Below are 41,946 nucleotides of genomic sequence, written 5' to 3'. Positions count from 1 at the left end.
GCGCCTCGCAGCACCTGAGCAACGCCGTTGCCAACTCGAACCAGCAGGTCGACCCGAACAACAAGCTGTTCGCCGGTCTCGAGGGCGCCGACAAGGATCGCGCCATGGCCCAGTACGCCCTGCAGAAGCAGCAGGAGACCGTGGCCTTCCTGTCGAACATCAGCAAGAAGCTCAACGAAATCGCGATGGCCACCATCAACAACATGCGCTAGTGGCCTGCGGCTTCGGCCGCCGGGTTTCTTCCACCGGCTCCTCGGTCCTGCTCCTCTCGGAGCGGTCCTCGAGGGGCCGGTTTCTTTTTTCCCGGTGCCTCACCACCGGCTCCGGCCGCCCGCGGTGCCCATGGCCCTCCGAGGAGGACCCTGGGCCAGGCCCGCGACGGCTCAGCCCTTCACCTTTCCCCAGCCCGGATTCATCTGCCAGTTCTTGATGGGCTCGAGCTGCTCCTTCGGGCCCGTCGCGCCACCGGGCTGCGCGGGAGGAAGAGGCGATTCACCCGAGAGGGTGCGGGCCCGCTGGGCGGCGCTCGACTCGAAGCTGTCCTTGCCGCGCTTGCCTACGAGCACTCCCGGGGAACCCGACTCGGCCCCCATCAGCTGGGCCTGCGTTCCCTTTGGCAGCAGGGCCATGCTCGCCACGACGTACTTCTCCAGCCACGCCAGTGCATCCGTCAGGGCCTGCGGCAGCCGAGGAGTCGTGGGGTCCTGGGCGAAGTTCAGGAAGGCTTCCTGGATCTCCCGGCACGACTCGGCGCTGAGCGGCGTCCCATGCTTGGTGGCCTGCACCAGCACCAGCGACTTCTGCAGCACCTGCTGGAGCGTGGGATGAGCTGCGGCGGCCTTCGCGGCTTTATCCAGATCGACGAGCAACTGCTCCCTCTTGGTGATGAGTTCCGCAGGGATGGAGCGGGGCACAGAGCCACCAGATGTGGAAGTCGACATGCGAGTTCCTCCAAGAGGTTTGGCGGGGAGCATACCAGCCCTCTCCCGGGCCTCATAATCCGGAGGAAAAGAGGGAGGAAAAAGAGGGAGGAAACTCCCGCGGCCGCCCACCGATAATCCAGGTGTAAGCAGTCACTACTTCCGCGGTACCCCACCCTTTAGAGCAGCGGAGAAGATACCATGGCCATGGACGGACTGAGCGGTAGCGCCTCGAAGCACCTGAGCAACGCCGTTGCCAACTCGAACCAGCAGGTCGACCCGAACAACAAGCTGTTCGCCGGCCTCGAGGGCGCCGACAAGGACCGCGCCATGGCCCAGTACGCCCTGCAGAAGCAGCAGGAGACCGTGGCCTTCCTGTCCAACATCAGCAAGAAGCTCAACGAAATCGCGATGGCCACCATCAACAACATGCGCTAGTGGCCCGCGGCTTCGGCCGCTGGGTTTCTTCCACCGGCTCCTCGGTCCTGCTCCTCTCGGAGCGGTCCTCGAGGGGCCGGTTTCTTTTTTCCCGGTGCCTCGCCGCGCCGTGGGCCGCCCTTGCCGCGCCTGGCCCCCCGCTTCCCGGGTGAGCCGGCGGGCTCCGGAAAAAATCCGGAGGAAAAAGGAGGAGGAAACTCCCGCCGCCTCCCCCCGATAATCCAAGTGTAAGCAGTCAGCAGTCACTACTTCCGCGGTACCCCACCCCTTTAGAGCAGCGGAGAAGACACCATGGCCATGGACGGACTGAGCGGTAGCGCCTCGCAGCACCTGAGCAACGCCGTTGCCAACTCGAACCAGCAGGTCGACCCGAACAACAAGCTGTTCGCCGGCCTCGAGGGTGCCGACAAGGACCGCGCCATGGCTCAGTACGCCCTGCAGAAGCAGCAGGAGACCGTGGCCTTCCTGTCGAACATCAGCAAGAAGCTCAACGAAATCGCGATGGCCACCATCAACAACATGCGCTAGTGGCCTGCGGCTTCGGCCGCCGGGTTTCCCAGCCGGCCCCTCCTGGTCCTGCTCCTCTCGGAGCGGTCCTCGGGGGGTCGGCTTTTTTGTGCTCTCCAGGGTGTGCCGCCACTGATCCCGCTCGAGGCACGCCATCCCGCAGCCCACGGCCCGAGCCCCCCGGAAAACACGAAGGCCGCTCGGGTCCTTGTTCCCCTTTCGAGGCCAAGGACCGACCGAGCGGCCCGGAAGCGGCAGTGCCGCCTTCAGCAATCGCTGGAGCTCAGGACCAGGTGTCCTGGCTCAGCTCCTTCGCGCGGGACATGAGCTTGTTGAAGAAGTAGTCGTCCGTCATCTTGTTGACGAACTCGTACCCCTGGCGCTTGGAGATGCTCTTCTTGAGCTCGTCCTGGATCTGCGCCTCGGTGAGGTTGGGGTTGTCCTTGTTCTTCTCGAGGAAGGCCTTCATGTCCTCCTTCACCTTGCCCTCGTAGCGGTCGATCCGGGAGGAGCCGAGCTTGAAGCCATCGGGGCCAGGGTTACGGGCCTTGTCGGTGCTCTCCTTCAGGCCGTTCTCCCAGATGGCGTTGCGCTGGCTATCGGAGAGCCCTGAGGACCGGGTGGAGCTGGTGGCGGCAGTGGACTTCGAGGAAATGGGATCCATGGAAATCGTCCTCCTGGAGGAAACAGGTGAAATCTTACCAGGATTATCGCGGCACCCGCCGGCGAGTTGCTTCCCGCCGCTGAGACCGTGGACGAATTGTGCGTCCGGCCCGGGAAAATCCGGAGGAAAAAGGAGGAGGAAACTCCCGCCGCCTCCCCCCGATAATCCAAGTGTAAGCAGTCAGCAGTCACTACTTTCGCGGTACCCCACCCCTTTAGAGCAGCGGAGAAGACACCATGGCCATGGACGGACTGAGCGGTAGCGCCTCGAAGCACCTGAGCAACGCCGTTTCCAACTCGAACCAGCAGGTCGACCCGAACAACAAGCTGTTCGCCGGCCTCGAGGGCGCCGACAAGGACCGCGCCATGGCTCAGTACGCCCTGCAGAAGCAGCAGGAGACCGTGGCCTTCCTGTCCAACATCAGCAAGAAGCTCAACGAAATCGCGATGGCCACCATCAACAACATGCGCTAGTGGCCCGCGGCTTCGGCCGCCGGGTTTCCCAGCCGGCCTCTCCTGGTCCTGCTCCTCTCGGAGCGGTCCTCGGGGGGTCGGCTTTTTATTTTTCCCCGGAGCCACTCCGCCCGCTCCGGGCGCCCGCGGTGGGCGGCTCGCGACGCCGCCCCACTCCTGTCTCCTCACGGGTACTACTCCGACGCTGCCGGCCCATGCACCTCCGGAGAGGGCATGGGCCAGGCTCGCGACGGCTCAGCCCTTGACCTTGCCCAGGCCAGGGTTCATCTGCCAGTTCTTGATGGACTCGATCTGCTCCTTCGAGCCGACCGTGCCCTGCTGCGCGGGAGGAGGCGGCGCCTCACCCGAGAGGGCGCGGGCCCGCTGCGACGCGCCGGACTCGAAGCTGTCATTGCCGGCGCGCTTGCCCCCAGCCGCCGAGGGGGCCGCGGGCGCGGCACCCGCCACGGGGAAGCCACGCGACGCGAGGTAGGTCTGCATCCACTCCAGACCCTGGTTGAGGATCGCCGGCTTCTTGGCGATCACCTCGGGCGGCTCCTTCGAGAAGCGCTCGAAGGCCATCTTGACGTCCTCGAAGAGGCCGACGTCGATGGGCGCGCCCGGCTTCGCGGTGGTGCTCTTGAGCAGGCCCGCCAGCTTGCGCAGCACCTGCTGCAGCGAGCCCGTCGCGGACTTCGCGGCGTTCTCCAGCTCGGCGATGAGCGGGTCGCGCTTGGCGATCAGCTCGGGGGGCGCCTCGGGGGGCATTTCGGCGGGCACAGTGACCTTGGGGGGATTCGACGTCGACATGAGGGATTCCTCCGGGTGGTGACTACCAACACTACTCGAAAATCCGGCTGTCCAGAACAGCCGTAAACTCCCGAAACAAGCGCCGCCGTGCCAGGACCGGCTCAGCGGCGCGTGAGCGCGTCAATCATCGCATTGGCCTTGCGAGCCACCGGATCCTCCTCGGGGGCCAGCGACACGGCGCGGCGGAGATCCTCCACCGCCTGCGACTTCTGGCCCATGGCGAGCCGCACCTCGGCGCGGCCCACGTAGGCCTGCGCGTCCCGGCCATCCAGCTTGAGGGCCACGTCGTAGGCGGCCAGGGCACCCTGCGCGTTGCCGGCGGCCATCTCCACCACCCCGAGCGCCTTGGCGAAGTAGGCGTCCGCGGGGTTGATGGCGTAGAGGCCCTGGAAGAGCGTGCGCGCCTCGGAGATGCGGCCCTGGTAGTAGAAGTAGTAGGCCGTCTTCGCGATGGCGTACAGCTCCTCGTCCGAGTAGCCGCGCACCTCGCGCAACGTGGCCTTGCCCTCCGCCCAGCGCTGCATCATCGCGGTGAGCCGGGCCTCGTCCTGCGGGGGGTTGTTGCTGTCGGATGCGGCCATGGTGCCTAGTAGCCCTCTTCCTGCTGCTCCTCGCGCATGCGGCGCTGGATGTCCTGGATCTCCGAGTGCACCTGGCCCACGAGGTTCAGCATCTGCGCCTCGCGCTGCAGCAGGCCCTTGAGGCGCTCCATGCGCTCGGGCGGCGCGTTGATGCGGCCCATGCTGCGCTCGAGCAGCTGGCGCTGATCCCCGTCCCCGCGTCCGGCCACGCTGCCCAGGTAGGGCCGGTCCGACATGCCCTCGAGGTCCGCGTCATGGCCCTTGGGGTGCGGCGGCTCGGGCAGGCGGATCTCCTCCGAGGAGTGCGCCGGACCGATGAAGTCCAGCAGCGCCGCCGAGGCGAGCGCGGGGCTCTTGGGGTTGCCGGCCTTGCGCTTCTTGCGGTCGAACTGGGACGGGTCGACCAGCTTCTCGCGAACCGAGCGGGGTCCTCCCCAGGGCCAGACGGGTGCTCTCGGGGGCTGGTTGTTGATTTTGGCCATGATCCAAGCTCACTCCAGGTGGGGGCGCGCTGTCCAGCCCACCGTCAACGTTTGCCGCCTGACTGCTGCTCGCGCTGCAACTCGAAGACGAAATTGAGGACCTCGGCGACGGCGTCGTAGAGCTCCTCGGGGACCTCCTGGCCCACGTCCACGCGGTAGAGCGCGTTGGCCAGCGGCACGTTCTTCATGAAGGGGATGTTGTACTGCCGGGCGATCTCCCGGATCTTCTCCGCCTTGAGGCGCAGCCCCTTGGCCACCACGCGCGGCGCGGTGTCCTTGTCCTTGTCGTACTTGAGCGCGATCGCCATCTCGACTTCTTCACTCATGGGAACCTCGCGTCAGGGGTGGGGGCCAAGCCTCAGGCCCGCGCCGCCGGGGTCTCGTTCTTCAGGCCGTAGACGAAGTTGAGCACCTCGGCGACGGCGTCGTACAGCTCCTCGGGGACCTGCTCGCCCACGTCCACGCGCAGCAGCGCGTGCGCCAGGGGCACGTTGCGCAGCGTGGGCACGTCCACCTCGCGGGCCAGGGCCTTGATGCGCTCGGCCTTGAAGTCCAGGCCCTTGACGAGCACCCGCGGCGCCACGTCCTTGTCCTTGTCGTACTTGAGCGCCACGGCCACGTGGTCCGGGTTGGTGACGATGACGTCCGCGTCCTTCACCGCGTCCATCTGCGCGCCCTCCAGCAGCTCGTGCGCCATCTCCTTGCGCTTGGCCTTGGTGTGCGGATCGCCCTCGCTCTCCTTGTATTCCTTCTTCACGTCCTCCTTCGACATCATCATGTCCTTCATGTAGGACATGCGCTGCCACCAGACGTCGAAGATGGCGAAGAGGAAGAAGACCATGCCCACGCGCATGGCGAGCCGGTAGAGCAGCTCGCCCATCACCGCGAGGGTGACGTTGATGTCGTTGCGCACCGTCTCCACCACCAGCGGCATGGAATCGCGCACCACGCCGAAGGTCACGTAGCCGGCCACGGAGATCTTCACGAGGTTCTTGAGCAGCTCGACGATCTGCTTCTTGGAGATGAGGTTCTTCAGGCCCGCGATGGGGTTGAGCTTCTCCAGCTTGGGGAAGAGCGGATCGATGGTGAACAGCGAGCCCACGAGGAGGAAGTCCACCAGGCCGCCCACGAGCGCCACCGCCGCGACGACGGGCAGCGACAGCATGAGGACGCTGTTGAGGCCCATCGTCATGAGATGGGAGGTGGCTTCCTGGATGCCCTCCGGGTGGGCGATGTGGTCGAAGCTGTAGCGGAAGAGCTCGGTGACCTTCGACTCGACGTCGGGCCAGGTGGACTTGACCACGCCCAGACCCACGACGAGGCCGAACACGCCCGTCAGATCCTTGCTCTTCCAGATCTGACCCTTCTTGCGCGCGTCATCGAGCTTTTTAGATGTGGGTTCTTCGGTTTTATCGTCGGACACGGAGGGGACTCCGGCTCAACCGAGCAGGTTGATGGCACGGCGAAGCATGACCAGCATGGAGGCGAACTCCACCTGCATGCGTCCCATGATGAGGCCCAGAGACATGGTGACGACGATGACCGTCACCAGGGGCTTGATGGACATGGAGATGAAGAACACCTGCACCTGGGGCGCCACGCGGTTGACGGCACCCAGCGCCATGTCCGTGAGGAACGAGGCCAGCAGGGTGGGCGCCGAGAGCGCGATGGCGATCTTCAACAGGTCCGCGAAGGAGCGGATGAACAGCTCGAAGAAGGCCCACTGCCCCGAGCTGAAGCGGGGGAAGCGGTCCAGGGGCACGACGGCGAGGCTGTCGGCGAGCGCCTCGATGACCAGGTGGTGGCCGTTGAGCGAGAGGAAGAGCACCACCGCCAGCTGCACCTTGAGGTTGGCGAAGAGCGACACCTGCTGGCCGAGCTGCGGCACGAGCAGCTGCGCGTTGTTGGCGCCCGACATGGTGTCGGAGATGGTGCCGGCCACGCGCGCCGCCTCGAAGATCATGTTGACGATGGTGGACAGGGTGACGCCGATGAAGATCTCCTTGAGCAGCAGCCCGATATAGGGCAGCGCGCTGGTGGGGATGGCGCCCATGCGCGCGCTCACCGCCGGGAAGAGCACGATGGAGAGCGTGACGCCCACGCCCATCTTGATTTCCGTGGGCACCACCTCGCCGCCCAGGAAGGGCGAGAGCACCAGCACCGGCATGATGCGGCACAACAGCAGGCCCACCGTGAAGATGACGAGCGAGAGGTTGGCCTGCTCCGTCAGCCGGGCGATGATGTCCTGGACGTTCATCTGAGCAGGGCCGGGAACTGATCGAAGACGTGGTAGGTGAAGCGCACCAGCTGGTTGCCGATCCACGGGCCGGTGAGCGCCAGGATGCCGAACACGGCGACGAGCTTGGGCGCGAACGTGAGCGTCTGCTCCTGGATCTGCGTGGTGGCCTGGAACACGGCCACGATCAGACCGACCACCAGGGCGATCACCACCGCCGGGGCCGAGGTGAGGACGACCAGATAGAGCGCCTGCTGGAGGATGCTGTTGAGCTGATGCATGTGCGTCTCACAGGTAGCCGACGACCAGGCCCTTGGCGATGAGGTACCAGCCATCCACGACGACGAAGAGGAGCAGCTTGAAGGGCATGGAGATGGTGGTGGGCGAGAGCATCTGCATGCCGAGCGCCAGCAGGATGTTGGCCACCACCATGTCGATGACGATGAAGGGCACGAACAGCAGGAAGCCGATCTGGAAGGCCTCCTTGAGCTCGGACACCACGAAGGCCGGCACGATGATCATGAAGTCCTTCTCGGTGAGCTGCTGACGGTCCTCCTCGGTGGCCCGCATCTTCTTGGCCAGGTTGAAGAAGAGCGCGCGATCCTTCGCGGTGATCTTCTTGTTGAGGAAGTTGCGCAGCGGCTCCTTGGACTTGTCGGCCGCTTCCAGGAGCTTGCCCACCGACTCGGAGGACAAGAGGCCCGGTCCCCGGGAGAGGATGTCCATCTCCGAGGCCCGGTACATGGCCTGCCCCACCGGGGCCATGATGTAGACGGTGAGGATGATGGCCAGGCCGGTGATGACCTGGGTGGGCGGAATCTGCTGGGTGCCGAGCGCCGAGCGCACGATGGAGAGCACCACGGAGATCTTCACGAAGCTCGTCACCATCATCAGCACGAAGGGGACGAGCGACAGCGCGGCCAGCGCCAACATCAGCACCAGCGGCCGCGAGGCGAAGGAGTCGGGGCTCACCGCATCGACGTTCACGTTGGCGAGATCGGAGGTACCGCCGCTACCGCCGCCCCCACCGCCGCGTTTGGCGAAGGCGAGGACGGGCTCCAACGCGAAGAACACGCTGAAGAGCCACGGCGAGAGGCGGAGGGCGGGGAGGCGAACGTTGGGCGTGAATCTCACGGGTCGTCTCTTCAGGCACCCGGCGGCTGGGTGCCGCTCGGTCGGGTAGCACCCTGCTGCGTGGCGTCGCGGCGGGCGAGGAGCTTCTGGAGGAAGGGGGAAATGGAAACCACGTTGCTCGCGGGACGCGCGGCGCGGATGCGCTCCACGGCCTCGGTGTCGAGCTTGGAGAGCAGTTGCAGTCCGGCCTCGCCACCCCCCACCAACAGGTACTCGTCCGCGGCCTTCAGCACGAAGAGGGTGCGGCGCTGATCCAACGCCACGCGCTCCACCACCGACACCACCGAGGAGCGCCCCATGGACACGCCCTGCAGGCCCATCAGCTTGCGCAGGCCCACGTTGAGCGTGAGGTAGATGAGGCCCACCACCGCGCCCAGCATCAGCAGTGTGCGCGTCAGCAGCCACGTGACGCTCTCGGGCTCCTCCTCCATGCCGGGAGGCAGCGAGGGGTGCTCATCGAGCGTGGGCTGCGGCGTGGAGGCCGGAGCGGGAGCGGCCACCTGGGCGGGAGCGGCCCGCGCCGCGGGAGCCTCGGCCTTGTTCGCGGGCGCCGCTTCGGCGGTGGGAGCGGGCCGCGCACCCGGAGCGGGAGCCTCGGCCCGGGCCACTGGGGCCAACAGCATGCACGCGCACACCAGCAGGGCCGGGCGCGGGGGAAAGACGGGGAACACTGCCATGGTGGGCCGCGAGGCTAGTGCATTGGAGGGGAGACCGCCACGGGCGCCCCCTCGCCTGCTCCATGCCTTCGCTCGCCTGCTTGGGTCACCCCGCCGGGCCACGCGCCACTCTCCTCGTGGGCCTCAGCCCGCCAGCGAGAGGATCCGCACGCCCAGCTGCCCCTCCATCTCCACCAGCTCGCCCCGGGCGATCACCTTGCCATTGACGGACAGGTCCACCGGCTCACCGGGTGCCCGGTGCAGCTCGACAACCTGCCCCACCCGCAGGGCCACCACCTGGTCCGCCGTCACCGGCACCCGGGCCAGCTCCACGGAGATCTGCAGGGGAATGTCACCCAGCAGGTCGCCTGCTTCCATTCTGTCGTCCACGGCTCCACTCTCCGCCAAGGGGTTGCGCCTCTCGGGGTCGGTGAACTCCTCCTCCCCCGACTCGGCCAGGACATCGGCCGCGGCCTCGTCCGCATCGCTGGGCCCACTGCGCCGCAGGAGGGGCTGCTCGCCGAGCACCACCTCCGTGATGCGGGCCTGGTACTGGCCGTTCTCCACGAAGACCTGCGCGTCCAGGTAGCCCCTTCGGGCCAGGCCCAGACACAGCCGCGCGCTGCCCTCCTCGCCCCGGTCCGGCCGGGCCGAGAGCGCGTCCACCAGCACCACGTCCTTCACCCGGAGGCTCGACAGGTCCTGCGCGGAGATCTCCGCGTGGCCGATGTCCGCGCGCAGCCAGGTGCGCACCGACGAGAGCCGTGACAGGTGGGCCTGCACGTCCGCTTGCAACAGGGCCCGCCGCTGTTCGGCCACCTGGGCCGGCTCCATCACGTCCACCACGCCCGAGGGGACGAAGAGGCGCACCATGCCCTCTTGCGAGCCGAGCCGAGCCCGGAGCTGCACCACCAGCACCGGCCCCTCCTCGCCCAGCCGCGCCGCCGCCTCGTCCACCCCGCGCGCCACGCCGTCCAGCCGCAGCTTGGGCTGACCCGGATCCATCCCCGGCGCCAACGCCTTGAGCGCCTCGAGGATGACGAAGCTCGCCACTCCCTCCTCGATGTCCGTCAGGGGCCGCAGGCCAACCATCTCGCCCGCGCCGCCCAGCAGCAGGTCCACCGCCGCGTGCGCCAGGGACAGCTCCAACTCCAGCACCGCGCGGCCACGATGCGGACCGGGCACCAGGAAGGACAGGAAGGTGGGCTCGGAGATGTGGCGGCGCAGCTCGGCCGGCGCGAGCACCCGCACCGCCTCCTGCGTGAAGGACACCTGCGTGTCGAAGATGCCCTTGAGCCGGGCGCACAGCGCCTCGGTGGCCTCGGTCCTGGGCGTGAGCCACTTGAGCCGGCCGGTGAGCCGGGACTCGTTGCGCGACACCTTCTCCAGCTTCGTGAAGGTGAAGGGCTTCCACGGCTTCACCGGCCGCTCCGGCCGCTCCGGCCGCTCCGGCCGCTTCAGCAGCCGGGCGTCCACCACCATGGTCCGTTCGTGCTCGCCGGGCTCGTCGTCCGCGCCGGGACTCATGACTTCGCCTCGACCTTGAGCTCCTCGAGGGTGAGACCGCGTCCGGCCAGGGCCTTCTTGAGAGTCTCGCGCTGCTCCTCGAGCATCTTCAGCACTTCACGGTCGTTGCCGCTGAAGGTGGCGTGGATCTTCCCGTTCTTGGTCGAGAGCTTGATGGACAGGCCCTTGAGCACGTCGTTGCGCAGGTCGATCTGGAACTCGGCGTTGCCCGCGGCGTTGGTGCCCACGCGCACGCGCTCGACGATCTTCTGGGCGATCTCATTGGCGATGGCACGCAGCCGCTCCGAGCCCGAGGTGGGCTTGGGCTGGGCCACCGGCACGGGAGCCATGAGAGCGGGGTTGAAACGGAAGCCCGCGGCCAGCTCCGAGCCCTTCTCCTTGTCCTTGCCGTCCCCGCCCTTGCCGCCGCCGCCATCCGCGTTCGACTTGAGCGAGCCCTTGGCCTCGCGGCCCGCCATCGCGCCGAGCGCCGCCTTGTCCCCGTCCTGGGTGAAGGCCTCGCCGCGCTCGTCCAGGGTCTCGTCGGTGACCTTGGCGTCGGTCGAGCGCGACTCGGTGCGCGTCTGCGTGACGCCCTGCTCCTGCTTGCGGGCCTGGGTGGCCTGGCCCTCGGGCTTGCCCGCCTCGTTCTGCTTGCCGCGCAGCTCTCCGGACTTGCCCTCCTGCTTGAGGCGCGCCAGGACGGACTGGCCCAGGTTCTGCTGCGCGGGCGGCTTCTGCGCCGGCTGCTGGGCCGCGGCCTTCTGCTGCTGCACCAGCCGGGAGAAGGCGGACTCCCCCTCCTGGCGCTGCTTCGCCTTGGACTCCTGGAGATGCTTCTCCTGGACCAGCCGCTCCGCGGCCCTCTGCGCCTGACGATCGTCTTCGACTCGGCTCATCGCGACACCACCTGGGGGGACGCCAAGGTTACTTGCGCTGGCGCATCAGGAACAAGGTGTTCCCGATTTCCTCCTGATTCAGCTCCTCCTTCGCCTGGCGCTCGGCGCGGACCTGTTTCAGGAAGGTCTCCTTGTTCTTCTCGATGGCCTTGAGCTCCTTGGCGGCCTCGGCCATCTCCCGGCGCCGCTGCTCGACCAGCCGCTCGGCGACCTTGACGGCCTCCTTCTGCTGTTCGATCTCCAGCGCGAGCTGCGCCTCCTCGTCCTTCAGGCGCTCCTCGTAGCGGTTCATCATGGTGAAGCTGTTGGGCCCGGTGTTGCCCTTGGCCATGATCTGCTGGAGGTACTCCTTCACCTTCTGCTTGCGCTCGGCCTTGCGCTGCTCGAGCTCCTGCTCCATGCGCTTGAGCTCGGCCTTCTGCTTCTCCGCGGCCTTGACGGCGTCGGAGAAGGCATTCTCGGCCTCCTCCTTGGCACGCTCGCGAATCTCCAGCAGGGCTTGCAAACGATAGGGGGGCATGGGGCGATCCTACCCCGGAATGCCCCCGGGACGTCACTCCTCGAAGAGAGCGATGAGCTTCTCGACGGTTTCCTCGTAGGGGCTGTTGGAGTGGGTGTCCTGCTTGAGGAAGTCGATGATGGCGTCGTACTTGTCGATGGCGTAGTCCGTCCGGGGGTCCGTGCCGTACTGGTAGGCGCCCAGGAGGATGAGGTCGCGCTGCTTCTCGTAGGTGGAGAGCGTCTCGCGCAGCTTGCCCGCGGCCTTCTTGTGCTCCTTGGAGACGATGCCGCTCATCACACGGGAGAGGCTGGCGAGCACGTCCATGGCGGGCCACTGGTTGCGCTCGCCCAGGGCGCGGTTGAGGATGAAGTGGCCGTCGAGAATACCGCGGACTTCGTCGGCGATGGGCTCCTCCATGTCACCGCCGGCCACGAGGCAGGTGTAGATGGCGGTGCACTTGCCCTTGTCCGAGTTGCCCGTGCGCTCGAGGATGCGCGGCAGCATGGAGAAGACGCTCGGGGGGTAGCCCTGACGGGCCGGGGGCTCGCCGATGGCGAGGCCGATTTCACGCTGGGCGCGGGCCAGACGCGTCACCGTGTCGAGCATGAAGAGGACGTTGCCGCCGCGCTCGCGGAAGTACTCGGCGATGGCCGTGGCCACGTAGGCGGCGCGCAGACGCACGAGGCTCGGCTGGTCCGAGGTGGCGCACACCAGCACGGAGCGCTTCATGCCCTCCTCGCCCATGGCGTCCTCGATGAACTCGCGCACTTCGCGGCCACGCTCGCCGATCAGCGCCACGACGCACAGGTCCGCCTGGGTGTTCCGGGCGATCTGCCCCATCAGCGTGGACTTACCGACGCCCGAGCCGGCGAAGAGGCCCACGCGCTGGCCCTCGCCCACGGTGAGCAGCCCGTCGATGCAGCGCACGCCCAGGGGCAGCGGCCGCTCGATGCGCTGGCGCGTGAAGGGGTCCGGGCAGTCCCGGTCCACCGACCAGTCCATCATGCCGTCGGGGAGCGGCTTGCCATCCATGGGCTCGCCGATGCCGTTGAGCACGCGGCCGAGCAGTCCCTCGCCGCACTTGATGGCGAGGGGCCGGCCGGTGGGGATGACCTCACTGTCGGGGCCGATGCCCTGGAGCTCGCCCAGGGGCATGAGCATGACCTCGTCGCCCTGGAACCCCACCACCTCGGCCTTCACCGCGGAGCGGGTGGCGCCCTTGATGAGCACCAGCTCGCCCACGCGCACGCCGGGCACGCTGGCCTTGATGACCAGACCCGTCAGCTCGGTGACGCGGCCCCGCACCCGGTACAGCGGCGCTTCCTTGATGAGCGCGTAGTAGCGCGAGAGATCGAGTGCCATGGCTTACGGAGGACCTTCCTTCTTGCCCAGGTCCGGGAAGAGCACGTTCTGGAGCATCTCGAACTGGGTGGGCAGTTGCGCGTCCACCTTGCCGAACTCCGTCTGCACGATGCAGCCCACCGGGGCCACGTCGGGGTCTTCCTTGATGGACACGTCCACCGCCCGGCCGATCATCTCCATCAGCTCGGCCTTGCGGGCGCGCAGCACCGCGGCCGACTTCGGATTCACCCGGAGCACCACCGCCCGCGCGTTGCGCAGCTCCTCGATGGCCTTGGCGCAGATGTCCGCCAGCAGCGAGGGATCGCGCTCCACGTCCCGGCCGATGATCTTCTCGGCGATCTTGCACGCCAGCGAGATGACATCCCGCTCCTGCTGGGCCATCATCTCCCCGGCCTGCATCTTCGCGCGGAGGATCGTCTCCGTGGCCTGGGCGAGGCCTTCCTGCCGGCCCTGCTCGCGCGTCTTGGCGAGCAGCTCCTCGCGCTCGCGCTGGGCCTCCGCGAGGATGCGCTCCTTCTCGCGCTGCGCCTCCTCGAGGATGCCCTGGGCGCTCTGCCGGGCGTCGAAGACCTCGGCGTTCATCACGCCCGGGCGCGGTGGACGCAACACCGGCCGATCTCCGCCGGGCAGCGGCTCGGCCCCCGAATCGCCCTTGATCACCTTGCCGATCGCCATGGAAAGCTCCTTGTCAGCGGGCGAATGCTAGCGCGTTCCGCCCCGCGGTCCACGCCCACTCGTCCCCGGTGTACCTGGCCGCTCGCGCCGTGGAGCTGAAGGCCTCTCGGGCCGCACCGCCGGTAGATTGGTGTTGGTCCCCAGCACCCTGGGCGGGCGATCGGCCTCGGGCTCGGCCGCTGCGCTCCGGCTCTGCGTGCGCGCCAGGGGCGAGCGGATGATGCGCGAGCCTTCCGATTCCGGCACGGGCGGCTCGTTGACACGCGAGCGGGTGCTGGGAATGGCCCCGGTCCGCGACGGCGGCGGCCCGATGCGCGCCCCACCGGGGTCCGGCTTCACCTCCGCCCCATCCCGGGCGCTCCGGGACGACACCCGGCTCACCCGCGAGGGAGCGGACTCCGGCGGCGCCTCCTGCTCCCGCCCTCCGTAGTTGTTCGAGGTGGCCCCCGCCCGGCGCGCCTGGCGCTCGGCGATGGGATCCCTCCGCACGCCGGAGACCGACTGGGAGGACATGGAGCGGCGGACGGACTGCTCCGAGCTGTCCCCCGCGCGCATCTCGCGCGACATGGACGGGTTGCGGCTGGCGGGAGGCGGCGGCACCGCCTTGCCGCTGCCCGCGAGGGAGGGCGGAGGCCCGAGCGCGGGAGGACGCGGCGGGGTGAGGCGCACCGGACGCTCGATGAGACCCCGGGCCGCGAGCCGCTCCAGGTCCGTGACGATGTCCGTGCGGCCACCGTCGCCGCGAGTCGTGGGCCGGGCCCGCTCCTCGCGCACCCACTTCATCAGCAGCTGTCCGAAGTCGCCGCGGTGCTTCTCCACCAGGCGCGCGGAGAACTCGGCGGACTGGGCCACGCTCGCGCGAGCCAGCCGGTGCACGCCGGCGCCCCGGATGGCCCCGGCCAGGTTCTCCAGGCCGCCGTACTGCTCGAGCTGCTCCCGGGACTCCTCCTCGGGGAGCTTGCGCGGGGCATTGGCCGTCACGGCGCGCGTGGCGAGCTGGCGCAGGTGGGGCGGCAGCACCGCGAAGGCCGGCTCGCGATCGGTGTCGGAGAGGCCCGCGAGTGCCGGTCCGAGCACGCGCGCGCCCAGCCGGTCACATACGGTGAGCAGCTCACGCGTCTGCAGCAGCAGCACGTCGGTGAACTTGAAGGGTACCTGCGCCGAGGTCTCGCGGGAGAGCCGCTCCTCGAGCTTCCAGCGCACGACGTCCAGCACCTGGGGCCGCACCTCGCGCGCGAGCTTCACCTTGCCCGAGGACGGCAGGTGCGAGCGCACCGCATCGGCCAGGGGCCCCGGCAGCGCGCGCAGCACCACCTCCACCAGGGCGGCGCGCTCGCGCTTGAGCAGGGCCGCCAGACGCTCCGGATCGGCGGTCCACAGCTGCCCACGCTGGTCCTTCACCAGCCGCTTGATCTCCTGGACCAGCAGGGGAATCCGCTTCTCGCGCGGAATCTGGAGGATTTCCTGGGCCCGGTGCTGGAGCAGCTCCGCCTCCTCCTCGGGCAGGTGCTCCAGCGCGGCGACGCCCTCCTGACCGCCAAAGGTGATGGCGGTCAGCAGCATCATCGTCTGTCGCTTGCTCAGCGAGGTGAAGAACTGTTCCAACGGTCACCCCGCGGGGGAAGGCGTTCCAGGGAAACGACGGACGGGGCTCGTACGACTACTTGCGGGAGCGGGCCCCCGCGGGAGCGGAACCACCACCGCGCAGCAGCGGCCACACCGCCAGGCCGATGGAAGCGAGGATGAGCAGCACGGCCACCGCGGCCATCATGCGGAACTGGCTCACGCTGCCCACCGTCATGCGCATGCCGAACACGTCCTGCAGACGGCTCTCCGGGCCCACGTCGGCCTCGGGCGCGGCGGCCGGCGTGAGCAGCACCGTCACCGCCGCCGGCTTGAGCTCCGGCACCGCGGTGGACACGAACTGCTGCACGTCCTCGCGCTTGATGGGCGGCTCGTTGCGCGGCCCCGGCCGGAACTTGATGAACACCGACGCCGAGGGCAGCGGCTTGTTCTCCGGCTGCGTGAGGTCGTTGTTCTCCGGGATCATCACGATGGCCCGGGCCTCCAGCACGCCGTCGATCTGATTGAGCGCGTTGGACACCTCACCGCCGAGCGCCTTGAGCAACATGGCGCGCTCCTCGGTGGCGGTGGGCACCATGCCGCCCTTGGCGAAGTGGGCCAGGCCCTTCTCCATGGGGCGCGGCAGCGAATACGCGCGCAGCAGCTCGGCGGCCTGCGCGGCGTCGGCCTTGGGCACCTGGATGCGGAACTTCAGCTCCTGGCCGCCTTCCTCCTTCAGCTTCGTGGCGTTGATGCCGTTCTTGCTGAGCAGGACGTAGATTTCATTGGCGTCCTGTTCAGAGAGTTCGTGTTGCAGGTCGATGGTGCAGCCGGTCCCCACCACGAGAACGAGGAGGGCAGCGAGCGCGTACGGTCGGAGCGTCATGGGCGCGCCTAGCTTAGATGGGCGGCCTTCCTCCCAACAAGTGCCAACCCGGAAAACGCGGAAGGGCGCCCCCTCGTGGTGAGGAGACGCCCTCCGGAAGCACTCGGGCCCAAGCCCGGCTGCTCGCTACACCTGGGTCTTCAGGGTGTCCTTCAGACCGCTGGTGGCCTTCTCGACGACCTTGCTCGTGAGGTCCAGCTCCTGGGTGTACTTGTACATGCCGGCCTGGAGCGACAGGAGCTCGGCGTTGGAGAACGTCTTTCCGGACGCGCCCGCCTGGATGAGCTTGTCCATGTTGACCTGGCCCTTCTCCAGCTCGCTGACCACGTGGCCCAGCATGCTGCCGGCCTTGTTGGTCTCCTGCTTGCCGGCGACGGCCTCGGCGCCGCGCGCGGTGGCGGGCTCCTGGGCGGCACCGTTGACCTTGTTGAGCGCCGCCTTCTCCGTCTTGTTGACGGCCTCGGCATGACGCACCTGCTCGGCCTTCTGGGTGGCCTGGGTCGCCTGGGTGGCCTTCGCCTGGTTCACCTGCTCCGGGCCACCGACGCCCTGAGACTTGTTAGCGAGGGCCGCGTCGAACTTCGAGGCCCCCTGCTTGTTGACCTGCTGCGCGCCCTGATCCTGCAACTTCTGCTGGGCGATCTGCGCCGCCGAGACGCCGACCATCGGACCCGCCATGTGACTGCCTCCTTGAATCTTCAGGGGAGGATGAGCCCTCCTCGTTCAACAATTCCTTGAGCCGCTCAATGGCCCGCGCGTGCAGCCGCGACGCCCAGCTCTTCGACTGCCCTATCTCCGCCCCCGCCTCTTCCAGCGTCTTGCCCTGGAAGTAGTAGCCCTGGAGCAGCCGGCGCTCCTTCTCCGGCAACTTCTCGATCGCCGCCCTCACCCTCACCCGCTGCTGCTCGAGCTCCAGCCGTTGATCCACCGGCAGGGACTCGTCCGAGAAGCCCAGCGACTCCGAACCTTCGAGACTGGTCGCGAACACCATCGCCAGCCCCGCCACCGCGTTGGAAATCTCCATGACATCATCGTCCATGGACCCTCCGCGGTTGCCTCCTCCCTGCTCGCGATCCGAAAGATTTCCCAAATACGCCGTGGCGCGCTCACCCGTGTAGGCGGAACGCGCATCCGAACCCTTGAGCACCCCCATCTTGCGCAGCCCATCGTAGATGGCGCCCTTGATGCGGTAGTGGGCAAAGGTGAGGAAGTTGGCCCCAACCTTGGGATCAAAACGATCCGCCGCCTCGAGCAGGCCAATCTGGCCGTAGGCGATGAGCTCATCGAGCTCGAGCTGGGCGGAGAACTGCCTGCGCACGGTCGACGCGAGCGACCGGACGTAGGGACCGTACTTCTCCAGGAGGACCTTCTTGTCTTCGCCGAGAGCCAAGGGCGCCCTTCACTCGGCCTTCGACCACAACCGCTCGAGGGCCTGATTCAGTCGGGGGTCATCCTGCAAGGCATCGGCGATCTTGCTGGTGAGCGCCGACGACTTCATCCGCAGCTTTTCCTTGAGCACCTCGGCGACGAGCTTCTTGGTCGCCTCCTCCTTGTTCTTGAAGTCGCCGTTCTTCAGCTGCTTGGCGATGGCGAGCGCCTGGGAGGTGACGGGGTCCGAGGCCTGGGGTCCCTGCACATTGCTGGAGCCCACCAGGCCCGAGGGGCCCACCAGTCCCGCGGTGCGATCCACCGCGCCGCCGAACGACGACGCCCCTGCCTTGCCGGCCGGCGCTTTGCCCGAGGCACCCTTGGCGCCTCCGGCACGTCCCTTTCCGCCCCCTCGTCCAACTCCACCGACCGACATCGGCATCTCCTCCTGTCAACGCATCCTACTTCTTGGCCGCGGCGGGCGGCAGAGCCCCCGCCTCTTTCGCGGCGATGAGCGCCTGGGCCAGGCGCCCCCCGTCCCCCTCCGGGTCCAGGTCCATGGCGGCCTTGAGCTCCTTCATGGCCTCCGGCACCTTGCCCATGAACAACAGGGCCTCGGCCACGTGGGCCCGCGGCAGTCCGGAGTTGGGGGCGAGCCGCTGGGCGGCCCGGTAGGCCTGCAGGGCCTTGTCGTGCCGGCCCTGGGCGAACTCGAGCGAGCCGAGCGCCAGTTGCGGCACCTCGCTCTTGGGCATCAGCACCGCCGCCCCGGCGAACACGTCACGCGCCTTGTCGAACTGGCCCATGTCGAGCCAGAGGTAGCCCGCCTCCAGGAGGATCATCGCCTCCCGCTTGGCGAGTGGAACGAGGCTGCCCGAGATCTCCGAGGTCTCCGCCATGTGACGTGTGCTTCCTTTCCTGGCCCGGCCGCCGGACCGGGGAGGACTCTACCGCGTCCTCCCGCGGAAGCGGCGGGCTCGTGAAACCATCCGCCGCCGAGTCTAGCGGATGTTGCCGATGGAGTTCTTCGCCGAGTCGTGCCGGGTCTTCAGCACGTTGGAGATGGTGGAGAACACCTGGTTCTCCTTCTGCATGGCGACCTGCATGCCCAGCAGCTTCTTCTGCTCGGTGAACATGTTCTGCATCTCGCCGTTGAACTCACCGGCCACGTTGCTGCCGCTGCCACCGACGTTCACGCCGTTGGTGGTGGTGCCGCCACCGGCCGTGCCGCCCAGGGAGGAGATGCCGCCGCCGCTGTTGAGCGTGGTGCTCATGGGCGCGCCGCCGGAGCTCAGGGCCGCGCCGTAGGGCCCCGAGCCGGAGCCGGAGCTGTTGCCGAAGGTGGTGAGCGAGGAGACCGCCGCGGAGACCACGGAGCCACCGGGCACCATGTTGGCCACCACGCCGACGCCACCGGCCACCGCGTTGGCGGCGGTGCCCACGCCCGACTGGACGCGCGCGGCGAAGCTGGTGTCCGGGGTCATGCGGCCCGTCGTCACGTTGGTGGACATCCGCGGCATGTTCAGGGTGCTGTCGATCTTCATGGTTGCTCTCCAGGGGATGGAACGACCCAAGGTCTCGGAGCGCGGGGGGGGATTCCTGCACTCCCTTTTCCTGATTATCGGTGATCGCCCGGCACAGTTGCGTGGGGGACACCAAAAAAGTGCGTCAGGGGCACGAAACGCCAGTTATTTCCGGCCCTTGCCCTTGGACTCGGCCACCAGCCGCTCGCGCGTCTCGAGCAGTACGCCGAGCAGTTCCTCGGTGCGGGAGATGGCGGCCTGGACCTTCTTGGCCTGCTCCGCCTTGGGGCCCTTGAGGTTGGCCAGCTCGTTCTTCATCGGGGTGAAGAGGGACTGGACCTCCTCGGGGGTGGCGCCCTCGATGAAGGACTCGATGGCGGGGAAGGACGGGGTGGGCAGGGGCTCGGCGACGGGAGCGGGCTGCTTCGAGGGAGGGGGCATGGTGGGAAGACGGTAGGGGAAAAACCCCATCGGGTTCAAGCTGCCTGCCCACCGGGCGGAGAAGCGCTCCAGGACAAGACGCCCGAGGAGGGAACGGGCGCTCCCGTTTCTCATTCACTCCCTGTCCGGTTCCCACGGCGCACCTAGCTTTTGCCGAGCGGGGGGCACGTCCATGGGGGGCACGGCCTCCGCCTGACGAGGAGACACATCCATGACGAAGAGACTTGTGGGGCTGTTCGCGTCCGTGGCGCTGCTGAGCTCTGGCCTGGCACTGGCCAACAACGAGGACCAGGGCAAGAGCCAGACCCAGAGCGGCCAGCAGATGGGCGGCGATGCCTCCGGTGGCTCCGGTGTCCAGGGCCAGCAGGGCAGCATGGGCAGCCCCAGCGGCTCGCAGATGGGCCAGATGGGCAGCACCAGCGGCGCCCAGATGGGCCAGAAGGAAATCACCGGCACGGTGGTGAAGAGCAGCAAGGACAAGCTCAGCCTGAAGACCGACAACGGCATCATCGACTTCAAGGTGGACAAGCAGACCAAGTTCCAGGATCCCACCCTCAAGAAGGCGGGCGACCTCAAGGAGGGCCAGCAGGTCCGCACCAGCTTCGACATCAAGGACAACCAGAACGTCGCCAAGAGCATCTCGCTGGACACCAGCATGGGTGGCAGCGGCCTGGACTCGGACACGGGCATCAACCAGGACATGGGCGGCTCGGGCCTGGACCAGGACATCAACAAGGGCAAGGACGTGGGCGGTGACGTGGGCGGCTCCGGCCAGATGGGCGGTGACGTGGGCGGCTCCGGTGACGTGGGCGGCGCGGGCGACCAGGGCGGCGATAAGCACTGAGCTGGCACACGCCTCATGGGAGTGATTCCCTGCTCGCGGCATCCGACGTGATGCCGCGAGCCCATCGTGACGTGCACGGCGGGCCAGGAGGCAATACACCACCGCCGCCGCGCACACCGACCCGGACTCCCGGTCCGGGTATCAGTTCCTTCAGTATTGACTGAACATCCTGACGCCAGTAGACGGGTGCGCGACTTCCCTCCCGGGAGAAGCAGCACATGCGGCAGGACGGTGTGAGTGCAGAGGAAGAGCGGTTCATCGAGTCGATGGGCCTGTTCTTCGAGCGCCAGGGCGTGCCGCGAATCGGCGGCCGCATCCTTGGATTGCTGCTGCTGGCCGACAAGCCGCTGGCGCTGGGCGAGCTCGCCACGCTGCTGCGGGTGAGCCCGGCCTCGGTGTCCACCAACATCCGCCAGTTGCAGGCCAGCGGCCTGGTGGATCCCGCCAGCATTCCCGGGGACCGCCGCCACTACTACGTCTTCAACAGCGCGGGGTGGGATCACCGGCTCGAGCTGGCGATCTCCGCCATGGAGGCCCTGAGCGGGCTGTGCGAGGACGCGCTCGCCAGGCCCGGGCTCAAGGGGCGCCACAAGCTGCGCGAGGCGGTGGAGTTCTGCGAATTCTACCGCGAGGAGCTCGCCGGTGCCGCCGAGCGCTGGCGGGCCCGCTTCGCACGCAAGCCCAGTACCCAGGCCAGCGTGACTCCTTCCCCGGCGCGCTCGCGCCGCAACGCCACCCGCTAACCTCCCTCCCCTCCTTCCCCGGTCTCGGAAAGGACCGAACCCGCCATGACCCAGCTCTCCGCCGTTTCCTCCACCCAAGGTGCCAGGCCCATCGTCTCCCTGACCGACGCCACCAAGACGTACTCCCTGGGCAAGGTGCAGGTGCCCGCTCTGCGGGGCATGACGCTCGAGGTGTACCCCGGTGAGTTCATCTCCATCGCGGGCCCGTCCGGCAGCGGCAAGACGACGGCGCTCAACCTCATCGGCTGCGTGGACACGGCCACCTCGGGCGTGGTGAGCGTGGACGGCCAGGACACCAAGACGCTCACTGAGCGGCAGCTCACGAACCTGCGGCTGCACACCATCGGCTTCATCTTCCAGAGCTTCAACCTCGTCTCGGTGCTCAGCGTCTTCCAGAACGTGGAGTTCCCCCTGCTGCTGCAGCGCAAGCTGGACGCCACCGAGCGCCGCAACCGCGTGATGACGCTGCTGGAGCAGGTGGGCCTGGAGAAGCACGCGAAGCACCGCCCCAACGAGCTGTCCGGCGGTCAGCGCCAGCGCGTGGCCGTGGCGCGCGCGCTCGTCACCCGGCCCAAGCTGGTGCTCGCCGACGAGCCCACCGCCAACCTCGACTCCGTCACCGGCCAGACCATCATCGACCTGATGAAGGAGCTCAACCGCAAGGAGGGCACCACCTTCATCTTCTCCACCCACGACGCCAAGGTGATGAACCACGCCAACGCCGTGGTGCGGCTGGCGGACGGAAAGATTCTCGACCGCATCACCCCCGCCGAGGCCCAGAAGGCCATGGCCGTGGGCGCGGAGGGCCACTGATGGGCCAGCTCAAGCTCCTGCTCCAGGTGGCCCTGCGCAACCTGTTCGTGAGCAGGATCAACCTCCTCATCGGAGGCATCATCTTCTTCGGCACCGTGCTGGTGGTGGTGGGCGGCGCCTTCCTCGACAGCATGGACGAGGCGATGAGCCGCAGCATCATCGGCAGCGTCGCCGGCCATCTCCAGGTGTACTCGGACCACTCCAAGGACGAGCTGTCGCTCTTCGGGCAGATGGGCGGCGAGCCGGACCTGAGCGCGATGGATGACTTCTCGCGCATCAAGGAGCTGGTGCAGCAGCACCCCAACGTGAAGACGGTGGTGCCCATGGGCACCAGCGGCGCCCTCATCACCTCGGGCAACACGGTGGACCTGACGCTGGCTCGCCTGCGCGACCTCTACAAGAAGGCCGCCCAGGACGAGACGCCCGGGCTGCGCGAGCAGATCCACAGCCTCCAGGCTCACGTGCGCCACATCATCAGCCTGCTCGAGGAGGACCTGAAGCGGCGCAGCGAGATCGTCGACGACAAGGCCACGGACCCGGCGGACGTGGAGGCCCTGGCCCGCGCCCGCGCCCCGGCCTTCTGGGCGGACTTCGACAAGGATCCGTTCGGCTCGCTCGAGTTCCTGGAGAACCGCATCGCCCCCCAGGTGACGGACGGGGACATGGTCTACCTGCGCTACGCGGGCACGGACCTGGTCAACTTCCAGAAGACCTTCGACCGCATGCGCGTCGTGGATGGCACCCCCGTCCCCGAGGGCCGCCGCGGCATGCTCCTCTCCAAGTTCTTCTACGAGGAGAACTTCAAGCTCAAGACGGCGCGCCGGTTGGACCGCATCAAGGAGGCGCGTGAGACCAACCACACGGCCATCGCGATGGACCCGCAGCTCCAGCGCTGGGTGAAGGAGAACCAGACGCAGACGCGGGAGATCCTCTTCCAGCTCGACGACCTCAAGACGAAGCAGGCGGTGGAGCGGCTCCAGCGCGCGCTGGGCAGCCAGGAGACGGACCTGGGCAAGCTGCTGCCCGTCTTCCTCACCATGGATGACGCCAACTTCGACACGCGCTACCAGCAGTTCTACTCCGAGCTGGCGCCGCTGCTCGACCTGTACCGCCTCCGCATCGGGGACGACCTCACCATCACCGCCTTCACGCGCACCGGCTACGTGCAGAGCGTGAACGTGAAGATCTACGGCACCTACCAGTTCGACGGGCTGGAGAAGTCCGCGCTCGCCGGCGCGCTCAACCTGATGGACCTGATGTCCTTCCGGGAGCTGTACGGCTACCTCACCGCGGAGAAGAAGGCCGAGCTGGCGGGCCTGCAGAAGGCCAGCGGGGTGCAGCAGCTCAAGCGCGAGGACGCCGAGTCCGCCCTCTTCGGTGAGGACGGCAGCGCCTCGCTCGTGGCCGAGGCCACCCCGGGCCTCATCGACGAGGACAAGCAGCTCGACGGGCTCGCCCAGAAGCTGCGCCGCGAGGAGCTGGCCTCCCGGGTGTACACGCAGCAGGAGATTGAAAGTGGCGTGGTGCTCAGCGCCGCGGTGATGCTCAAGGATCCGGAGAAGCTGGAGCAGACCCTGGCCGAGCTGCGGAAGTCGGCGGAGGACTCGAAGATGCCCCTGCGGGTCATCTCCTGGCAGAAGGCCTCCGGAATGATCGGCCAGTTCGTCCTGATGGCCAAGCTGGTGCTCTACGTGGCCGTGCTCATCATCTTCGTGGTGGCGCTCGTCATCATCAACAACGCGATGATGATGGCCACGCTGCAGCGGGTGCGCGAGGTGGGCACCCTGCGGGCCATCGGCGCGCAGCGCTCGTTCGTGCTGAGCATGGTGCTGGTGGAGACGGTGGTGCTGGGGCTCGTCTTCGGCGCGCTCGGCGCGTCCGCGGGCGGCGTCATCATGCACATGCTCGGCCGCGCGGGCATCCCCGCCGGCAACGAGGCGCTCTACTTCTTCTTCTCCGGGCCCCGCCTCTTCCCCAGCCTCCACCTGTCCAACCTCGTGGCGGCCTTCGTCATCGTGCTCGTGGTGTCCGCCCTCTCCACCTTCTACCCCGCGTACCTCGCGACCCGGGTCTCGCCCCTCCGGGCGATGCAGACGGACGAGTGAAGCCATGCAACAGCTCCTCCTCATCGCAGTGCGCAACCTCGGCACCCACAAGCGCCGCACGCTGCTGCTGGGCGGTGCCATCGCCGGTGTCACGGCCCTGCTCGTCGTCCTCATGGGCCTGTCCAACGGCATGAAGGACACGATGCTCCGGTCCGCCACCACCCTGATGACCGGGCACGTCAACGTGGCCGGCTTCTACAAGGTGACGGCGGGCCAGTCCGCTCCCGTGGTCACCTCCTACCCCAAGCTGCTCGAGCAGCTGCGCAAGGAAGTGCCCGAGCTGGACTACTCCGTCCAGCGCGCGCGCGGCTGGGTGAAGCTCGTCAGCGAGACGGGCTCCGTGCAGGTGGGCGTGGGCGGCCTCGACGTGGAGAACGAGACCGGCTTCCGCAAGGTGATTCAGGTCCGCGAGGGCAAGCTGGAGGACCTGGCCCAGCCCAACACCCTGCTCATCTTCGAGGAGCAGGCCAAGAAGCTCGAGGTGAAGGTGGGCGACACCGTCACGCTGTCGGCGCCCACCATGCGCGGCACCAGCAACACGGTGGACGTGCGCGTGGCGGCCATCGCCGCCAACGTGGGCATGCTCAGCTCCTTCAACGTCTACGTGCCCAACGCCACCCTGCGCGGCCTCTACCAGCTGCGCGAGGACGCCACCGGCGCCCTCATGCTCTACCTCAAGGACATGGCCTCCATCCCCGCCGTGCAGGAGCGCCTCACCCGGCGCCTGCCCGAGCTGGGCTACCAGGTGCTGGAGCACAACCCCCAGCCCTTCTTCATGAAGTTCAACACCGTCAACCGCGAGGCCTGGACGGGGCAGAAGCTGGACATCACCAACTGGGAGGACGAGATCTCCTTCGTCAAGTGGACCGTGTCCGCCCTGGACGCCCTCACCGGCATCCTCACCTTCGTGCTGCTCATCATCATCGCGGTGGGCATCATGAACACGCTGTGGATCGCCATCCGCGAGCGCACCCGGGAGATCGGCACCCTGCGCGCCATCGGCATGCAGCGCGGCTACGTGCTGGTGATGTTCCTCCTGGAGTCGCTCGTGCTCGGACTGCTCGGCACCGCTGTGGGCGCGACCGTGGGCCTGGGCGTGTGCCTCCTCATCAACGCCGTGGACCCCTCCGTCCCCGTGATCGTCCAGGTCTTCATCCTCTCCGACAAGCTCCACCTCATCGTGAAGCCCGGCTCGATGATCGGCGCCATGGCGTTCATCACGCTGTGCACCACCCTCATCTCGCTCATTCCCTCCTTCCTCGCCGCGCGGATGAAGCCCGTCACGGCGATGCACCACATCGGGTGATGACCATGACCCTGCGCAACCTCTTCGGCGCCCTGTTCGCCGCGCTGCTGCTGGCCGCTCCGGCCGCCCGCGCGGACCTGAAGGACCCCACCGAGCTCAAGAAGCTCCTGGAGACGCTCGACGACCGCCAGCGCAACGGCGGCGACTACAAGTCGCTGATGTACATCGAGCAGAAGGAGAAGGACAAAACGGACGTCGTGCGCGAGGCCGTCATCTACCGGCGCGACGTGAAGGATCAGCTGATGATCCTCATGACCAAGCCCAAGGGCGAGGCCGGCAAGGGCTACCTGCGGCTGGACAAGAACCTCTGGAGCTACGACCCCAACACCGGCAAGTGGGACCGGCGCACCGAGCGCGAGCGCATCGCCGGCACCGACAGCCGCCGCGCCGACTTCGACGAGTCGCGCCTGGCCGAGGAGTACGACGGCAAGTTCGAGGGCGAGGAGAAGCTCGGCAAGTTCACCACCTGGAAGCTCGTCCTCACCGCCAAACAGGGCGTGGACGTGGCCTACCCCGTGGTGAACCTGTGGGTGGACAAGGACACGTCCAACATCCTCAAGCGCCAGGAGTACGCCCTCTCCGGCCGGCTCATGCGCACCTCCTACTTCCCCAAGTGGATGAAGCTCTTCAGCGAGTCCAAGAAGGCCGACGTCTGGTACCCCCAGGAGATGCGCTTCTACGACGAGGTGGAGAAGGCCAACTCCACCGTCATCGTCGTGAAGAGCGTGGACCTGCGCTCGCTCGAGGAGAACATCTTCACCAAGGCCTGGCTCGAGAGCAAAAGCCGATGAGCACGCGCACCACGCTCGTCCTCACCGCGGCCCTCGCCGCCCTGCCCGCGCTCGCCCAGGAGCGTCCCAGCGAGGGTGACCTCTTCGGCGGCGACACCCCGGAGACGAAGCCCGCTCCGGCCGACGCGCCCCGCCCCGACGAGAGCTCCCTCTTCGGTGACGCCCCCGCGTCCACGCCAGCCACCCAGGGCGCGGCGGCCACCTCGGCCCCCGAGACGTCCTCCGCCATGCCCCAGGACCGGGATGCGCAGGCGCTCGGCGGCCCGGCGGCCACCAACGCCTTCGACACCGAGGAGGCCGTCGAGGATCCGCTGAAGATCGGCGGCCGCTTCTACCTGCGCGCCTTCACGCAGGGGAACGAGGGCGTGTCCTTCGGCAACACCTCCTTCTCCGCCCCCATGCTGGTGGACGGCTACTTCGATGCCCGCCCCACCGACCGGCTGCGCGGCTTCGTGCTCGGACGGCTCACCTTCGATCCGACCCGCCAGGCGGGCTCCACCGGCCTCATCCCCACGGGGACCTCCACCTCCAACATCTCCGCCGATCCGCGCGTGGTGTTGGACCAGGCGTGGCTGCGCTTCGACCTGGAGCACAAGCTCTTCATCACCGCCGGCAAGCAGCACGTGAAGTGGGGCACCTCGCGCTTCTGGAACCCCACCGACTTCCTCTCCCCCCAGCGCAAGGATCCGCTCGCCCTCTTCGACGCGCGCACCGGCGCCACCATGCTCAAGGTGCACGTGCCCTGGGAGGAGAAGGGCTGGAACTTCTACGCCATCGGCATGCTCGACAACGCCGGCCCGGCCAATACGCTCGGCCGCGTCGGGGGGGCCGCTCGCGCCGAGGTGGTGCTCGGCTCTACGGAGCTCGGACTCGATGCCGTGATCCAGCGCGGCCGCAAACCCCGCTTCGGCCTCGATATCTCCTCCGGCCTCGGCCCCATCGACATCTACGGCGAGCTCGCCCTCAAGAAGGGCTCGGACACGCCCCTCTACCGCCTGCCCGAGAACGTCTCCCTCGGCGACCTGCTCGGCCAGGTCCAGGGCAACGACGGTGGCGGGCCTCCCGACATCGGCGCGCTCCCCATCGAGGCGTACTACCCGGATGGCTACACCCCGCAGGTGAGCGGCGGCGCCACCTGGACGTTCGCCTACTCGGAGAACGACACCGCCACCGTGGGCGTCGAGTACTTCTACAACTCGACGGGCTACCCCACCTCGCTGGCCTACCCGTACCTCATCTTCCAGGGCCAGTATCAGCCCTTCTACGTCGGCCGGCACTACGCCGCCGTCTACGCGCTCCTCGCCGGGCCGGGCTCCTGGGACAACACCAACTTCATCCTGTCCAACCTGGGCAACCTCTCCGACCGCTCCTTCACCACCCGGTTGGACGTGACGCACCGGGCCCTGCGCTACCTCAGCGTCGAGGCCTTCATCGCCGCCAACTACGGCCAGCGCGGCGGCGAGTTCCGCTTCGCCCTGAATCTGCCCGCCCTGCGCATGGGCGAGCAGGTGACTGCCCCCATCGTCGTCGCCCCGCCCACCCTCCAAGCGGGCGTGGGTCTGCGCATCGACCTCTGACGTCCCTCCGGACGGGAGGCACTCCCCGGGCGTGCCGCTCGTCCCGGGCGTGGCCATGGAAGAGGCATGGACTGCTCTTGCGACGTGCTCGTCCTGGGAGCCGGGGCCTCGGGGCTCGCCGCCGCGGATCGGCTGAGCCGCGCGGGGCTCCGCGTCGTCGTGCTCGAGGCACGGGACCGGCCCGGCGGACGGGTGGACACCGTGCGCGACGTGCTCGACGGGGTTCCGCTGGAGCTGGGCGCGGAGTTCATCCACGGCAAGCCGCCCCTGCTCCAGAAGCTCGCCCGGCGCGCCCGGGTGAAGGTGGGCGTGGGCAATGACACGCACGCCCTCCTCTGGCGCGGCCGCCTGGAAGGCGAAGACGCGTCCTTCGACTTCGTGGAGGACCTCGCCGCCGCCGAGCCCCCGGATCGTCCCGTGGGCCAGCTCATCGCCGAGCACGCCCGCACCGGCCACTGGTCCGAGCGCAAGGTCCGCCTCGCCCGCGCCTACGTGGAGGGCTTCTACGCGGCCACCGTGGACACGGCCAGCGCGCTCGCCATCGCCCGCATGGAGCGCGCCGCGGTGACGCTCGGAGGCATCGCGGGCTCGCGCTCGCTGCAGGGCTATGACCGGGTGCTGCAGCCGCTCGTACGCGGGTTGATGCGCCGGCCCCGGACGCTCTTCTTCAACGCCGTCGCCGAGCAGATCCGCTGGTCACCTCGCGGCGTCGAGGTGCGTGCACGCACGCGCGAGGGAGCACCGCTCGGTATCTTCCGCGCCCGGCGGGCCGTGGTGACGCTGCCGGTGGGCGTGTTGAAGGCCTCGCCTCCCGAGCCCGGCGCGGTGCGGTTCCTCCCCCGCGTTCCGGAGAAGGAGCGCGCCGTGGCCCGGCTCGACATGGGGCCGCTGGTGAAGGTGCTCCTGCGCTTCCGCGCGCCCTTCTGGGAGGAGCGCGAGGACACCCGGCGCTATGGCCACTTCCACGGCCCCGGGCTCGCCATCCCCACCTGGTGGACGCTCTCGCCGCTGCGCTCGCGCTACCTCGTGGGCTGGGCCGGTGGGCCCGAGGCCGAGGCGCTCTCCCGCCTGCGCGAGGACGAGGTGCTGCGGCAGGCGATGGCGTCACTCGGGCGCATCTTCAAGCTCTCCCGGCGGACGCTCCAGGAGCAGCTCGAGAGCTGGCGCCTCCAGGACTGGCAACGCGAGCCCTTCACCCGGGGCGGCTATGCCGTCATCCCCTCGGGGGCCGTGGACGCCATGGAGGCCCTGGCCCGGCCCGTCCAGGGCACCCTGTTCTTCGCCGGAGAGGCCACCCACCTCGAGGGCGAGGAGGGCACCGTCCACGGCGCGCTGGCCACGGGCCTTCGCGCGGCTCGCGAGGTGCTGGCGGCGGTCCGCGCTGCCGGGTGAGCCCCTGGGCGGACCGTGCGGGGAAATGGCCGCTCGCTGTGCGGACGGATACCCGAGGGCCCGGCTGCTCCCGAGTGGCGGTCCGTCGTCCGGTGGACACGTTTGCGGGGATGAATGGATGGATCGCACTTTCCCTGTCGCTGATGCTCGGGCAGACGCCCACCCCCTCGTCCACGGCCAGCGCGCCCACGAAGGCGCAGGCCGAGAGCGCCGTGCGTGACGCCGAGCGGGACGAGACGCGCGCCGAGTTGGAGCTCCTGCGGGCGCAGATGCGGGCCCAGCAGGAGAACCAGGGCCGCCTCCAATCCCTGGAGCAGCAGCAGACGCTCAAGGATGCCCGCGCCCAACGCCTGGAGCAGCTGCGGCAGCAGCGCATCGGGAGCCTGACGCGCGGCTACGATTGGCTCATCACCGCCAGCCAGCTGCTCGAGTACGGAGACTTCGACATCGGCCCGGCCATCACCTACGCGCAGGACGAGCTCTCCACCGCCCTCGCCACCTCCTCCGAGAGCGGCAGCGGTGAAACCACGCGCCTCATCCAGAGCGCGCTCGCGCGGCTGTCCACCCTCGATGACCTCGTGGCGCAGCGCAACAGCTACGAGGCCCGCCTGCAGCTCCAGGACGCCGGCCTCGAGCTGCACCTCGCCTGGCAGCTCAGCCTCAACCGCTCCGGCACCACGCTCGTCAATCAGTAGTAGTGCGGCGTGGCCGTCACCGGCGGGCTCGACGGCCTCGCGATCAGGTAGCCCTGCACGAAGTCCACCCCGTGCTCGCGCACCCACCGCAGCTCCTCGGGGGTCTCGATGCCCTCGGCCACCGTGAGGATGCCCAGCTTCTGCGCCAGCTCCAGCAGCTTCTCCGTGATGGACGCCTTGTAGGTGTCCTGGTGGATGCCGCGCACCAGCTCCATGTCCAGCTTCATGATGTCCGGACGCAGCTGGTGGATGAGGTTGAGCGACGAGAACCCCGCCCCCAGGTCGTCCAGCGCCACCCGGAAGCCCGCCTGCCGGTAGTAGGCGATCAGCGACTTGAGGTGGTTGGCGTTCGGCGTGTGGTCCGACTCGATGATCTCGAACACCACGTTCTCCGGCGGCAGGCCCACCTCGGCGATGGCGGCCACCGTGGAGCGCAGGCAGAAGGCCGGATCATAGATGGCCGTGGGCGTGAAGTTGATGAAGAGCGGCGCCTTGAGCCCCAGCCGAGCCGCCTCGCGCACCGCGGACAGCCGCGCCGCCAGGTCCAACTGGAAGAGCAGATCCGCGTCGCGCGCCAGCCCCAGCATCTTGCCGGGGAACACCAGCGAGCCGTCCTTCTCCAGGCCGCGCAGCAGCGCCTCGTAGGCGTACACCTGGCGCGTGTCCCTGGCGTGGACGATGGGCTGGTAGTGGCTGGTGATCCGCTTCTCGGCGAGCATGTCCACCAGCCACCCGGACCGCGTCATCGTGAAGAGCTGCGGCAGCGAGCCCACCCGGGGGAAGTCGCCCAGGCCCGGCTCCCCGTCGCCCTCGACGAAGAGCGCGCGCGTGGCCCGGGACTCCTCGCCCGTCAGCGCGCCCATGACGTCCGCCACCAGCCCGCTCAGGTGCGCCCCGTCCAGCCGCACCGCCACGCACTGGGACTCCGGGAGCGCCTGGTGCTCACGCCCGGAGTCACCCAGCAGCCGCACCAGCTTTCCGTAGCTGTGGCCCAGCGGGAGCCAGAGGAAGAGCCGGCCGGGCCCCTCCAGCTCCAGCTTCTCCGGAAGGGTCTGGCACCGCTCACACGACTTCGACACGGTCTGGCTCATGCGCCTCACTCACTGCTCTTTGAAGACGAGCAACCCACGCGACGTCTCGGTGCCGTAGATGAACCCGTCGCCGGGTACCTTCACCCCACTGAGACCGTCGATGAAGGTCCGTCCCCGGCCCGCATCCGACTCCCGCCACGTATTGTAATAGGCAACCTGCCGGGGTGTACTGGGGTTGGACATGTCGAGGATGCGCAGGCCGTCCTGGGTATGAGCCACGTACAACTTGGAGCCCACCAAGGTCAAACCACCCACCGTGGACTCGGCCCGCATCTCGAACCGCCCTACCTCCGCGATATTGGCCGGGTCCGTCACGTCCAGGGCCCGAATCCTCGAACCCCAGCCTTCACTGGATTCGAAGGCGATCATCCGATCCCCAATCGCCCCCACCGCCACCGCGCGGCTGGTCGCGTTGTCGTACCCGAAGTGCCCCACCGTCACCGGCTTGCTCGGATCCGTCACGTCCGCCACCGCCAGCCCGTAGCGCCAGTGGCCGAGGTAGAGCCGGTTGTTGGCGACCGCGCCCTCGACGGGGATCTCCCCCGAGCCCACGATGCTCTCCTCCACGTAGTAGCGCGACAGCAGGGAGGGCGCCGTGGGGGTGGAGAGATCATAGATGAGCACCTCGCCATCGGGGGCCGGGGACATCACGTACAGCCGGTTGCCGTCCACCCAGAGCCCCCAACCCTGCACGCTGGGATTCGGGATGGAGGTCAACCGCTTGGGCGCCGCCGGGATGCTCACGTCGTAGATGAGCACGCCGGACCTGTAACTCGACACGTAGAGAGTCTGGCCCTTTACCCAGGAGCGGTACAGGACGTCCCCCGTCGGGGCCACCTCCGCCACCTTGACGGGCGCATCCGGCTTGCGCACGTCGTAGATGAAGAGGCCGTCCGCGAGCGCCGTCACGTAGGCATACCCGTCCGCCACGAAGACGTCTGCGGCCGACCCGCGAGGCAGGGCCGTCTCCGAGACGAGGTCCACCCCGGACTTCTCCTCCTCGCCCGCCACCCGCTTGACGCGCACCGCGTCAAAGGTGCCCTGGAGGTCCATCGTGCCGCTGGCGCACCGGCGGAACTCCCCGCTCACCTTCTCGGGCGAGGGCGCCTGGCAGCCCGCGAGCGCCAGGCGCAGGGGCACCGAGGAGCTCGTGAAGTCGCTGGCCACATAGAAGGTGTCGCCCTCGGCCTGGCTCACCGTGAGCGGCGTGTTGAGCAGCAGCGGCTGATCCGGCAGGAAGCGGATGGCGCCCGGCGACTGGAGCCCCGACAGCGTGACGTTCGCATGCCAGACCCCCTCCGCCTTGACGGAGGCGAAGCCCGAACGGTCACAAGCGGACAGGTCGAAGGACTCGTACTCGCACGTGAGCTTCGGCTCTTCCTGCGTGGGCGAACACCCGGGGACGACGAGGAGCAGGGCTCCCGTGGTGGCTACCAGTAAACGGTTCATGCGCCATGCATACCCAGGGCTGGAGCGGGACGAAAGCATTGGTTCACCCAACACCCCGAGTGCCTGGGACGTGCACCGCTGAGCAATCAACATGAAGCGCTTGGCTGCCCCCTCGTTAATATGAGGCGGCCTGCCTAGGTTCGCTCAGTCCCTCGTCTCCCCACCCGGGAGGTCGTCCCTGTGAATCGACGTCTACTCATCACCACGCTGCTCGCCTTCGTCCTCCCCGAGGCGGCGCTGGCCCAGGTCTATGTGATTCCGCGCCGCGCCTACCGGTCGCCGGTGCACACCTATGATTTCGAGTGGCGGCACCTCGACATCCTCGTCGGCCCCCAGGCCGAGGGGGTCGCCCCGCCGCCAGCCCACCGGGCCCACCAGCAGCCGCCCGGTGCTCCGGGTGGCCCCACGCCCAACGGGCCCCAGATGATCTCGGGCGTCCCCACGGCCGACGCCAAGCAGATTCCCGCGCAAGGCAAGGAGCGAGACCAGGGCACTGGCGGCAGCCCGATGGAGAACATCGAGCCCGGCATCCCCACGCCCGTGGAGAAGAACAAGCGGGATGGGGGCACGCCGGATGACTCCGTCGCGGGGGGTGACTCCCTCTACGTGCCCCTCGCCCTTCCGACGGATGGAGGCACCCCGGACGGGGGCGCCGCCTACGCCCAGTCCCTGGGCGTGAAGAGCGGTGGCGTCCGCTTCTACTTCTACGAGAGCGAGCGGAACGTGGCCCAGTACGCCGCGCCCCAGCTCGAGGACACGTACCGGTACCTGGTGGACAAGTTCAAGTTCGTCCCCACCCAGACGTTCCCGTACATCCTCTACAGCAGCTACCAGGAGTTCCTGCAGACCAACGTCACCTCGGTGTCCGAGGGCACGCTGGGCGTCACCAGCACCCAGGGCCACCTGGAGCTGACGCTGCCCTACCTGGGGGACCACCGGCTCTTCGGGGAGATCAGCTCCCACGAAATGACGCACCAGTTCACCATCCAGAAGGTCCGCTTCCTCGCCGAGCAGGCCAAGGTGTCGGGGGATCCGCTCAACGGCATGCCGCTGTGGTTCATCGAGGGTCTGGCCGAGTTCTACGCCAAGGGCGGTCTGGACCCCGAAGGCGAGATGATGGTGAGAGACCTCCTCATCAATCCGGACCTGGCGCGCGGCTACGCCTTCCTCGACTTCTGGTCGCCCGGGCCCTACGGCTTCCTGTGGATCTACAAGGTGGGCCAGGCGCGCTGCGAGTTCCTCGAGGAGACGTACGGCGCGGGCTTCATCCAGAAGGTGCTGGATAACTCGCCCAAGCTCGTCTCCGGGACGGCCGCGACGCCCAACCTCCAGTTCGAGGGCCTGGTCGAGATGCTCACCGGGGATGACCCGCAGAAGGTCGCCTCGAAGTTCGAGAACTGGCTGAAGCAGCGCGCCTACCGCACCTACCTCAAGGCCGAGCAGAACACGCCCAACATGGACATGCTGCGCGAGCGCAAGGGCATCGTCACCGCGCTCAACAGCACGCCGGACGGCCACGTCATCATGTACCGGAGCATCATCCCGGAGACGGGCCAGAGCCAGCTCATCATGGTGGACCCGCGCGCGCCCAACGACAGCGTGCGCGTGCAGGGCGACGGCGTGCCCGGCTACGAGTCGCTGCACCCCATCTTCGGCCGCAACTTCACGCTCACGGATGACCGGATCGCCTTCGTGGCCGAGTCGCTCGCGCGCGACACCATCTACGTGCAGGCCTACAAGCACACCGCGGACGCCATGACGCTGGGCGGGTCGCTGCCGTCCATGGGCCGCAGCCCCTACATCACCAACCCCTCCGGGTTGCGCAAGGATCCGCCGTACAAGGTGCGCTTCGAGCTGGGGGAGCGCGTGGCCTACAGGCTCTCCGAGCACGGGCTGATCGCCGCGTACTCGCCGGCCTTCTCGCCGGATGGCAAGCAGCTGGCCTTCATCGGCCTGAGCGAGAGCGGCACGCGCGACCTGTACGTGCTGCCGATCGGCCAGGGCCTCAATGTGGAGCCGCAGCAGCTCACCCATGACGTGTACGCCGAGCGCAGCCTGGCCTGGGGCCCGGCGGGCATCGTCTACACCTCGGATGCCACCGCCCACGGCTACTACAACCTCTTCCGGGTGAAGCCGGAGGCGCCCGACAAGGTGGAGCGCCTCACCAACGAGGCGCGCGACCACTCGGACCCCACGGTGCTGCCGGACGGCCGCCTCTTCTTCGTGGCCTACGAGAAGAGCCGCTCGGACCTGCACGAGTACACCGGCGGGGGCAGCATCGTGCGCCGCACGGACGTGGCCACCGGCCTCTTCGAGCCGTGCCCCGCTCCGGATGGCAACCTGTGGACGCTCTACCACCTGTCCGGTGAGCGCAAGCCGGCCCTGCTGCGCTCGCAGCAGTTGATGAGCTTCGAGGTACCCGCGGCCACGCCGGCCGACCTGGGAGCGCCGAGCCCCCTGCCCCAGCGCTCGCTGGAGGAGGCCCAGACCTACAAGCCCTTCGCCCGGGAGAACATCGACCTGGGGCCCATCCTCGGCTTCGCCGGCGCGGGCGGCGGTGGCTTCTACGGCCAGATGTTCGCCTCGGCCACGGACCGGCTGCGCAACCACGCCTTGATGTTGCAGGTGGCGGTGTACGGCTCGTTCGATCTGACGGACGGCTACCTGCTCTACATCAACCAGTCCCAGCGCACGATGTGGGGCGGCGGTCTCTTCCAATCCCTGCGCTACCGCATCGACAACACCTTGCAGAAGGCCGCCGCCGGCACTCCCCTGCCCTACTACGCGCTCGTCGCCGGCGAGCGCTTCTTCGGCGCCACCGGCCTGGCCCGCTACCCGCTGAGCACCTTCACCTTCCTCGAGGCCAACCTCAGCGTCGGTGGCTCCTCGTACTTCCTGGATCCCACGACCGCCTTCTTCCTCAACCTGCCCGAGGTGAACGGCGTCGGGGACCTCTACAGCCTGTGGCAGAGGGAGCGGCCCGGCCTGCGCTTCCAGACGGAGGGCTCGCTGGCGTGGGGCTACAACACCCTGCGCTACCACTACACGGGAGTGCCCACCTCCGGCAGCTCGTTCCTGGGCGAGGTCACCACCGGCGTGCAGCCCTTCAACTCGGAGATCTTCGGCAACGTGCGCCTGGACGCCGAACGCTACTTCCCCATTCCGCTGGGCAGCACGCACATCATGCTGCGCGGCGGCGCGGGCACCTCCTTCGGCGGACGCTTCACCCGCTCCTTCTTCCTCTCCAGCTTCGACACCCTGCGCGGCGTGCCCTTCGGCACCGAGCGGTGGCTGCTCGGCCAGCACTACCTGTATTCGACGGTGGAGCTGCGCGTGCCGCTGGATGCACTCATCCGCGTGGCCTTCCTCAACACGCTCATGGGCGTGGCGGGCTTCGACGCGGGTGGCGTGGGTGGCTCGGCGAGGGACTTGTGGAACCGCCGCGTGCTGGATGCGGCCGTGGGCGTCAACGTCGGCCTCGGCCCCATCCTCATGCGCCTGCACTTCGCCTACCCGTTCGACATCCACGCCCCCGCGGGCCGGCCCGCCGACAGGTGGGTGACGCAGTTCTCCCTCGGCCTCGCGGGACTCGAGGGCTACCTCTTCAAACAGAAGGGCTCCGCGGCCCACAAGAAGGACCCCATCGGTCCTCCCGTGACGCTCGGCGGGATGAACATGCGCGTGGGAGGCGACTGAGTCTCCCGGTGGAGGGCGGGCTCACCCGGGCCCGCCCCTCCTCGGAGCTGTCTTGGGAGTCCTTCAGGACTGGGCGGCCACCAGCGCGGCGTTGGCTCGCGCCAGGGGGCCGCCTTCGTGCGGAATGCGCTCGAAGTCGCCTCGCAACGCCTTGAGGGCGAACTTCTCCAGGTCCATCTCCCTGCGCGTGCGCACGCCCAGCAGCCGCACCAGCTCCGCCAGCGGGCCGAAGCCGAAGACGCCGTGCTGCAGCAGCAGTCCCGCCGCCACGCCGCTCACCACCTTCCAGCCCCTACCGTCCTTCGCCGCCAGCACCAGCCCGAGCACCGACACCGCCGAGGCCGCCACCGTCACCACGCGGTTCAGGTCCCACTCGCGCTCCAGCTTCTCCAGGTAGCGGCCGATGGCCGGGCGATCCATCTGCTCCGCCATGTGCTGGACGCAGTGCTCCACCCGCACATCGATCTTCCGGTTCCTCTCCTCGGGCGTATGCGTGCGCACCGAATCGGTCGACATCCGGTTCCAGGACTCCATCGCGCCTCTCCTCCACTCACTCTGGCACCCACCGCGGCGGGCCATCTGCCGGAAGGTAGGGACGGGCCCCCACCGGGGTCAGGAGAGGCAGGCAGGCGGGGCAGGCCGCTCGCCCGCCCCCGGCCCTCCCCTGCTCGGTACCCGGGCGAATGCCTAGCTTGCGCGGGGTGAATCGTGTTCCGCGCCTCCTGCTCGCCTGCCTGCTGTCCGGTACGGCCTGCATCCACCGCGACTACCCGCAGCAGCTGCGCGTCTACGATGATCCGCCCGGCTCGGGGCCCCGGCTGTCCCTGGCCCTCTACCAATCCGTGGGCGTGGGACTGCGGCCCGGCCATACGGTGCGCCTCGTCCAGGACGAGCGGATTCTGGAGACGCTCGAGGCGGAGATCCTCCAGGCCCGCGAGTCCCTGCACCTGCTCGTCTCGAGCTGGCAGCCGGGCGAGGCCTCGGAGCGCCTCCTCCACGCGCTCGCCGGGCGTCAACCGGGGGTGGTGTGCCGCGTGCTGGTGGACCCGCTGCACAGCCCGGACTTCGAGGACACGGTGCGGCCGCGGCTCGTCGGGCTCAACTGCGACGTGCGCGACTTCCGCCCCTTCGTCGGGGAGACGGTGGTGTTCGCCGACGAGCGGCTGGAGGCGCGCAACCACCGCCAGCTCGTCATCCGGGATGGCCGCAGCGGCCTCACCGGAGGCTCGGGGGTGGGACCGTCCTGGGGAAGCGGACCGACGCCCACGAAGGCCTGGCGCGACACCTATGTCCAGGTGGAGGGGCCCGCGGTGCGCCAGCTGCAGCAGGCCTTCGCGAGGGACTGGCTGGAGGCGGGCGGAGGGTTGCTGCCGGAATCGGCCTTCCCCGTGCTCGAGTCCCAGGGAGAGGCGCGCGCGGGCTTCGTCCTGAGCACGGGCTCGCCCTCGCTCAGCTACTCCGAGCGCATGGTGCAGGTGCTGATGGCCGCCGCGCGCAGCCGCCTGTGGCTCACCAACGCGTGCTTCGTCCCCACCGCCTCCACCGTGGACACACTCATCCGCAAGGCCCAGGAGGGCGTGGACGTGCGCATCCTGGTGCCCGGCCTGCCGCCCGCGGACATGCCTGGGGTGCTCGCCGCCCAGCGCGCCTCCTATGAGCGCCTGCTGGAGAATGGCGTGCGTGTCTGGGAGTACCGGAACGCGCCCCTGCACGCCCGCACGCTCGTGGTGGACGACCAGCTGACGGCCGTGGGCTCCAACAACCTGGAGGCCAACTCGAGCGCCATGCTCGAGGAAGGGGCGCTCGTCGTCGAGGACGCGCCGCTCGCCCAGGAGCTCGCCACCTCCTTCGAGCGGGATTTGACGCACGCGGTGGAGATCCGCCGCGACGAGTGGCGCCAGCGCGGACTCTTCCAACGCTTCACCTATCAGCTTCCGCCCTCGACGACCGGGTGCCCCTGAAAGGGAAGCCCGGAGCCCAGCCCGGACAACCGCCGTGCCTCCCAGGAGACGCTTCTTTCCCTCGGAGGGGCCCGGAGCATTGCCTGGCGGACAGAAAGGCCCCTGGGAAGCGGCCTCCGGCTTGCTCAGACGAAGCGCGATGACCTTCGCGCGACTGCTCTGCACCGTGACCGTTGCCTTGTTGCTCGCCTGTGGGCCCGGGGGCACGGCTCCGCCCGCGAACCCAGACGGGCAGGCACCCGGTACGAACGATCCCCTCATTCCGCCCGAGCGCGCTCCCGCGACGGAGCAGCCCCCGGACAACGGGCTACCCAAGCCCCGGCCGCCGGATCCACCGCCGGAGCCCGAGGAGCAGCGGCCCTTCGTGCTGCCCCAGGTGCAGCAGTCCCTCCAGGACTACGAGCTCATCCTGCCACCGGGGGTGCTGGAGAAGTTCCTCGCGGACAAGAACACGCCGGAGCAGGACGCCGTCTTCCGCTGCGAGGGCGTGAGCCATCCGGTGAAGGTGCGCCTGCGCGGGGCCTCGGCCCGGGACTTCCCCAAGAAGAGCTGGAACGTGAGCTTCGAGGGCGATGACAAATTCGAGGGGCGCACCTCGCTCAACCTCGTGGCCGAGTACTCGGACGCGTCGATGCTGGCGGAGAAGGTCTCCTACGACTTGCTGGCGGCCCTGCGCGTGCCGGCTCCGCGCACGAAGTACGTGCGGCTGAAGCTCAACGGTAGGTACGAGGGCGTCTTCCTGGACATCGAGCAGGTCAACAAGTCCTTCCTGCGCGCGCACGACTTCGCGGACCCGGACGCCACCATCTACCGCGCCGGCTGGAAGGACACCGAGCTCAAGCTGCGCTCCTGGAAGGTGCCCTACCAGGGCGACTGGGTGAAGAAGACGAACGAGCAGGAGTCCAATGAGGCGCTCGATGACGTGCTGTACGTCATCAACCGCACGCCCGAGCCGGAGCTGGCCGGCGCGCTCGCCCAGAACCTGGAGCTGGAGGTGTACCTGCGCTCCATGGTGATGGACGCGCTCATGGCCAACAACTACGTGGAGGACTCGGAGAGCTACTTCATCCACGACAAGGTGAAGGGCCGCTGGGTGTACGTGGCGTGGGACCTCAACAACGTGGACGCTCGCTGGTGGTACGAGATTCCGCTCGTCGAGGATCAGGAGCCCATCTACAAGCACCCGCTCTTCCCCTTCACGCTGACGGACGGAGTGGTGGCCGCCCGGTACGAGGGCCGGAAGAGCATCCACCCGGACTACCTGCCCGTGTTCTCCAACCTGGGCACCCGCGTGGTGATGAATCCGGAGCTGCGCGCCCGGCTGGTGGCCCGGCTCGACAAGGCGATGAGCGAGCTCTTCACCCCGGAGGTGCTGGGCGCGTACATGGACAAGCTGCACGCGCTCCTCGCTCCGCACATGGCGGCCGATCCGTACATGGACTACGCGAAGTTCCAGGCGGGCCGGGCGTGGATGCAGAACTTCCTCCGCTTGCGGCGCGCGTTCGTGCTGAAGGAACTGGAGCGCTACCGCGCGAGCAGGCCGGGCCTGGTGGTGGAGGCGTTGGACGCCCGCGCGGGCTGGGTGGAGCTGCGCAACCGCGGGAGCTCGCCCGTGGCCCTCGGCGGGATGGTGCTGACCACGAACCTGCGGCGGAGCATCCCCGCGCTGCTGCGGCCGGAGCTTCCGGCGGATCCTCCCTCGGAGACGCCGACGTATGGCCCGCCCCAGGGTGCCGTGCTCTCGGAGCACTCGCTGGCGCCAGGCGAGCGCGTGCGCTTCACCGCCTCCGAGCTGGGGCTCACCTTCACGCCGGATGGGGAGCTCGGCGTCTTCGATGGCAAGTCCGTAGTGGGGATGAAGGACGTCCTCTTCTACGGGAAGCTGCCCGCCGGGAAGCACTACGAGCGCGCTGGAGACGGAACCTGGCAGGTGCGCTGAAGAAGCCCACGCCAGCGGGGGACTGGGGGGTGCCCGTCCGCTGGCGTGAGCCGGGGTGTAGCGTGAAGTCTCGCGAGGCTGACTACTTCGCGCAGCCGGTCTCCTCTCCCACCGCCAGGGTGGTGAAGGTGCCGGTCTCCTCGCCCACCGCCATCGTGGTGACGGGGGGGCCGCCCTCCTCGCCCACCGCCATCGTGGTGATTGGCGCGCGGCCGCCGCGGACCTTCTCCAAGTCCTTCGTGGGCAACTCGTAGTCGACGAAGCTCTTCTTCTTGCCGGTCCTGCTCATCACGCTCTCCTTGGGTGGAAAGGAGGTCTCGGCCTCCTTGCCTGGGACGGAGCGCGTGGTCATGGCGTTGTGAGGCCGCCACCGGGACTCCGGTCCGGCCCGCCTGGATGCCCGCTCACCCGGTAACGGGGCTCTGGCGTCATGCGGAGTCATGACCGCACTCCGTCTCCAACGGCCTCGACAGCGCCCGCGCGTGAGGGCCTCCTGCGAGAAGGGGCCCTCACCGCCGCGATTACACCCGCCTCGTGGCCATCCGGTCGCGAGGGACCGTGGGAACTCCCGCGCCTCGAGGCCGGGTGTCCTTTCGGCCCGACCGGACCAACGCCCATCCACCCACCACCTGGAGCGCGCCGAAGAGGAGGAAGCCCAGGTCCCAGGCGAGCTGCCCCGCTCCCGGGTGGACGTGGTGGATGCCAAGCAGCTGATGATCGATGAGCCCTTCCACCACGTTGAAGGCACCCCAGCCGAGCACGAGCGAGCCCACGAAGGTGCGCGTCGACCAGGGAACCTCGGGACGCTTCCCGGCCCGCCACAGCAGGGCGAGGCCGATCACCGTCACCCACCACGTGAACGCGTGGAAGAGGCCGTCCCAGAACATGTTGATCTTCGCCGAGACCAGGTCCGTGGGCGGCAGCCGCGACGAGAGCATGTTGTGCCACTGGAGCAACTGGTGCAGCAGGATGCCGTCGACGAAGCCGCCCAGGCCCGTGCCGAGCAGCACGCCCGCCGAGATGATGGCCCCGTGATGCCGCACGGTCCCCGCCATGCTCTTCCTCGCTGAGAGGGTCATGGTCCGGCCTCGGGCTCATCGCGCGGCAGCCCCACGCGGTACAGCAGCGCGCTGAGCGAGCCGATGAGCAGGAACGGCACGGTCACCATGACCAGGTGGTTCCAGAAGTCGCTCCCCACGACCGAGGCCTTCACCACCCGGGCGGTGGGGCAGTCCGGACAGGCGAGCGCGGCCGTCGTCACCAGCGAGCCCGCCAGCGCCGCGAGGGGACGAAGCCGGCTGTGTCTCATCGGACGGACCTCCGGTCGATGCTCCGCTGCGAGGGTAAGCACGAAAAAGACGAGCAACAGGAGACGCGGGCGCGCAGGCAACCGGCCGAGGGTCGGAACGCCAGGGACTTCCCCCGCGCCCGAGACTCAGCGCCGCTCGCGGACCGCCAGCGTCCTGCGCGCGCTGAGTCCCCGGTCGTCCGAGACGAGAATCTCGTGGGTGCCCACCGAGGGCGCCCACCACACCCGCTCGTCCGCTCGCGCCGAGGCCAGGAAGGTCCCATCCACGAACCACGTCAGCTCCCGGTCTCCCTCGGCCTCGGCCTCCAACGGCACTTCCTGCTGATCCGCGGACACACCCGGAATGAGGAGCGCCACCTGCCCCTGGCCGGGCGAGATGATCTCCGGCGCCCGCTGCACGCCCCCGGGCTCGCAGCCGGGCGCGGGGGCGGGAGGCTGCGGCAACAGACGGTGCTGCTCGGCCAACCAGCGCCGGATGCTCGCGGGCCAGGAGAGGTATACGCGCGACTCCGTCTGCCTCCCGGCCCGGCACGAGGGACTCACCGCCAGGCCCGTCTTCACGTCCACCTCCACCCGCTGGTGGTAGGGACACGTCTCGGTGGGCACGTGGCTGCGTTTGGCGAACACCCT

At 68.5% G+C, this 41,946-nt stretch carries 45 protein-coding genes and 2 pseudogenes; 16 read left to right on the top strand and 31 right to left on the bottom strand.

Features of this window, described 5'->3' with window-relative positions; genetic code table 11:
• Positions 1–212: pseudogene (locus ACJ8AN_RS01930) on the top strand (hypothetical protein); the annotation flags it as partial.
• 171 nt (positions 213–383) lie between these two features.
• Here the strand turns inward: ACJ8AN_RS01930 and ACJ8AN_RS01925 are convergent.
• The gene (locus ACJ8AN_RS01925) at positions 384–869 is read right to left on the bottom strand and encodes a hypothetical protein (protein WP_407753466.1); all 486 of its coding nucleotides are present in this window, start codon (positions 867–869) and stop codon (positions 384–386) included.
• Between the two features lie 252 nt (positions 870–1,121).
• Between ACJ8AN_RS01925 and ACJ8AN_RS01920 the strand changes: the two genes are divergently transcribed.
• Both ACJ8AN_RS01920 and ACJ8AN_RS01915 read left to right on the top strand, forming a co-directional pair.
• Positions 1,122–1,358: a hypothetical protein gene (locus tag ACJ8AN_RS01920; protein ID WP_407753465.1), complete on the top strand. Its 237-nt coding sequence runs from the start codon at positions 1,122–1,124 to the stop codon at positions 1,356–1,358.
• 291 nt (positions 1,359–1,649) lie between these two features.
• Positions 1,650–1,886, top strand: coding sequence for a hypothetical protein (locus ACJ8AN_RS01915; protein ID WP_407753464.1), 237 nt, complete (start codon positions 1,650–1,652; stop codon positions 1,884–1,886).
• Between the two features lie 262 nt (positions 1,887–2,148).
• On the opposite strand, the gene ACJ8AN_RS01910 is transcribed toward ACJ8AN_RS01915, so the two are convergent.
• Positions 2,149–2,529 carry a hypothetical protein gene (locus ACJ8AN_RS01910; protein WP_407753463.1) on the bottom strand — a complete coding sequence of 127 codons (381 nt, stop codon included), beginning with the start codon at positions 2,527–2,529 and terminating at the stop codon, positions 2,149–2,151.
• A 236-nt stretch (positions 2,530–2,765) separates the two neighbouring features.
• Between ACJ8AN_RS01910 and ACJ8AN_RS01905 the strand changes: the two genes are divergently transcribed.
• A complete protein-coding gene (locus ACJ8AN_RS01905) occupies positions 2,766–3,002 on the top strand; it encodes a hypothetical protein (protein WP_407753462.1) in 237 nt (78 codons plus the stop codon).
• A gap of 234 nt (positions 3,003–3,236) precedes the next feature.
• On the opposite strand, the gene ACJ8AN_RS01900 is transcribed toward ACJ8AN_RS01905, so the two are convergent.
• From ACJ8AN_RS01900 to ACJ8AN_RS01795, 22 genes are all read right to left on the bottom strand, one after another.
• Complete coding sequence (locus ACJ8AN_RS01900; protein WP_407753461.1) at positions 3,237–3,791, bottom strand: hypothetical protein; 555 nt, start codon at positions 3,789–3,791, stop codon at positions 3,237–3,239.
• Between the two features lie 101 nt (positions 3,792–3,892).
• Complete coding sequence (locus tag ACJ8AN_RS01895) at positions 3,893–4,372, bottom strand: SycD/LcrH family type III secretion system chaperone (RefSeq protein WP_407753460.1); 480 nt, start codon at positions 4,370–4,372, stop codon at positions 3,893–3,895.
• 5 nt (positions 4,373–4,377) lie between these two features.
• On the bottom strand, positions 4,378–4,854 hold the full coding sequence (locus tag ACJ8AN_RS01890) for a hypothetical protein (protein WP_407753459.1): 477 nt from the start codon (positions 4,852–4,854) through the stop codon (positions 4,378–4,380).
• A gap of 44 nt (positions 4,855–4,898) precedes the next feature.
• Positions 4,899–5,180, bottom strand: a complete 282-nt coding sequence (locus tag ACJ8AN_RS01885; protein WP_407753458.1) for an EscU/YscU/HrcU family type III secretion system export apparatus switch protein — start codon at positions 5,178–5,180, stop codon at positions 4,899–4,901.
• Positions 5,181–5,212: 32 nt separating this feature from the next.
• Entirely contained in the window at positions 5,213–6,277 is a 1,065-nt protein-coding gene (sctU, locus tag ACJ8AN_RS01880; RefSeq protein ID WP_407753457.1) for a type III secretion system export apparatus subunit SctU, read from the bottom strand.
• Between the two features lie 15 nt (positions 6,278–6,292).
• Complete coding sequence (locus ACJ8AN_RS01875) at positions 6,293–7,111, bottom strand: flagellar biosynthetic protein FliR (protein WP_407753456.1); 819 nt, start codon at positions 7,109–7,111, stop codon at positions 6,293–6,295.
• The gene (fliQ, locus tag ACJ8AN_RS01870; protein ID WP_407753455.1) at positions 7,108–7,371 is read right to left on the bottom strand and encodes a flagellar biosynthesis protein FliQ; all 264 of its coding nucleotides are present in this window, start codon (positions 7,369–7,371) and stop codon (positions 7,108–7,110) included. Before fliQ ends, ACJ8AN_RS01875 begins: the two co-directional genes overlap by 4 nt.
• Positions 7,372–7,378: 7 nt before the next feature.
• Positions 7,379–8,224, bottom strand: a complete 846-nt coding sequence (gene sctR, locus ACJ8AN_RS01865) for a type III secretion system export apparatus subunit SctR (RefSeq protein WP_407753454.1) — start codon at positions 8,222–8,224, stop codon at positions 7,379–7,381.
• Between the two features lie 11 nt (positions 8,225–8,235).
• Positions 8,236–8,847: a flagellar biosynthetic protein FliO gene (locus tag ACJ8AN_RS01860; protein ID WP_407753453.1), complete on the bottom strand. Its 612-nt coding sequence runs from the start codon at positions 8,845–8,847 to the stop codon at positions 8,236–8,238.
• 177 nt (positions 8,848–9,024) lie between these two features.
• A complete protein-coding gene (sctQ, locus tag ACJ8AN_RS01855) occupies positions 9,025–10,407 on the bottom strand; it encodes a type III secretion system cytoplasmic ring protein SctQ (protein ID WP_407753452.1) in 1,383 nt (460 codons plus the stop codon).
• Positions 10,404–11,285, bottom strand: a complete 882-nt coding sequence (locus ACJ8AN_RS01850; protein WP_407753451.1) for a flagellar hook-length control protein FliK — start codon at positions 11,283–11,285, stop codon at positions 10,404–10,406. Before ACJ8AN_RS01850 ends, sctQ begins: the two co-directional genes overlap by 4 nt.
• Before the next feature lie 28 nt (positions 11,286–11,313).
• Positions 11,314–11,805, bottom strand: coding sequence for a flagellar assembly protein FliH (locus ACJ8AN_RS01845; RefSeq protein ID WP_407753450.1), 492 nt, complete (start codon positions 11,803–11,805; stop codon positions 11,314–11,316).
• Positions 11,806–11,838: 33 nt separating this feature from the next.
• Positions 11,839–13,149, bottom strand: coding sequence for a type III secretion system ATPase SctN (gene sctN / locus ACJ8AN_RS01840; protein ID WP_407753449.1), 1,311 nt, complete (start codon positions 13,147–13,149; stop codon positions 11,839–11,841).
• Positions 13,150–13,152: 3 nt separating this feature from the next.
• Positions 13,153–13,824: a FliH/SctL family protein gene (locus ACJ8AN_RS01835; RefSeq protein WP_407753448.1), complete on the bottom strand. Its 672-nt coding sequence runs from the start codon at positions 13,822–13,824 to the stop codon at positions 13,153–13,155.
• Between the two features lie 27 nt (positions 13,825–13,851).
• Positions 13,852–15,429 (bottom strand): hypothetical protein, encoded by a 1,578-nt coding sequence (locus ACJ8AN_RS01830; protein WP_407753447.1) that lies wholly within the window; start codon positions 15,427–15,429, stop codon positions 13,852–13,854.
• A 55-nt stretch (positions 15,430–15,484) separates the two neighbouring features.
• Positions 15,485–16,273 (bottom strand): type III secretion protein, encoded by a 789-nt coding sequence (locus tag ACJ8AN_RS01825; RefSeq protein WP_407753446.1) that lies wholly within the window; start codon positions 16,271–16,273, stop codon positions 15,485–15,487.
• A gap of 126 nt (positions 16,274–16,399) precedes the next feature.
• The gene (locus tag ACJ8AN_RS01820) at positions 16,400–16,801 is read right to left on the bottom strand and encodes an ATP-dependent helicase HrpB (protein ID WP_407753467.1); all 402 of its coding nucleotides are present in this window, start codon (positions 16,799–16,801) and stop codon (positions 16,400–16,402) included.
• Positions 16,802–16,832: 31 nt separating this feature from the next.
• Entirely contained in the window at positions 16,833–17,663 is an 831-nt protein-coding gene (locus tag ACJ8AN_RS01815; protein WP_407753445.1) for a sigma-70 family RNA polymerase sigma factor, read from the bottom strand.
• A 9-nt stretch (positions 17,664–17,672) separates the two neighbouring features.
• The gene (locus ACJ8AN_RS01810) at positions 17,673–18,077 is read right to left on the bottom strand and encodes a hypothetical protein (protein ID WP_407753444.1); all 405 of its coding nucleotides are present in this window, start codon (positions 18,075–18,077) and stop codon (positions 17,673–17,675) included.
• Between the two features lie 25 nt (positions 18,078–18,102).
• Positions 18,103–18,540 (bottom strand): tetratricopeptide repeat protein, encoded by a 438-nt coding sequence (locus ACJ8AN_RS01805; RefSeq protein WP_407753443.1) that lies wholly within the window; start codon positions 18,538–18,540, stop codon positions 18,103–18,105.
• Between the two features lie 102 nt (positions 18,541–18,642).
• A complete protein-coding gene (locus ACJ8AN_RS01800) occupies positions 18,643–19,185 on the bottom strand; it encodes a hypothetical protein (protein WP_407753442.1) in 543 nt (180 codons plus the stop codon).
• 144 nt (positions 19,186–19,329) lie between these two features.
• The gene (locus tag ACJ8AN_RS01795) at positions 19,330–19,605 is read right to left on the bottom strand and encodes a hypothetical protein (protein ID WP_407753441.1); all 276 of its coding nucleotides are present in this window, start codon (positions 19,603–19,605) and stop codon (positions 19,330–19,332) included.
• Between the two features lie 211 nt (positions 19,606–19,816).
• On the opposite strand from ACJ8AN_RS01795, the gene ACJ8AN_RS01790 reads away from it, so the two are divergent.
• From ACJ8AN_RS01790 to ACJ8AN_RS01750, 9 genes are all read left to right on the top strand, one after another.
• Positions 19,817–20,449, top strand: a complete 633-nt coding sequence (locus ACJ8AN_RS01790) for an RNA-binding protein (RefSeq protein WP_407753440.1) — start codon at positions 19,817–19,819, stop codon at positions 20,447–20,449.
• A gap of 218 nt (positions 20,450–20,667) precedes the next feature.
• The gene (locus ACJ8AN_RS01785) at positions 20,668–21,192 is read left to right on the top strand and encodes a GbsR/MarR family transcriptional regulator (protein WP_407753439.1); all 525 of its coding nucleotides are present in this window, start codon (positions 20,668–20,670) and stop codon (positions 21,190–21,192) included.
• A 45-nt stretch (positions 21,193–21,237) separates the two neighbouring features.
• A complete protein-coding gene (locus tag ACJ8AN_RS01780; protein ID WP_407753438.1) occupies positions 21,238–22,005 on the top strand; it encodes an ABC transporter ATP-binding protein in 768 nt (255 codons plus the stop codon).
• Positions 22,005–24,110 (top strand): ABC transporter permease, encoded by a 2,106-nt coding sequence (locus ACJ8AN_RS01775; protein WP_407753437.1) that lies wholly within the window; start codon positions 22,005–22,007, stop codon positions 24,108–24,110. Before ACJ8AN_RS01780 ends, ACJ8AN_RS01775 begins: the two co-directional genes overlap by 1 nt.
• 4 nt (positions 24,111–24,114) lie before the next feature.
• Positions 24,115–25,416: an ABC transporter permease gene (locus ACJ8AN_RS01770; protein ID WP_407753436.1), complete on the top strand. Its 1,302-nt coding sequence runs from the start codon at positions 24,115–24,117 to the stop codon at positions 25,414–25,416.
• Positions 25,417–25,421: 5 nt separating this feature from the next.
• The gene (locus ACJ8AN_RS01765) at positions 25,422–26,207 is read left to right on the top strand and encodes an outer membrane lipoprotein-sorting protein (protein ID WP_407753435.1); all 786 of its coding nucleotides are present in this window, start codon (positions 25,422–25,424) and stop codon (positions 26,205–26,207) included.
• A complete protein-coding gene (locus tag ACJ8AN_RS01760) occupies positions 26,204–27,784 on the top strand; it encodes a hypothetical protein (protein WP_407753434.1) in 1,581 nt (526 codons plus the stop codon). Before ACJ8AN_RS01765 ends, ACJ8AN_RS01760 begins: the two co-directional genes overlap by 4 nt.
• A gap of 66 nt (positions 27,785–27,850) precedes the next feature.
• Positions 27,851–29,176 (top strand): flavin monoamine oxidase family protein, encoded by a 1,326-nt coding sequence (locus ACJ8AN_RS01755; RefSeq protein ID WP_407753433.1) that lies wholly within the window; start codon positions 27,851–27,853, stop codon positions 29,174–29,176.
• 110 nt (positions 29,177–29,286) lie between these two features.
• A complete protein-coding gene (locus ACJ8AN_RS01750; RefSeq protein ID WP_407753432.1) occupies positions 29,287–29,871 on the top strand; it encodes a hypothetical protein in 585 nt (194 codons plus the stop codon).
• Here ACJ8AN_RS01750 and ACJ8AN_RS01745 read toward each other — a convergent pair.
• Positions 29,865–30,962: an EAL domain-containing protein gene (locus ACJ8AN_RS01745; RefSeq protein WP_407753431.1), complete on the bottom strand. Its 1,098-nt coding sequence runs from the start codon at positions 30,960–30,962 to the stop codon at positions 29,865–29,867. The genes ACJ8AN_RS01750 and ACJ8AN_RS01745 overlap by 7 nt on opposite strands.
• Positions 30,963–30,971: 9 nt before the next feature.
• Positions 30,972–32,411 (bottom strand): LVIVD repeat-containing protein, encoded by a 1,440-nt coding sequence (locus ACJ8AN_RS01740; protein ID WP_407753430.1) that lies wholly within the window; start codon positions 32,409–32,411, stop codon positions 30,972–30,974.
• 180 nt (positions 32,412–32,591) lie between these two features.
• Here ACJ8AN_RS01740 and ACJ8AN_RS01735 point away from each other — a divergent pair, with 180 nt between their 5' ends.
• Positions 32,592–36,107, top strand: a complete 3,516-nt coding sequence (locus ACJ8AN_RS01735; RefSeq protein WP_407753429.1) for a tolB protein precursor protein — start codon at positions 32,592–32,594, stop codon at positions 36,105–36,107.
• Positions 36,108–36,170: 63 nt separating this feature from the next.
• Here the strand turns inward: ACJ8AN_RS01735 and ACJ8AN_RS01730 are convergent, their stop codons facing one another.
• The gene (locus ACJ8AN_RS01730; protein WP_407753428.1) at positions 36,171–36,623 is read right to left on the bottom strand and encodes a hypothetical protein; all 453 of its coding nucleotides are present in this window, start codon (positions 36,621–36,623) and stop codon (positions 36,171–36,173) included.
• 185 nt (positions 36,624–36,808) lie between these two features.
• On the opposite strand from ACJ8AN_RS01730, the gene ACJ8AN_RS01725 reads away from it, so the two are divergent.
• Positions 36,809–38,068: a phospholipase D-like domain-containing protein gene (locus ACJ8AN_RS01725; RefSeq protein ID WP_407753427.1), complete on the top strand. Its 1,260-nt coding sequence runs from the start codon at positions 36,809–36,811 to the stop codon at positions 38,066–38,068.
• Positions 38,069–38,207: 139 nt separating this feature from the next.
• The gene (locus ACJ8AN_RS01720; RefSeq protein WP_407753426.1) at positions 38,208–40,007 is read left to right on the top strand and encodes a CotH kinase family protein; all 1,800 of its coding nucleotides are present in this window, start codon (positions 38,208–38,210) and stop codon (positions 40,005–40,007) included.
• A gap of 82 nt (positions 40,008–40,089) precedes the next feature.
• Here the strand turns inward: ACJ8AN_RS01720 and ACJ8AN_RS01715 are convergent, their stop codons facing one another.
• The 4 genes and pseudogenes from ACJ8AN_RS01715 to ACJ8AN_RS01700 all read right to left on the bottom strand — a co-directional run.
• Positions 40,090–40,296 carry a hypothetical protein gene (locus ACJ8AN_RS01715; RefSeq protein WP_407753425.1) on the bottom strand — a complete coding sequence of 69 codons (207 nt, stop codon included), beginning with the start codon at positions 40,294–40,296 and terminating at the stop codon, positions 40,090–40,092.
• A 232-nt stretch (positions 40,297–40,528) separates the two neighbouring features.
• Positions 40,529–41,062, bottom strand: a complete 534-nt coding sequence (locus ACJ8AN_RS01710; RefSeq protein ID WP_407753424.1) for a DUF2243 domain-containing protein — start codon at positions 41,060–41,062, stop codon at positions 40,529–40,531.
• A gap of 20 nt (positions 41,063–41,082) precedes the next feature.
• On the bottom strand, positions 41,083–41,316 hold the full coding sequence (locus tag ACJ8AN_RS01705) for a hypothetical protein (RefSeq protein ID WP_407753423.1): 234 nt from the start codon (positions 41,314–41,316) through the stop codon (positions 41,083–41,085).
• A gap of 126 nt (positions 41,317–41,442) precedes the next feature.
• Positions 41,443–41,946, bottom strand: a pseudogene (locus ACJ8AN_RS01700) (penicillin-binding protein 1C); the annotation flags it as partial.

The organism is Archangium sp. (genome assembly GCF_045802675.1).
Classification (GTDB): Bacteria; Myxococcota; Myxococcia; order Myxococcales; family Myxococcaceae; genus Archangium.
The sequence above is the reverse complement of the archived record's forward strand: the minus strand, read 5'-3'. Positions and strand labels throughout refer to the sequence as shown.

Bases quoted from the DNA above. Each gene is read 5' to 3' on its own strand.
- ACJ8AN_RS01755 (WP_407753433.1), top strand. From the start codon at position 27,851: ATGGACTGCTCTTGCGACGTGCTCGTCCTGGGAGCCGGGGCCTCGGGG.
- ACJ8AN_RS01885 (WP_407753458.1), bottom strand. From the start codon at position 5,180: ATGAGTGAAGAAGTCGAGATGGCGATCGCGCTCAAGTACGACAAGGAC.
- ACJ8AN_RS01740 (WP_407753430.1), bottom strand. From the start codon at position 32,411: ATGAACCGTTTACTGGTAGCCACCACGGGAGCCCTGCTCCTCGTCGTC.
- ACJ8AN_RS01790 (WP_407753440.1), top strand. From the start codon at position 19,817: ATGACGAAGAGACTTGTGGGGCTGTTCGCGTCCGTGGCGCTGCTGAGC.
- ACJ8AN_RS01760 (WP_407753434.1), top strand. From the start codon at position 26,204: ATGAGCACGCGCACCACGCTCGTCCTCACCGCGGCCCTCGCCGCCCTG.
- ACJ8AN_RS01850 (WP_407753451.1), bottom strand. From the start codon at position 11,285: ATGAGCCGAGTCGAAGACGATCGTCAGGCGCAGAGGGCCGCGGAGCGG.
- ACJ8AN_RS01770 (WP_407753436.1), top strand. From the start codon at position 24,115: ATGCAACAGCTCCTCCTCATCGCAGTGCGCAACCTCGGCACCCACAAG.
- sctN (WP_407753449.1), bottom strand. From the start codon at position 13,149: ATGGCACTCGATCTCTCGCGCTACTACGCGCTCATCAAGGAAGCGCCG.
- ACJ8AN_RS01900 (WP_407753461.1), bottom strand. From the start codon at position 3,791: ATGTCGACGTCGAATCCCCCCAAGGTCACTGTGCCCGCCGAAATGCCC.
- ACJ8AN_RS01825 (WP_407753446.1), bottom strand. From the start codon at position 16,273: ATGACGCTCCGACCGTACGCGCTCGCTGCCCTCCTCGTTCTCGTGGTG.
- ACJ8AN_RS01890 (WP_407753459.1), bottom strand. From the start codon at position 4,854: ATGGCCAAAATCAACAACCAGCCCCCGAGAGCACCCGTCTGGCCCTGG.
- ACJ8AN_RS01845 (WP_407753450.1), bottom strand. From the start codon at position 11,805: ATGCCCCCCTATCGTTTGCAAGCCCTGCTGGAGATTCGCGAGCGTGCC.
- ACJ8AN_RS01905 (WP_407753462.1), top strand. From the start codon at position 2,766: ATGGCCATGGACGGACTGAGCGGTAGCGCCTCGAAGCACCTGAGCAAC.
- ACJ8AN_RS01800 (WP_407753442.1), bottom strand. From the start codon at position 19,185: ATGAAGATCGACAGCACCCTGAACATGCCGCGGATGTCCACCAACGTG.
- fliQ (WP_407753455.1), bottom strand. From the start codon at position 7,371: ATGCATCAGCTCAACAGCATCCTCCAGCAGGCGCTCTATCTGGTCGTC.
- ACJ8AN_RS01915 (WP_407753464.1), top strand. From the start codon at position 1,650: ATGGCCATGGACGGACTGAGCGGTAGCGCCTCGCAGCACCTGAGCAAC.
- ACJ8AN_RS01860 (WP_407753453.1), bottom strand. From the start codon at position 8,847: ATGCTGTTGGCCCCAGTGGCCCGGGCCGAGGCTCCCGCTCCGGGTGCG.
- ACJ8AN_RS01805 (WP_407753443.1), bottom strand. From the start codon at position 18,540: ATGGCGGAGACCTCGGAGATCTCGGGCAGCCTCGTTCCACTCGCCAAG.
- ACJ8AN_RS01780 (WP_407753438.1), top strand. From the start codon at position 21,238: ATGACCCAGCTCTCCGCCGTTTCCTCCACCCAAGGTGCCAGGCCCATC.
- ACJ8AN_RS01750 (WP_407753432.1), top strand. From the start codon at position 29,287: ATGAATGGATGGATCGCACTTTCCCTGTCGCTGATGCTCGGGCAGACG.
- ACJ8AN_RS01920 (WP_407753465.1), top strand. From the start codon at position 1,122: ATGGCCATGGACGGACTGAGCGGTAGCGCCTCGAAGCACCTGAGCAAC.
- ACJ8AN_RS01765 (WP_407753435.1), top strand. From the start codon at position 25,422: ATGACCCTGCGCAACCTCTTCGGCGCCCTGTTCGCCGCGCTGCTGCTG.
- ACJ8AN_RS01895 (WP_407753460.1), bottom strand. From the start codon at position 4,372: ATGGCCGCATCCGACAGCAACAACCCCCCGCAGGACGAGGCCCGGCTC.
- ACJ8AN_RS01715 (WP_407753425.1), bottom strand. From the start codon at position 40,296: ATGAGCAGGACCGGCAAGAAGAAGAGCTTCGTCGACTACGAGTTGCCC.
- ACJ8AN_RS01795 (WP_407753441.1), bottom strand. From the start codon at position 19,605: ATGCCCCCTCCCTCGAAGCAGCCCGCTCCCGTCGCCGAGCCCCTGCCC.
- ACJ8AN_RS01775 (WP_407753437.1), top strand. From the start codon at position 22,005: ATGGGCCAGCTCAAGCTCCTGCTCCAGGTGGCCCTGCGCAACCTGTTC.
- ACJ8AN_RS01875 (WP_407753456.1), bottom strand. From the start codon at position 7,111: ATGAACGTCCAGGACATCATCGCCCGGCTGACGGAGCAGGCCAACCTC.
- ACJ8AN_RS01710 (WP_407753424.1), bottom strand. From the start codon at position 41,062: ATGGCGGGGACCGTGCGGCATCACGGGGCCATCATCTCGGCGGGCGTG.
- ACJ8AN_RS01730 (WP_407753428.1), bottom strand. From the start codon at position 36,623: ATGTCGACCGATTCGGTGCGCACGCATACGCCCGAGGAGAGGAACCGG.
- sctQ (WP_407753452.1), bottom strand. From the start codon at position 10,407: ATGAGTCCCGGCGCGGACGACGAGCCCGGCGAGCACGAACGGACCATG.
- ACJ8AN_RS01785 (WP_407753439.1), top strand. From the start codon at position 20,668: ATGCGGCAGGACGGTGTGAGTGCAGAGGAAGAGCGGTTCATCGAGTCG.
- ACJ8AN_RS01835 (WP_407753448.1), bottom strand. From the start codon at position 13,824: ATGGCGATCGGCAAGGTGATCAAGGGCGATTCGGGGGCCGAGCCGCTG.
- ACJ8AN_RS01810 (WP_407753444.1), bottom strand. From the start codon at position 18,077: ATGTCGGTCGGTGGAGTTGGACGAGGGGGCGGAAAGGGACGTGCCGGA.
- ACJ8AN_RS01745 (WP_407753431.1), bottom strand. From the start codon at position 30,962: ATGAGCCAGACCGTGTCGAAGTCGTGTGAGCGGTGCCAGACCCTTCCG.
- ACJ8AN_RS01720 (WP_407753426.1), top strand. From the start codon at position 38,208: ATGACCTTCGCGCGACTGCTCTGCACCGTGACCGTTGCCTTGTTGCTC.
- ACJ8AN_RS01705 (WP_407753423.1), bottom strand. From the start codon at position 41,316: ATGAGACACAGCCGGCTTCGTCCCCTCGCGGCGCTGGCGGGCTCGCTG.
- ACJ8AN_RS01910 (WP_407753463.1), bottom strand. From the start codon at position 2,529: ATGGATCCCATTTCCTCGAAGTCCACTGCCGCCACCAGCTCCACCCGG.